The sequence below is a fragment of the Pseudoalteromonas sp. 2CM39R genome, from assembly GCF_023161845.1.
The window spans coordinates 115343-173013 of record NZ_JALNTM010000011.1 but is presented as its reverse complement, the minus strand read 5'-3'; the positions used below and the strand labels follow the sequence as shown (position 1 = coordinate 173013).

The following is a 57671-nucleotide window of genomic DNA, read 5'->3' as shown; positions in this document are numbered from 1 at the left end:
CAGACGCCTTTATTGGTTGCGCTGCTGTAGCCGATTACCGTGCAGCAAATATCGCCACACAAAAGATGAAAAAGCAAGGCGATGAACTCACTCTTAGCTTAGTTAAGAACCCTGACGTTATAGCAGCGGTGGCAAACCTTACACAGAGCCGCCCTTACACTGTCGGCTTTGCAGCAGAAACGCAAAATGTTGCTAACTACGCTAAAGGGAAATTGACTAATAAAAACCTCGATATGATTTGCGCAAACGACGTATCGCAAAGTGATTTAGGCTTTAATTCAGAACGTAACGCACTTACTCTTTTTTGGCAAAATGAACAACTCGATTTACCTGTGACTAGTAAAACAGAAATAGCAATCAAAGTGATCGAGCAGCTTGCCAAACGATTATAAAAAGGCTGGAAACAAACTGAATAAAACATTAACATGATGACGCCTTGTGACCTTTTAGTGTAATTTTACTTCGCTAATATAGTTTAATGCTTGCGCAGTACCAGAGCTTCACGTAATACGTGCAAATATCGCTTCACTGGTTATTGCCCACACAAACACTAGGCCGGTAGCTGTGTTATCGCACGTTGATGTAGAAAAAATAACTATTAAAAAAGGAATGTTCATGCCTGCGACAAAAAAAAGTAATCGCAAAGAGCAAATACTGCAAGCACTCGCACAAATGTTAGAAACCAGCCCTGGCCAGCGTATTACAACTGCCAAACTTGCCGCAGAAGTTGGCGTATCTGAAGCCGCTCTTTATCGCCACTTTCCGAGCAAAGCGCGGATGTTTGAAGGATTAATTGAGTTTATTGAAGATACCCTGTTATCACGTATTAATCTTATTTTAGATAACGAAAAAGAAAGCAAAGCACGCGTATACAATACCTTATTACTGTTGCTAACGTTTGCTGAGAAAAACCCTGGCATTACTCGTATATTAACAGGCGACGCTCTACAAGGAGAACAAGAGCGACTTCGTGAGCGTGTACAGGGCTTATTTGAAAAACTAGAAACCCAATTTAAACAAATTCTTAGAGAGCGTAAGCTACGTGAAGGTAAAAACTTCCAAAGCGATGAGTTAACCCTAGCTAACTTTTTGCTTGCCTACGTTGAAGGTAAAATGAATCAGTTTGTGCGCAGTAATTTTAGTGCTCGCCCAAGTGAGCAATTTGAAAAACAATGGCCAGAACTTCAAAAAATTTGGTTATAAGGTTTTAGGTTTTAGGTTTTAGGTTTTAGGTTTTAGGTAATCTTGCCAGCAAGGTTATTAAATTATTCTCCTATCATCAATTCCACATAAACTCTGTGTTCTTTTTATAAACTATATTTAAAAATTAATTTGAACACAGAGCAAAAAGTAAAAAATTGAAAACCACAATTAAACTTTTACTTCCCTAACTTTTTACCGATGCCAAACACCTCGCATCCCGTGGCCCGAAAATTTAACCTTTTATCATTCATTTTTCCCCTCTCATCTCTGCCTTGCTACCGCTTATCGTATCTACTCGAATTGTTATTAAAACTCGTTACAATAAAATAATGTTAAAAAACGAGAATCTATAATGAAAACACAACTCACTCTTATAGGCTGTGCACTTATTACCAGCTTAACGAGCGCCAGTGCCTTAGCAAATAAGCCATTAGAATTTAAAGATGTATTTGATTTTAAATCTGCAAAAGGCACACAGCTTTCTGAAAATGGTCAAATCCTCTCTTTAAGTGCAACCCCTTATCGCGGCAATGCCACTGGGCAAGTCTACTCGCTAAATAACAACAAGCTTATTGCTGAGGTAGAGCGAGGCACTCGCCCTACAATTAACAAAATGGCGAACTGGGTTGCATTCACTCAAGTGCCTACCCTACTTGAAAAAGAGACCACTAAGAAAAAAAGTGATTTAAAAAACAATCTAGTATTAGTGAATACCCAAACCGGTGAGCAACAACGCTTTAATGACGTAAAAGACTACGTACTCGCTAATAACGGCCAATGGCTTGCCTATCGTAAAAATGAGAGCACAGACGCGGATGATAAAAACTCCGATAACGATAGCGCTATCACAGCTGATAAAAAAGATAAAAGCTACCCGCTAGTTGTCGTCAACTTAAGCGATAAACGCACCCACACTCTTGAAAGTGCTTTCACCTATGATATTAGCGCCACCAGCGATCAATTATTAGTGAGCCAAAGCTATGTGGATGGTAATAATAATCAAATTACTTTATTTTCACTCAATGATTTTACCAGCACAGCATTAATTGACGAGCCTGGTGTGGTTGCCAACAAAATAGCTTGGCATCCAATCAATAAGAGTGTTGCATTTACTTTAGGTAACTATGTAAACGATGATAAGCGTCGTCGCCAATACGAATTAACGCTTTGGCAGAACGAAACGCTTACCACTGTGCAGTCACCTAACCCAGAATGGTTAATGGGTAAAACTGCGACATTAACGTGGGCAGAAGATGGTACACGCCTATACTTTGAAAACCGCCCAAAACTTACTGCAAAAGTTAAACAAAAGGAATATACCGATGAGTCGTCATTGTATGACTTTGAGGTTATTCGCGACCAAAAAGGGTTAAATGTATGGCACAACAACGATGCGCAAATTAAACCTCGCGAAGAGCAGCAGTGGCATAAAAACAATAAAAACAGACATTACACGGCGGTATACCATGTAAACTCGCAACAAGTTGTACAGTTAAGCACACCAAATATGCCAGAGCTGGCACTTAATACTGAACGCGCGGATTCATTATTAGGCTACTCAAATCTAGCCCATCTTGAAAAAATAATGTATGGCGGCTTTTTTGCTGACTACTTTGCGGTTGATATAAAAACGGGTAAACAAACACCTATTATTAACGACTATCCATTTAGACCTAGCCTTGCGCCTAATGGTCAGTTTGCTGCTTACTTTGATAACAACCAAGTACAGCTTAAAAACTTAGGCAATAACAAAGTGAGTGTACTCAGCAAAGCAATTAACGCTACCTTTGCCGATGACAAACACGATTACCCATCTAAGCAGCCTGGCTATGGCTTTGCTGGCTGGCTTAACGATAGCAGCGAAATACTGGTTTATAGCAAATACGATATTTGGTCGTTTAATGTAAATACCAAGCAAGTCAAACGCTTAACTAATGGTAAACAAAGTAATACTCAGTACAGAGTAATCAAGCTTGATAAAAACCAAGTGGGCTTTAACAGCAATGATACTCTTTTGCTCTCTGCAATTAACTTACAAAGTAAGCAAAGTGAGGTGGCTAAACTTAATTTAACAACGCTTAACGTTACTAAAGTACTCACAGGTAATAAGCGTTTTGATGTAATTAAAAAAGCCAAAAATGCCGATAAATACTTATTTACTGAGCAAACCTATCAGCAATTTCCTGATATTTATCAAACAGACTTTAGCTTCAAACAAGCACAACAAGTCACTAACCTTAATCCTCAGGTAACTAATTTTGCTTGGGGAGAAAAGCCTGAACTTATTAGCTATAAAGGCTTTGATGGAGAAGATTTACAAGGGGTATTAATCAAACCTGCCGGCTATAAAAAAGGCGATAAAGTACCGGTTGTGGTGTACTTTTACCGCTATATGAGCCAGCGTATGTACGATTTCCCTAAAATGGAATTAAATCATCGCCCTAACTTTCCGATGTTTACATCAAATGGCTACGCCATCTTTTTACCTGATATTCGTTTTGAAATAGGTCATCCAGGTAAGTCTTCAACGCAAACCATGATCAACGCCACTCAAAAGCTGATTGATTTAGGCATTGCCGATGCTAATAAAATAGGGTTACAAGGCCATTCATGGGCGGGTTATCAAAGCGCGTTTATGATCACTGAAACTGATATGTTTAAAGCTGTAGTTTCGGGTGCGCCAGTGTCTAACATGACCAGCGCCTACAGTGGCATTCGCTTAAAGTCAGGGCTTGCTCGCCAATTTCAATATGAAACAGGGCAAAGTCGTATTGGTAAAAACTTATTTGAAGCCCCTGAGCTTTATATTGAGAACTCGCCAGTCTTTTTTGCGGATAAAGTAAATACCCCGATTCTGATTATGTTTGGTGATAAAGATGATGCTGTGCCATGGCATGAAGGCGTGCAATATTACTTAGCACTGCGCCGTGCGGGTAAAGATGCTACATTTTTACAATATGAAGGTGAACCGCATCACTTAAAGCAATTCCCTAATCAGGTAGATTTCTCAGTACGTATGATGCAGTACTTTGATCATTACTTAAAAGGCAAGCCAGCCGCTAAGTGGATGAACGAAGGTGAAGCGTTTATCGAAGAGTAACTAATAAACCGGCGCTATTTGGCGTCGGTTTAACATTTAAAACCAGTAATTAAAGACTATGTAAAGTTTTAAATAAATACTAAATCACTATTAAAACTGACTTTTATATTCAGTTCGCGTATTCTAATCTCCTGATTTAAATAACCTCTATAACGAAATGAGCAACGCCACTCCCCCATTTTCAATCTCAGCCAGCATGACTCACAGCATTGCAAATATTAGTGAAGCTTTAGGTAAAATCAGTGCCTTATATTCGCCAGCAAATATTGAGCATTATAAGCAACAAAAACTCACCTCTATACAAATGAAAAACTCTGAATTTCAATTTACAGTATCTGACCTATCAAGCCCAGATAGCTTATTAGCTCTGCATCGCAGCTTAATGAAAGATCAAGGTGAAAAGTCAGGCTGTTATAGAGAGCAAGGTCTAGCGTTAAAAAATGGCTTACAAATGGCACCACAGGCAATGCGAGTGCCACAAATGGTAGAAGAATTATTTGCGTGGTTTAATACAACTAACCACCACCCTCTAATCAGTAGTGCAGTATGCCATTATGAATTACAGTTTATTCAACCGGTTGCACAGGGTAATACTGAGTTAGCGTGTGTGTGGCAAACCCAACAATTATCACAATGGCATACGCTGTTTTCATTGCTAAACATTCATAACTTAATAGCGGCAACACGCCAACGATACTTTGAAAGCATTAACCTAAGTACCAAAACCGGTGACTCATCCGTGTTTATTGAGTACATGTTAGAGACATTACTTTCAGCATTAGATATTTTAGAAAGTGATTTAAAATCAATAACAAAAATCCAAACCCCACAACAACCCCCTCAAGTTAAAAACACTATACACTTAGACATACAAGCCCCCCAAGTCATCGCTTTAATAAATGTATTTAACCAAAGCGAAAAACCATTAAACCGACAAGAGCTACAAAACCAGCTAGGGTTAAAAGATCGAAAACATTTTAGAGAGCGCTATTTAAAACCTGCAATTGATGCAGGCATAATCGAAATGACTATTCCCGAAAAACCGAATAGTAAAATGCAGCAATATAGAATTAAAAGTTAGAAATAAAAATGCCACTTAAGAGCTTAAGTGGCAGGTTTAATAAGCCGCGCTGAACGACTTTTTATGCGTATTGCCCAGCGGCAAATCCACAGCTCCACGCGTATTGGAAATTATAGCCTCCTAGCCAACCCGTTACATCGGTCACTTCACCAATAAAGTATAAACCTTTGGCTTTTTTAGCCTCAAATGTTTTTGAGCTTAGCTCGTCGGTATCTACACCACCTAAAGTCACTTCTGCGGTTCTGTAACCTTCGGTACCATTTGGCTTAATTTGCCACGCATGAATATAGTCAGCGAGTGCATCTATTTGGCCATGCGTTAGCTGGTTAATATTGCAATCAGGAATAGCTTTACTGTCATGGAGTATTTCAACAAAACGCTTAGGTAGGATAGTGGCAAGGCTATTTTTTAACGATTTTTGCGCTTGCGTTTCTCGCCAATCAGCTAGCTGTTGCTTTAAATCGAGTTCAGGTAATAAATTGATCGTCACCGCCTGACCTGCTCGCCAAAATGAGCTTATTTGTAATATGGCAGGCCCGGATAAGCCGCGGTGAGTAAATAAAATATTCTCTTTAAATACAGTGCCATCTTCGCTTGCAACTTCACAAGGAATACTAATACCCGAAAGCCCTTCAAAACGCTCTTTATCGTGCTGATGTAAGGTAAAGGGAACTAAAGCAGCCATCGTCGGCAATACCTTTAAACCAAATTGATCTGCAATTTTATAACCTATTGGCGTCGCGCCAAGTTTAGGCATAGTTAAACCGCCAGATGCGACAACTAACGACTCACAGGTCAGTGTTTCTTGCTCAGTTGTGACACTGTAGCCTGTTGCTGTTTTAGCTACATTTAACACTTCGCTGCGCAGTTTAATTGTAACACCCGCCCACTCACACTCTGTTAGTAAAATATCAACAATGTCTTGTGCGCTATTGTCACAAAATAATTGTCCCAATGTTTTATGGTGATACGCCAAACCATGTCGGTCTACAAGCTCTACAAAGTCATGCTGGGTATAACGACTTAAGCACGACTTTACAAAATGGGGATTAGTGCATAAATAGTTATTAGGGCTCGCATTTTCGTTAGTAAAGTTACAACGCCCGCCGCCACTAATTAAAATTTTACGTCCTGGCTTTTTACCCATATCAAGCACTGTAACACTTCGGCCGCGATATCCTGCTTGTGCTGCACACATTAAACCTGCAGCTCCGGCACCGATCACTATCACATCAAGGTGAGTCATTTGGTCATCTCTTAAAAACTTTGGTGAATTATAACAAAGTTTCGGTAACAACAAGATAGCTGTTATATTGTTTTTAATTTATCAATAAAGATTAAATAATGATAAAAAGCATCAAATAAACCTAATACATTAGGATCATCAACATAATAAAAACAAATACAAAACGACTGAAAGCTTACTGAATTCACGGTTATAACTAAATGAAATAGGTACATACGTATTTAATATTTCAAAATAGTTAACAGATCATTTACCTTTGTACCCGCTTTGTGGCTTTCCACAAATAATAATAAAACTAAGGGTAATTATGACTTCTAATGATTCATTTAAAAAATGCGCTGTTGCGCTAACAATAAGTACACTATTTGCAGCCAGCTCAAGCATGGCAAATCCAGCACAAGCAATCTCACCTTCTATGGCTGAAACCTCAGCTAAAATGCAAAATCAAGGTGGGTTTGAAACTCAGTTCATTATCAAATATAAAAATAATAGCGATATGATGAACGTATCAACAACTGAAGCATCGCCTGCAATGATGAATAAAAAAGCGCAAAGCTTTGTAAAAAACTTCACCTCAAAAAAAGGTAAAGTTAAAGCTAAATATATCCGCGCAATGGCATTGAATGATCATCACGTAATGCGTGCCGACAAAAAGCTCAATGCTGAAGAAGCACAACAGTTTATGCAAGAAATGGTCAATTCAGGCAATGTTGAATACATTGAAGTCGATCAAATGTTAAAGCCATTTGCAACACCAAATGACCCTCGTTATGGCGACCAATGGCATTACTATGAGCAAGCCGGTGGCCTAAATCTACCAACAGCCTGGGATACTGCTACAGGTAGCGGCGTGGTTGTAGCTGTTCTTGATACTGGTTACCGTCCGCACGCTGATTTAAACGCCAATATTTTACCTGGCTACGATATGATCTCTAATCTATCAGTCGCTAATGATGGCAATGGCCGTGATAACGATGCTCGCGATCCAGGGGATGCTGTTGCAGCCGGAGAATGTGGTAACAACGGTGCACAAGGTTCTAGCTGGCACGGTACTCACGTAGCAGGAACTGTTGCTGCGGTAACTAATAACGGTGAAGGTGTTGCTGGTGTTGCTTACGACGCGAAAGTAGTGCCTGTACGTGTGTTAGGTAAATGTGGAGGTTTAACCTCTGACATTGCTGATGGTATTATTTGGGCTTCAGGTGGAAATGTGTCGGGTACATCGGCAAATGCTAACCCTGCTGATGTTATAAACATGAGCTTAGGTGGTGCAGGTGCATGTAGCTCAACGACTCAAAATGCTATTAATACAGCACGCAATAACGGTACTGTTGTTGTTATTGCCGCAGGTAACGATAACGATAATTCTGCAAACTACAACCCAGGTAACTGTAGTGGTGTTGTTAACGTTGCATCAGTTGGCCGTAACGGTGGCCGCGCATATTACTCAAATTATGGTAGTAATATTGATGTAGCAGCCCCAGGTGGCGCGCAAAGCTTTGCAAATGATTCTGAGGGTGTTTTATCTACTTACAACTCAGGTTCAACAACACCATCAAGCGACAGCTATGGTTTTTCGCAAGGTACATCAATGGCTGCACCTCATGTTGCGGGTGTTGCTGCATTGATCAAACAAGCTAAACCAAATGCGACTCCTGATGAAATTGAAAACATCTTAAAAACAACCACTCGCTCATTCTCTGCAACATGTACTAGCTGTGGCACAGGTATTGTGGATGCTGCAGCCGCTGTTGCCGCAGCATCAGGTGGCACACCACCGCCAACATCAGGTGATAATGAGCTTGTTGATGGACAAGTGAAAACGGGATTAAGTGGTGCAGCAAGTGCACAAGACTTTTACACTATGACAGTCCCAAGCGGTGCCACTAATGTTACTTTCACTATGAGCGGTGGTACAGGTGATGCTGACTTGTATGTACGTGCTGGTAGCAAACCAACTACCTCTACATACGACTGTCGCCCTTATAAAGGCGGTAACAGTGAAGAGTGCTCTATTGATAACCCAACCCCAGGTACTTATCATATAATGTTAAATGGTTATTCTGCCTACACTGGTGTTAGCTTAGTCGGTAACATTACAGGTGGTTCAACCGGTGGTGGTTCAGGTACACCTCAAGCAGGTGGTGGCACAGTGTCTGATGTTACTGCAAATGCAGGTCAGTGGAAACATTACACGCTAGATGTGCCAGCTGGCATGGCTAGCTTTACAGTAACAACGTCTGGCGGCACCGGTGATGCAGATTTATTTGTAAAATTTGGTAGTCAACCAACTAGCTCAAGCTATGATTGTCGTCCTTATAAAAATGGTAACGCTGAAACATGTACATTTAGTAACCCTCAAGCGGGAACATGGCATCTAAGCGTAAATGCGTATCAAACCTTTTCTGGTTTAACGCTAAGCGGTCAATACCAGCCGTAAACTACTTTCTCCTTAGATAAAAAAAGCCGATACATATGTATCGGCTTTTATTCAATACTTAAAACAGCTTAGTTATAGCTTGGCTAAAACGGCTTCAGCACTACTTATTACAAATTCTTTTTCTTGTTCTACAAGTAATTCGCTAACAACACCATTATCTACAACCATAGCGTAGCGCTTAGAACGCAAACCACCAAAGCCAGCGGTATCTTTTTCAAGCCCTAAGGCACGAGTAAAACTGGCATCGCCGTCTGCAAGCATATCTATATGTTCTGCATTTTGTGACTCGCCCCATGCTTTCATAACAAATGCATCATTTACCGATACACAATAAATAGCGTTAATACCCTTAGCCTTAAATTTATCAGCTAGCGCGATATAACCAGGCAAATGAGCATTGGAACAAGTAGGCGTAAAAGCACCAGGCACCGCAAATAGCACAACTTTTTTATCTGCGAATAATTCATTATTTGTGAGCGTTTGCATACCTTCATCACTAAGCTGAGATAAGCTTACTGCAGGTATTGTCTGACCTTGCTCTATCATATTAATTCCTTAGGGTAATTACATAGTCTTTTAGCATACAGATTAATATTTAATTCGTCTTCGATTAATCGCTGTTGTTATCTAAGCCTAGACCTTCTTTAATAGATGTCATTTGCAACTCTAACTGCGAGCCTATATCAGCAACTAATTCACTCGACTCACTTACTTGGCTTTTCATATCATGCATCGATAGAGTAAAGCCTTGGAGCAACTCATTTTGTTGTTTAGCCAGCTCCATTGCATCAATCGCAACTTTATTAGCCTGCTGCGCATTACCTGCAACTCCTTCAGAGTTTGCTTTAAGCTCTTGAGCATTTGCGGTTTGTAATTGTGCATCCTCAGTTAGTGCATTGATTTGTTTATAAACCACTTGAGAGTTTTCACTTAGTAGCGCCAATTGATCATTAATTTCTTTTAAAGAACCTTGGGTTTGCATTGCTAATTGCCTTACCTCATCGGCAACTACGGCAAAACCTCGACCTTGCTCACCGGCTCTTGCTGATTCTATCGCAGCATTGAGCGCGAGTAAGTTTGTTTGCTCAGCGATGGTGCGTATAACCGTAATAATATTACTCACTCCTTGCACCCCACTCAGTAATTCCTGAACACTATGCATCCCCTGCTCAATACGTTGCTGTGTATCAGAACTGGCATTAAGCATACTTTTAGCAAAACCAACACTTTGCTGCATTGCCTCATAAGTACTTTGGGCATTTTCAGCAGCCTGAGCGTTAATATGATTAACCTGCTCACCCAGTTGCTGAATATTAAGAAGCAGTTCTTCATTGTGATTTACCTGCTGATAACTCGCATTACTTTTTTGCCCAATAGTATGTAAATGCTCACTCATTTGCTGCATAAACTGGCTGACTACATTGAGCATATTCGCTCTTTCTTGCGCTTCTAAACGCTGGCGCTCAATTAACTGATTAAAATACTGCGCTATTTCTCCTACCTCTGTTTTAGGATTATTCACTGTAATATTTTTTAACTCATTACTTTCTATTAAAAATGCAAACCCATCTCGCAGTTGTCGTAAAGGCTGTAAAACCTGTCCGCGCTGTACCCAATAGACACTAAAAGCTAATATTACTAATCCGCCTATTGCTATTCCAAACACCCAAAGCACTTGTCGTTTCACGTTATCTTGCTGTGCTTTTAATGTTAGCTCTGCCTCAATCACTGTTTTTGATACTAAACTAATTTGTTCACGTAACTCATTCGTTCCAGAATCACGTTGCTTTGATTGCGATAAAGTACTGCTTAAATCGCGCAAATAACGTTTAGGCCAACTCACCAACTCCGCTTTTATTTCAGATGCCAAATCTTCCGGTTCCTCATCTACAAATAAAGCAAACTCATCAACCTCAGTCATTACCCCTAAGTTCGGTAATTGCTCAATATTTATAGCTAGTAAATTTAGGGTTTTTATACTTTGTTGCAGGTTTTTCTCTACCTCAGGTTGGTAATCATTGATCAGCTGGTAAGTCGATAAAGATAAATTAACCACTTCACTGTAATAATCACTCGCTAATTTATAATAATTAAGAGCGTTACTGGTTTGCATTGGTGCTTTTTGCGCATAATTAATGAGTGAAGAGGCTGAGCCGGCCATTTGTCTAAGCGCGTTATCTAACAGCGCAGTTTCATTGCCAGATAGTTTTCCAAGCGCTCTGTATTTACCATTAATATCTGTATTTAATGAAGTTAATTGTGCAGCTAAACGAATTTCTAATTCAGGAGGCAGCACTGTTAACTGTTGCGCTTTAAGCTGCTCAATCAAGGTCGATGATTGTTTTAGGTATTGGCTATTACCTTGTACTAAATAACTTTCCAAATGATCGGCAAGCTCGACCATTATGCTATTTTTTAATTGGCTATATGCGCTATCTTGTTGCTGAAGTTTAAGTAATGTATGGCTTGCCCATAACAAGGTAGCGGCTAAAAGGATACTTGCTAACGTTAATAAAATGGCTAGTAAACGGGTAAAAAATGATACACGCATAAATATATCTCAAAACTGACATACACATAGAGTATTGAGTTTTTATGACATTTTTATGTAATAAGAGTAATAAGGATAAATACTCAGGGGGAACTAGACTTAAAGGTAGTTAAACAGGGTGTAAAATGACAATTTATCTAAGTAAAAAAACCGCGTTTAAACGCGGTTTTTTATTAATTAAGCTTTTATTTAAAGGCCTGCGCGGTCTTTAATAATAGGGATTAAAGGTGATCCAGCATGATTTGCCTCAGCCCAAGCAATATCGGCACCATCTTCAAGTGAGCTTTTTGATAAGTTTTTAACAATGTACTCGCCTGTATCAACTGCATTACTTGCAACAGCGTGACGCAATAAGTTGTTACCATTACAGAAAACTGCATCATAGATATTACGTACTTTCACACGTGAACTTTTTAGTTTGCTACGCAGACGGTTTTTATCATCACCAGCAATGTATTCACAGACTGAAACAGCTAACTGATCATTAGCGCTTGCAGGCGCAGTATAAGCAAACGAACCCGCTGCAATAGCAGCAATTACAACTAGCTTCGGTAATTTAATCATTGATTGGACACCCTATATTAATACTTTTTTCGTACTCGACTGTTTAATATTGTACCAACACGCTCAGATTTTGGCAATAATGTTAAGAGATTTTATTCAAAGTTACGAACTTATAACTATATTTATTTTTATCATCAGGAGCCATCAACATTTCATCTTCAATTTGCCAACTTGCAACATTTTGGTAATCAGGAAACTGTGTATCCCCTTCTACATCTAAGTCAATAAAGGTTAAATACAACCGATGTGCTTGCCCTAAGAACTGCTGGTAAATGTTTCCACCGCCAATAATCATAACCTCTGCAACATCATTAACAAGCTCAAGTGCAGCCTCAGGCGTGGTTACTGTTTCAATTCCCGCTGCTTTATATTCAGTGTTGCGAGTAATAATAATATTGCGACGCCCAGGCAGCGGCCTACCTATCGACTCAAATGTTTTACGCCCCATAATAACGGGCTTACCAGAGGTTACTTTTTTAAAGTGCTGAAGATCGCCAGGTAAGTGCCATGGCATTTTATTATCTAAACCAATGACACGGTTGTTTGCCATTGCTGCAATCATTGAAATTATCACACTAAACACCTAATTCTTTATTATTAAAAAATAAAAAAGGAGCGTTAGCTCCTTTTAAACATATACAATTATCATTAACGCTCGTAGACAACTTCTACGTCGTAATCATCTTCATCCCAATCATCCCAGTCATCATCATCGCCTTTAGTGGCTTTTTGATGGTAGGTATCCCATTTAAATTCAACCTCTTCGTCTGCAACTTCAACAAACTTTTCTTTAGGCATGTTATCAAGTAGCGTCATGATGTCGTGAATTAATGGCTGAGTATTCAATTTATTAATTGCAGCAATACTATAAATATTTTCAGACTCACCTAACTCTTCTGCAATTTGCTCACATAAGGCCTTGGCTTCATCTTCTGGCAATAAGTCAATTTTATTAAATACTAACCAGCGAGGCTTTTCAGCAAGCTTAGGACTGTACTGATGTAGCTCGTTAATGATTGCAAAAGCATTATCAACAGGATTTGAACCATCAACTGGCATAACATCAATAATGTGCAATAACACACGACAGCGTTCTAAATGCTTTAAGAAACGAATACCTAAGCCTGCACCATCCGATGCACCTTCAATCAAGCCAGGAATATCGGCAATGACAAATGATTTATTTGCTTCAGGACGAACAACACCTAAGTTAGGGATAAGCGTAGTAAATGGATAATCTGCTACTTTAGGTTTTGCAGCCGATACGCTGCGAATAAAGGTAGATTTACCGGCATTTGGTAAACCCAGTAAACCTACATCAGCGAGCAGCATTAGCTCTAACTTAAGGTTACGTACTTCACCAGGTGTTCCGAGTGTTTTTTGACGTGGGGCACGATTGGTACTTGATTTAAAACGCGCATTCCCCAAGCCATGGAAACCGCCTTTTGCAACCACAATTCGTTGACCATCTTGGGTTAAATCCCCTAATGATTCTTGTGTATCAACATCAATGATACGTGTGCCTACCGGTACTTTTACAATCAGATCTTCACCTTTTTTACCAGTACAATTACGGCTTTGACCGTTAGTACCGCGTTCTGCTCTATGAAAACGCTCGAATTGATAGTCAATAAGGGTATTTAAGTTTTCATCAGCTTGTAGATAAACACTACCACCGTCTCCACCGTCACCGCCATCAGGTCCACCATCTGGAACATATTTCTCACGACGAAAAGACACGATGCCGCTGCCACCGTCACCAGCTTCTGCGCGAATTTCTACTTCATCTACAAACTTCATGATTACTCACTTTAGGGATTGGCTTGTTAATAACTCTATTATATACCTAAGTGGCCTATAGAGCACACTGAGCATAAAAACACTTGGGTATATATTTAGAGCTGCTTAAAACAAAAAACCCCGCAAAGGCGGGGTTTTTTAACTACCTTACTGATTACTCAGCTACGATAGTTACGTATTTACGGTTTAAAGGACCTTTTTGTTCAAACTGAACTTTACCATCTGCTTTTGCGAAGATAGTGTGGTCTTTACCGATACCTACGTTTGCGCCAGCATGAAAACGAGTTCCACGTTGACGAACAATGATGCTACCCGCTAGAACTGATTCGCCACCAAAACGCTTAACACCTAGGCGTTTGCTTTCTGAATCGCGACCGTTACGAGTACTACCAGCTGCTTTTTTATGTGCCATTTCTAAGTACCTCTAATTAAGCGCTAATGCCAGTGATTTTAACTTCTGTGAACCATTGACGATGGCCCATTTGCTTACGAGAATGCTTACGGCGTCTAAATTTAACAACCTTAATCTTCTCACCGCGACCGTGTGAAACAACCTCAGCTGTTACTTTACCACCGTTTACGAACGGTACACCAATCTCGATCTTCTCACCATCAGCAACTAAAAGTACTGAATCAAATTCAACTGCTGCACCAGTTTCAACGTCTAATTTCTCAAGACGAATTGTTTGACCTTCAGTCACACGGTGCTGTTTACCACCACTTTGGAAAACCGCGTACATAATTAACTCCGTCTGTGCGCCCTCAAATCGACGCAACTAAAATATTCTTCAATAGGGCGCGAAGTTTACGCTAATGCGAAAAAACTAGCAAGCCTCTTTTTGTAATTAAATGAATAAAAAGTAGCTGCATTGAGAGCAATTCAATATTTCCCCTATTTTATATTAAAATCCCCCTTTGCCAAGCGCTTTTTAACGGTTAGAGAAAATAAATTAGCAATCGCAAAGCAAGCCCACGCAGTTCAATTAACCGTCAAGGATGATTCAAATTTAAACCGCGCTGTTTAATCATTTATTCACCAAGTTAATAGGTCATTTAACCTACTTAAGGGTGTTTTTTTAAGGAATCATCACAAAATATCGAGCTAATGCGTTTTTTGTTGTACAATCTGCGCCGTTCACACATTAAAATTGGCTCGGAGATCAATGGATATAAAAGCTATCCAGGCGTTAATCGAAAGCGATATGAATGACGTCAATCAACTAATACATGCGCAAATGCGCTCAGATGTGGCGTTAGTTAATCAACTTGGTTTGTATATTGTTAACAGCGGTGGCAAACGTGTTCGCCCCATGTTGGCTATTTTGGCGGCTAAAGCGCTAGGTTACCAAGGTAAAGATCACATTACGCTAGCAACAATTATTGAATTTATTCATACCGCAACGCTTTTACATGACGATGTAGTAGATGAATCTAACTTGCGCCGTGGCACACCCACAGCAAATGCCGAGTTTGGTAATGCCGCCAGTGTTCTCGTGGGAGACTTTATTTATACTCGCTCGTTTCAGCTAATGGTAGGCCTTGGTAAAATGCAGATAATGCAAGTATTAGCCGATGCAACCAATATTATTGCTGAAGGCGAAGTGCTGCAATTAATGAACTGTAATGACCCAGATACTACTGAAGCCAGTTATATGCAGGTTATTTACTCTAAAACCGCCAAGTTATTTGAAGCTGCAACCGGGCTAGCTGCTATTATTACTGAGCAAGATGACAGTGTATTAAACGCACTTAATTTGTATGGTATGCATTTAGGCACTGCTTTTCAGTTAGTGGATGATGTTTTAGATTACAACGCTGATGCCGATCAACTTGGTAAAAACATTGGCGATGATTTAGCTGAAGGTAAGCCGACGTTACCTCTTATATATGCAATGCAACACGGTAGTGAGCATCAAACACAGTTAATAAGAGACGCTATTGAGCACTGTAATGGTATGGAGCATCTAGATGAGATACTCGCTGCACTTAAACATACCAATGCCCTTGAGTTCACTATGCAAAAAGCAGAGCAAGAAGCAGAGAAAGCAATTGCTTGTTTAGATTGCTTAGCTGAATCAAGTTACAAGCAAGCGTTAATTAGCTTAGCTAGAATAGCGGTTGACCGCGACCACTAAGTTATACTGTGTAGATAGTTCCGAGCAATAAAAAAGCCTGCAAGTGCAGGCTTTTTTATGGGTTAATTTTGGCTATTACGCCATAAAATCAACACCTTCTTTAATGTCTTTTTTCAGAGTTTCAAGCATGTCATTTTTTGCTTGCTCTTCAAATGCGCTTAGTGTGCCGTAAGAAAGAATTTCTTCTACGCCATTTTTACCTAAACGTACTGGATGTGCGAAGTACTCTGCATCGCCATTTTCAACAGCAACGTATGCATAATCTACAACGTCTTCACCTTGTAAGCCTTTAACTAAAGACATACAAAAACGTGCAGCAGCAGCACCCATTGATAATGTTGCAGAACCACCGCCCGCTTTAGCATTAACTACTTCAGTACCCGCGTTTTGGATACGTGGAGTCAGTGCAGCCACTTCTTCATCAGTGAAAGTAACACCTTCAACTTGAGAAAGTAACGGTAGGATAGTTGTGCCTGAGTGGCCACCAATTACTGGAACTTTAACGCTTGCTACGTCAACGCCTTTAAGCTCAGCAATGAACGCTTCAGAACGGATCACATCGAGTGTTGTAATACCGAATACACGTTTAGCATCATAAGTACCTGCTTTTTTAAATACTTCAGCAACAATTGGTACAGTGCCGTTAACTGGGTTAGTAATAATACCCACAAGCGCTTTAGGACAGTTAGCAACAATGCCTTCTGCTAGTGTTTTGATGATACCAGCGTTAACATTAAATAAATCAGCACGATCCATACCTGGCTTACGTGGCATACCCGCTGGGATAAGAACGATATCACAACCTGTTAATGCTTTATCTAAATCGTCAGCACCAAAACCTGCAACTTTAACATCTGTTGGGATGTGAGAAAGGTCAACAGCAACACCAGGAACTACTGGCGCAACATCATATAGTGATAATTCAGAGCCAGCTGGTAAACCTGTTTTTAATAATAAAGACAACGCTTGACCGATACCGCCTGCAGCACCTAATACAGCAACTTTCATTGGAATTCTCCGTGATTTGAGGTAGGAAATATTTGTGGTTCATAAGATAAAGAAATTAACGACTAAAAACAAATTTATCCTGCTTATTTTAGCTATATTTTCGACCATAGTTGTAAACTTTGCTGTTTAAACGCAGCAAAATGGCAACTTAAGCAAACAACTGCTGCATAATTATGCATTTTTGTGTAGAATTTGCAGTATCTATTACATAACTAATTAGACACTATGCAACCACAAGATAAACAAGAAGCATTGGTTAAAGCCTTTAAAGCACTTTTAAAAGAAGAAAACTTTGGCTCACAAGGCGAAATAGTTGATGCGTTAAAAGAGCAAGGCTTTGATAATATTAGCCAAAGTAAAGTGTCGCGAATGTTAAGTAAGTTTGGCGCGGTACGCACCCGTAATGCAAAACAAGAAATGGTATACTGTTTACCCGCCGAAATGGGGGTACCAACCGCTAAGAGCCCATTACGCCAGCTCGTTATTGATATTATGCATAACGAAATGATGATTATTATTCGCACCAGTCCTGGAGCTGCTCAACTCATTGCGCGTTTACTTGATTCATTAGGCAAAGCAGATGGCGTACTAGGTACTATTGCTGGCGATGATACTATTTTTATCGCACCAGCTAAAATCTCAGAAATAGACCTCACACTAGAGCGTGTTCGTATTTTATTTGATACGGTTTAATCACTAACGCTGTAATAAAGACGGCTATGAATAATACATAGCCGTTTTGTAATTGTTATAACTGCTTTAAAAATCGTACTGAGGGGGCAAAAAATGCAGAGCCCATATCCGCCTGAGTAAAATCAAGCCAGTGATCATAATTCTCTCCCTGCCCTAGTCGACTAGTTAGCACTTTTTCGAATGCATCCCCTTTAGCAGAGCAAGTGATCACTAACATACCTTGCTCATACACATCGCCATAAGGCATGCTTTGGTTAAGTAACAGTGCCTGACCTTGTTCGTCTTTTAATTCACTTCGGGTTGCATGGCTGCTCTCAAGTGCGGGGCTGAGCAAGGTATTATCAAGGCGTGTACGACCCATTATTTGCTCTTGTTCATGTAATGACAAATGCTGCCACAGGCTCAAGTCATGTTTATAGCGCTGCACATGAATGTAACTACCTTGATCTTCAAAACTATCAGGTTTGTTTACTAACGCCGTTACGCGTTTTTGACGGCCATGTGGGGTATCGCCCGCATAAATAAAACCATTAAAATCACGACCATCTAAAAAACGGAAATTACGAACTTGCTCTACCAGCTCAACATCAGGGGTGAATAGTTTGAGTATTTGTAGTGCAAACAAGTGGTTCACGTCTTCTCTGTCTGAGCGGATTTGCACAAACAAATCACATGGCCTTGCACTCATAACAAACTCGCTATGGGTAATATTAGGAAAGCTTTGCAGCTCGCTTGGCATGAAATCAGGTAAGATATGCGGCCAATATTGCGCACCAATTGCCACCATGCAAGAAAGCATAGATTCAGAAAACTGATCACTAAACTCATCTTCAATATCGCTCACTTGTTTAAGCTTAGCGCGAAGTGATTCGTCGTGACCATCAAGTACATTAAAAAATAAGTGCAAACCGTGTAAGTTTGCTTCAGCACAAATCCCTGATTGCGCTTGCGCCATTGTTATTCCTTACTTTTTAGAGCAAAACACAGTGATTAATTACGATTTAAAAAAATTCACCGTGTGCGGTTTTATTTTTATTATAACCTGTTCATTAATTTCAAATGACTGGCCATACTGAGCTGCAACTTCTATTTCTTGTTCAGCAATAACGACAGTATATACATAAGCAGAGCCAATAAAGCGACTGCTTAGAATTGTAACGCACTCACACTGCAGTTCGTTATTGTTACTACTGGCAAGCTCAAGCTGGTGTGGACGCACATAAATAACCCCCTTTTCAGCCACTGAGTGTTGCTGTGGCAGTATTGATTTAACCACACCAAACTGCGTTTCATATTCAGTGGCTGTTAATGCAGTTGCGCTTAAGTATATGCCCTGACCCAGAAATTCTGCAACCTCCTTTGAACTTGGTTTAGCAAAAAGCTGCTCTGGCGTTCCTTGCTGCGCAATTTTACCTTGGTGCATAACAGCAAGTGTATCTGAAAATGCAAACGCCTCTTCTTTTGAGTGAGTAACAAATACTGCCGACACTTGTTGAGCTTTAATAATACGCCTAATATCAGCGATTAACTCAAAGCGGACTTGGGTATCAATATTAGAAAACGGCTCATCTAACAATAGTAAGCTGGGTTTATAAGCTAATGCACGCGCAATCGCTACCCGTTGCTGTTGACCACCAGAGAGTTGATGTGGATACCTATCCGCGCAGCCAACCAAGTGCACAAGTTTTAACATTTCATCCACGCGAGCCTGTTTATCCGTTTTGCTCATACTGCTTAGACCAAAGCCAATATTATTCGCCACCGTTAAATGTGGGAATAATGCGTAGTCTTGAAACATCATGCCAATATTACGATGCTCTGGTGACACAAATGTATTGGCGTCACTGACTAACTTACCATCAATAAATACCTGTCCTTGTTTGGCTTCAATTAACCCTGCAATGGCTTTAAGCGTGGTGGTTTTGCCGCAGCCACTGGCACCGAGTAAACACACTATTTCGTCTTTACCTAAGGTTAAGTCTAAATCATCTACAACCTTAGTCCCGTTATATGCATAGCTCACACCTTGTAAAATCAAACTACTCATTTAACTACGTTGCTCCATTGAACGATTAATAAAATATAACGGAATAAAACCTACCACCACTATAAATAAAGCTGATATGGAGGCCAGCTCTAATTGTTCATCGCTAACATATTGAAACACGTGCGTAGCTAAACTTTCAAAATCAAAAGGCCTTAGCAGTAAGGCTGCGGGCAGCTCTTTCATACACTCAATAAATACCAATAAACCAGCGGTTAATAAGCCTCGGCGTAATAAAGGCAAATGCACTAAGCGTAATGTGTGGCCTTGGCTTTTCCCCATTGACTGACTTGCCATATCAAGCGAGGGGCTAATGCGTGAAAAGCTCGACTCTATAGCACCATGAGCAACTGCGTAAAAACGCACAATATAAGCAAAGGTAATCGTTAGTAAACTACCAGTAAGTAATAAACCAATATCTAAGTTATAAGGAGTCAGAATGCGGTTAATAGTATTTTCTAATAGGGTGAGTGGCAACAATACAGCAATAGCTAATACTGTCCCAGGGAGTGCATACCCGGTACTTGCTAGGCGCCCAGGTATAAGTGGGTTTGCTTGTTTTGCAATGCGCTGATAAAACACCACTAAAACACTCAAAACAATAGTCACTACACTCACTACTGCGGCCACTTTCAAACTTTGCCATGCATAGCTAAAAAATTCACTACTCCACGCTTGATCAAAATACGTGATTGCATACTTGAGCAAAACAACCATGGGAATAATAAATGAGATTATTAAAATAAGGCTACAAAACCCCGTTGCTAACCATGCAGACTTACCTTTAAGAATATAAAGTGCCTCACTGTTCACACTCGATTGACGTTCAAATACAGCTTGGTTACGACGGCTAAAACGCTCGGTGATCAATGCTAAGAATAGCAGTAACAACATCACCCCTGAAATTTTTGCTGCTGCAGTTAAGGAGTAATAACCAAACCAAGTATCGTATACTGCGGTGGTTAATGTACTGACTGCAAAGTAGCTAACGGTAGCAAAATCAGCCATAGTTTCCATACTGATCAAAGCAAGCGCAGCAACAATAGCACCACGAGAAAGCACCAAGCTTACTTTAAAAAAGCTTTTCCATGCACTTAATCCCATTAATTGGCTTGCTTGGACTAACTTAAAGGACTGTTCACGTAGTGCAGTTTTAAAAATTAAATATAAATACGGGTAGAGTACCAGCGCAATCATGATGATAGCCCCTGGCAAAGTGCGTATATCAAAAAACCAGTAATCACTGGGTGATTGCCAACCAAACCACTCTCTTAGTGTTATTTGTACCGGCCCCGCGTAGTCGAGTAAATCGGTGTACACATAAGCAATAATATAGGTAGGCATGGCAAGCGGCAGCATCAATGCCCATTCAAACTGTTGTTTGCCAGGAAAACGGCAATAAGCGGTGAGCCAACCCAGTGGCAACGCAATCAGACAGCTAAGTAACCCTACACCTAAAACCAGCAATACGGTATTACTTATATAGTCCCACAGCACGGTATTCCACAGGTGGGTAAATACCTCTGAGTCGCCTTGTAAAGATTCTACTAGCAGAAAAAACAACGGGGTCGACAGTAATAACCCTGTCGACCACGCAATAAGCTGCCACTTCGACAGCTGAAATTTATAAGTCATTAAAGATCGAACTTCACCTCATCAATTAGCTTAAGGGCTAATGGACGATATTTGCTAATTTCATCAAGCGGTAAGCTGTCTTCCTTAAAGCTTCCCCATGATGCAACCAAACTTGAAAGCTTAACACCTGGCTTGACCGGGTACTCCATATTGAGCGAGGCATACATATTTTGCGCCTTATTGTCGGTCATATACTCTATAAGTTTCAAGGCATTTTCAGGGTTTTTAGCATACTTAGTAATTACCGCACCCGATACGTTAATATGCGAACCACGGTTAGTTTGGTTTGGAAAATTAATATTAACCGCATCTGCCCACGGTTTTTGCGCTTCATCTTGCAACATTTTACCTAAGTAGTAACTGTTACCTAAAGCTAAATTACATAAACCTTCTTTAACGGCTTTAACTTGCGCACGGTCATTTCCCTGCGGCTTACGCGCTAAATTAGCTTTTACACCCTCAAGCCATGTTTTAGTCTGGACTTCACCATGATGAGCAATCATGGAAGCCACTAACCCTAAGTTGTACGGGTGCTTACCAGAGCGAGTACAAATTTGACCTTTATATTCAGGTTCGGCTAAATCTTCATAACTCAGCTCAGGTAATGGACCTAAACGCTCTTTTGAAGAGTAAACATTACGCACTCGTTTAGTGAGCGCCACCCACTGACCATCGCCATCACGAAATGCAGCCGGCACATTATTATTAACCTGCTCGCTCTCAATAGTTTGCGTTAGCTTTAGCTCTTCTAACTGAATTAACGCACTAAAGTTAGACGTTAAAACTAAATCTGCTTTGCTGTGCTTGCCTTCACGCTTAACACGCTCGATTAGGCCTTTTTTAGCAAACACAACATTAGTTTTAATGCCTGTTTGCTGTGTAAAATCATCTAAAATAGGTTTAATTAAAAAAGGTTGTCTAAATGAGTAAATATTCACAACATCGGTTGCAACAGCAGGTGCTGAGATAATTAACCCAACAACAAGCGCGAGTGTTTTTTTCATATTTTCTTACCTGACTAATAATTATTATCATTAATTTTACCGCGATGAACTAAAAAGTGCACACTTTATATAATTACTTAGTGATAAATACGCCCAAAAAAGAAAACCCTTGTAAGATATCTCTTACGCTTATGGCAGTAAATGAGTAAAAACACCCTACATAACACCCCATAAATACAGCAAGCCATTGTATTTTAAATAATTTATAAATATTTCATTTGTAAGAACATAAACCATAAGCGGTTTTATCCTACATTTACTGCAAATCACTCTCTATAATTAACCCATAAATAAGCAACGACGCTTACCGAGTAAATGGAAACGGATTAACTACTCGAATACCAAGGTTTGGTTTTTAGGATAACAGGGATTTAAGGACAGGCTCAGGATGAGTATCGCAATGGATTATTGCACAAGGGATAGCATCAGGATGATGCATAATGGATAACAACAGCGGAATAGTTGTTTATAAAGGATAGGGAACAAAAAGGACAGGCCTTAAAGGCAACACAACGGAATGGTAACAAAGGGAATGCACTCGGATGTGCAATAAGGATTGGTAATAGATTTTACCTTACAGGATGTTTTAGGGATTTATGGAGACAGGCCCGGATAGCCTATATTACATAGAACTAGAAAGTAATATTGTAATAACACGGATCGTAAAAATTGGAGTTGATTAGGTTCAATTGCAGGATGCAACAAAGTTAGAAGATTCCGCAAGCGCGACTAGAGATGGTTCGCGCTTTTCTTTTGCCTGAAAGTCAGCGGTCAGCCAAATTATATATGTTTAGGCTATACTCAAGCGTCAAATTCAGCTTTTTCGTATTAATACCCTGCACTTTATTCGGGCCTGCCTTTGTTACGCTTACCAAGTAAATAAGCGTCGCGAAACTTAATAAAATGCTGTTCTAATTTAGTGCTCGCATCAACTTCACCAGCCAATGCTAATACCATAATAGCCACTTCTGCCGTACCTAACTGATGAGCATGAGGCGCTACACGTAATCGGTAATCAGAGAGTTTTTCTGAGGTAATAGACAGCACAGGTAAGTTATCTAAATAAGGACTCTTACGAATCATTTTTTTAGCTTCTCGCCATGTACCATCTAAAAATATAAACAATGGCTGTTTACCTGCATGCGTTTCAACCTGGGTTACCACCCTATCAGTTTCAACATCTTCAGCCGGAAAAATCACAAAAGGCTGATATTTATCATTATTCAACAATGCCAATAAAGCAGGATCTGGGGAGGTTCTATCCCAACGAAACGCGTGATTATCAGGCACTATTTCAGCAATTAAACGCCCTGTATTAGACGGTTTAAAACTTTCATTATGATACATAAGTAAGCATACTGCAGCGCTGCAGCTTGCGTACTCAGCGCCCTCACAAATACAGTAATGCTTGGCAATTAAGCATTGTTCACAACGATCCATTTTTCCACCACGGGCATTAAACTCACGTCGAGATTCACTTATTTGCTGAGCACGTAATGCTAAAACTGAATTTTTTAAACTCTGGGTCACTGTGGGTATTTACCTATAAATTGATGGCTGCGCATTGTAGCTAAAATAAAAGGAAATAGATATCTGCGGGCTGCGGGCTGCGGGCTGCGGGCTGCGGGCTGCGGGCGCTAGTAAAATAAAACACCGAGCTTTTTGCAAGCATAACTTTTATGTTGCAGGCGTGAATTTATCTCGCGCAGGTTTAATTTTGAGGCTTTAAGCCCGTTGCCTGTTGCCCGGCACTCGCAGCTCGATATGCTTTAGTCTTTGTTTTTGCACCATAGAGACGCTACGCTAGATAGAACAATCTTTTGCTAAACGCTGAGGCTATAAAAACAAAAAACCCAAGCCGAGGCTTGGGTTTTTTATCGCGATTAACTAAAAGAAATTACTTCTTCTTTTTAACTGCTTTTTTGTTTGGTAAATCAGTGATTGAACCTTCAAAAATTTCAGCAGCAAGGCCGATTGATTCGTTCAATGTTGGGTGAGCATGAATTGTTAGCGCTAGGTCTTCACCATCTGCACCCATTTCAATACCTAGACCGATTTCGCCCAGCATTTCGCCTGCGTTAATACCAATCATAGCACCACCGATAATACGGCCGCTTTCTTTATCAAAAATAAGCTTAGTAGAACCTTCAGTACGTGAAGAAGCAATAGCACGACCCGATGCAGCCCAAGGGAATACAGCTGTTTCAATGCTTAAACCTTGCTCTTTCGCTTCTTTTTCAGTTACACCCGCCCATGCAATTTCAGGGTCAGTATAAGCAATTGAAGGAATACACTTAGGGTCAAAGTAATGTTTTTGACCAGAGATAACTTCTGCTGCAACATGGCCTTCATGAACCGCTTTATGCGCAAGCATAGGTTGACCCACTAAGTCACCAATCGCAAAAATATGTTCTACGTTAGTACGTAATTGCTTATCAACGTTAATAAAACCACGCTCATCAACATTCACACCCGCTTTATCAGCGTCTAACATGTTACCATTTGGTGTACGACCTACAGCAACAAGTACTTTGTCGTAACGTACTGGCTCTGCCGGTGCATTTTTGCCTTCAAACGTAACATATAAACCGTCGTCTTTTGCTTCAACGCCAGTTACTTTAGTTGAAAGCATTACATTAAACTTGTCTTTAACATGCTTTTGGTAAATTTTAATGATGTCTTTATCAGCAGCAGGAACAAGTTGGTCTGCAAATTCTACAACATCAATTGCAGAACCTAGTGCACGGTAAACCGTACCCATTTCAAGACCGATAATACCACCACCTAAAACAAGTAGCTTTTCAGGAACATCTTTAAGCTCTAGCGCGCCCGTTGAATCAATAACGCGATCATCCTCAGGGATGAAAGGTAAGTTTACAGGTTTAGAACCCGCAGCAATAATTGCGTTATCAAAGGTAATGGTTGTTTTACCGTCAGCGCCTTCAACATCTAAAGTGTTGCTACCAGTAAATTTACCGTAACCAGATACAACTTTTACTTTACGCATTTTAGCCATGCCGTCTAAGCCACCTGTAAGCTGGCCAACAACAGAGTCTTTCCAAGAACGAACTTCATCTAAGTCAATTTTTGGTGCGCCAAAAGTAACGCCGTGAGATGACATTTCTGCAGCATCATCAATCACTTTAGCTACGTGTAAAAGTGCTTTAGAAGGAATACAACCAACATTAAGACATACACCGCCTAATGTCTCGCGAGATTCTACTAATGTAACTTCTAAGCCCAAGTCAGCAGCGCGAAAAGCCGCAGAGTAACCACCAGGACCACCGCCTAGTACAACAACTTGAGTTTTTAATTCGTTGCTCATGCTATTACCTTTATTGTTTGAACGGGACACAGCCCCAAAATTTAACTGCCATGTTTCTGCAAGGCAGAAAAGGGCATTTGTGCAAATATTGTATCATTGCAAATGATAAAAATCCCAGCTAAAAACAACTGGCTGGGATTTGATTTTACTCACTCTGTAGTGATCACATCACTAACTGGCGTATATCACTCATGTAACTTGCAAGAGTAACAGTAAAGCGTGCAGCAAGTGCACCGTCAATCACTCTATGGTCGTAAGACATTGAAAGTGGAACCATTAGCTTAGGCTCAAACTCTTTACCATTCCACTTAGGCTTCATTTCAGATTTTGACACACCTAAAATTGCCACCTCAGGCGCATTCACAATCGGCGTAAATGCCGTACCGCCAATGCCACCTAGGCTTGAAATAGTAAAACAACCACCTTGCATATCTGATGAACTTAACTTGCCATCACGCGCTTTAACAGATACTTCCATTAGTTCACGAGATAGTTCAATAATGCCTTTTTTATCAACATCTTTAAACACTGGTACAACTAAGCCATTTGGCGTATCAACCGCTACACCAATATTAATGTACTTTTTAAGGATTAAGCTTTCGCCATCCTCTGAAATCGATGAGTTAAATGTAGGGAACTCAGCAAGCGCTTTAGCAGCTGCTTTCATTACAAATACAAGTGGCGTAATTTTAACACCCAGCTTTTTCTTCTCGTTAAGGGCATTTTGCTCTTTACGGAACTGCTCAAGGCTCGTGATATCAGCTTCATCAAACTGAGTAACATGTGGAATTTGCACCCAGTTACGGTGTAAGTTTTTACCTGACAGCTTTTGAATACGAGAGAGTTTTTTCTCTTCTATTTCACCAAACTTAGCAAAATCAACTTTTGGCCATGGAATTAAACCAAGCTCACCGCCACCCGCATTGCCTTTAGCTGCTGATACTTGACCAGACTCAACTTGCTTAACCAGTTGCTTAACATAGTTTTGCACGTCTTCTTTAACAACACGGTTTTTACGGCCCGTGCCTTTAACGTTAGCAAGGTTAATACCAAACTCACGTGCTAAACGGCGAACCACTGGCGATGCATGTGCATAAGCGCTATTGTTTTCAAAGCTTTCAGAGCTTGCTTTAGCAGATGATGCTGCTGGTTTTGACTCAGCCTGAGCTGCCGGCTTAGATTCTGTTTTAGGCGCTGGTGCTGATTTTTCTGCAGGTGCTGCAGCTGGTGCACTACCCGCCACTTCAAATACAAAAATCAATGAGCCAGTTTTAACTTTATCGCCAGTCGCTACTTTAATCTCTTTAACAGTACCTGCAAACGGCGCCGGTACTTCCATAGCTGCTTTGTCGCCTTCAACGTTTAAGATAGATTGCTCTTCTTCTACGCTATCGCCAACCGCAACCATCACTTCTGTTACTTCAACTTCGTCATCACCAATATCAGGCACGCTAACTTCTTTAGTGCTTGATGCCGATGTTTGTTCAGCAGTCTTCTCTTGTGCTTTTGAATCAGCTGCAGGGGCACTTTGGTTATCACCACCTGACACTTCAAAAACAAATACTAATGAACCCGTTTTCACTTTGTCACCAGTATTTACTTTAATTTCTTTTACTGTACCGGCAAAGGGTGCTGGTACTTCCATTGCCGCTTTGTCGCCTTCAACGTTTAAGATAGATTGCTCTTCTTCTACGCTATCACCAACTGCAACCATAATTTCAGTTACTTCAACTTCGTCATCACCAATATCTGGCACAGTGACTTCTTTGGTTGATGAAGCCGATGACGCAGCAGGTGCTGCTTCCTCGGTTTTTTCAGCTTCTTTAGAGTCAGCAGCAGAATCTTGCGCTTCACCTTCAAAGGTGAACACTAAAGTGCCTGTGGTAACAGTGTCACCCACATTTACTTTAATTTCTTTTACCGTACCGGCTTGTTCAGCAGGTACTTCCATCGCAGCTTTATCACCTTCAACACTTAATAGTGATTGGTCAACTTCAACTTTATCGCCAACGCTCACTAGTATTTCGGTTACTTCTACTTCATCGCCACCGATATCAGGTACTTTAATTTCAATACTCATTGCAAACCTCTTATGCGTACAGTGGATTTAGTTTGTTAGTGTCGATGTTGAATTTTTTAATTGCTTCAACAACCACTGACTTTTCAACTTCACCACGTTTAGCAAGTTCAGATAATGTCGCAACTACCACGTAGCTTGCGTTAACTTCAAAGTGACGACGTAGGTTTTCACGGCTGTCTGAACGACCGTAACCATCTGTACCCAATACTTTGTAGTTATTGCTTGGAATAAATGAACGCGCTTGTTCTGCGTAGTTTTTCATGTAGTCCGTTGCAGCAACAGTTACTGAATCGTTTAATACACTAGTGATGTATGGCGTTTTTTGCTCGCTTTCTGGGTTAAGCATGTTGAAACGTTCAACATCTTGTCCATCACGGGTAAGTTCATTGAATGAAGTTACTGAGTAAACATCAGACGCAATACCAAACTCTTCGCTTAAAATTGCTGCAGCTTTACGCACTTCAGTCATGATAGTACCTGAGCTTAATAGCTGTACGTTGGCTTTTTTACCTTCGTAGCTTTCTAGCTTGTAGATACCTTTACGAATACCTTCTTCAGCGCCTTCTGGCATTGCTGGCTGATGGTAATTTTCGTTCATTAGCGTTAGATAGTAGTAAATGTTTTCTTGCTCTTCACCGTACATACGACGAATACCGTCTTGCACGATAACCGCTACTTCAAATGCATAAGTAGGATCGTAAGAAATACAGTTAGGTACCGTGTTTGCAAGAATGTGGCTGTGGCCATCTTCGTGCTGTAAGCCTTCACCATTTAGCGTTGTACGACCCGCTGTAGCACCTAATAAGAAACCACGTGCTTGTTGATCCCCTGCCATCCATGCCATGTCACCTACACGTTGGAAACCAAACATAGAGTAGTAAATGTAGAATGGGATCATCGGTAAGTCGTTGGTGCTGTATGATGTTGCAGCAGCAACCCATGACGACATTGCACCTAGCTCGTTAATCCCTTCTTGTAATACCTGCCCTGAGGTTGCTTCTTTGTAGTAAGAAACAATATCACGGTCTTGAGGGGTGTAATTTTGGCCATGTGGGTTGTAAATACCGATTTGACGGAATAAACCTTCCATACCAAAAGTACGTGCTTCATCGGCAATAATTGGCACAATATTTTTACCAATACCTTTATCTTTTAATAAGATATTAAGTGCACGTACAAAGCCCATAGTGGTTGAAATATCACGCTTTTGCTCTTCAAGTAACGGCTTGAACGCATCTACTTCTGGTAACTGTAACTTTTCAGAGAACTTGGCAATACGTGTTGGCGTGTAACCTTGTAGCGCATCACGACGTGCATGAAGGTACTTGTACTCTGGAGAATCTTTTTCAAGCTCTAAGTATGGTAGCTCTTTTAATTGCTCTTCAGATACTAAATCATCTAAGCCTAAACGAGAGCGTAAGTGAGCCACATGCGACATGTCCATTTTCTTAACTTGGTGCGCAATGTTTTTACCTTCAGCCGCTTCACCCATGCCGTAACCTTTTACTGTTTTAGCAAGGATCACTGTTGGGCGATCTTTCGTCTCTTCTGCTTTTTTAAAGGCGGCAAACAGCTTTGAAGGCTCATGACCACCGCGCTTAAGGGCGAAAATTTCTTCATCGGTCATATCAGCAACAAGCGCTGCTGTTTCTGGGTAGCGACCAAAGAAATGTTCACGTACGTACGCGCCATCTTTCGCTTTATATGTTTGGTAATCACCATCAACAGTTTCGTTCATTAACTGTAGTAATTTACCTGTGGTGTCTTTAGCAAGCAGAATATCCCAACCGCTGCCCCAAACAAGTTTAATAACATTCCAGCCAGCGCCTTTAAATAGGCCTTCTAGCTCTTGAATGATTTTACCGTTACCCATTACAGGGCCATCTAAGCGCTGTAGGTTACAGTTAATTAAGTAACATAGGTTATCAAGCTTTTCACGGGCAGCAAAAGAAATAGCACCACGTGATTCTGGCTCATCCATTTCACCATCACCTAAAAACGCATATACACGTTGGTTTTTAGTGTCTTTTAAGCCACGGCCATCTAAGTACTTTAAGAAACGCGCTTGGTAAATTGAAGAAATTGGACCTAAGCCCATAGATACCGTTGGGAACTGCCAAAACTCAGGCATTAATTTAGGATGAGGGTAAGAAGGTAGGCCTTTACCATCTACTTCCTGACGGAAATTATCAAGCTGTTCAGCACTTAAACGCCCTTCAACAAATGCACGCGCATAAATACCCGGAGAAATATGACCTTGGTAATAAACTAAATCGCCGCCATCAACATCATTTGGCGCTTTAAAGAAATGGTTAAAACACACTTCGTAAAATGCAGCAGACGATTGGTAAGACGCCATATGGCCGCCTAAGTCGAGATCTTTTTTCGATGCACGCAATACAATCATAATCGCGTTCCAGCGAATAATTGAACGAATACGGCGCTCAAGATTTACATCACCAGGGTAGGCAGGTTCTTGATCAACCGGAATCGTATTAACGTAGTTTGTGTTAATGCCTGTTGGCATATCAACACCGTCTAAACGGGCTTGTTCTAACACTTGCTCAAGTAAAAACTGAGCTCGTTCAACACCTTCTTCGCGCACAACCGATTCAAGAGCTTGTAACCACTCTTGTGTTTCTAGCGCGTCTACGTCAATTTTATTGACTTCAGACATATGGAGGTTTCCTTATGTTTAAAATACTAATTTTATGTATTGAATACTTCACTGTTAACTCAAGTTAACAGTGAATGTACTTGCTTAATTTTGTTTGGTGCGTCTTAAACTACGTTCAATTCGCGAATGCTCTTTACCCGCTTCAAGCAATGCTTCTTCAATATAGGCTAAATGCGCATTACTCGCTAAGCGAGCTTGTTCAGGATTACCGTCAATCACTGCATCCATTAATAAGCGTCTATGCTCAGCTAATTGGCTGCTTATATCTGACTTTTTAAGTAATACCGTTAAATTTTGTAAAACATTCTGCTCAAGTAAGCTTTGCATCCCTCTTACTAAATGCAGTAACACTACGTTATGAGACGCCTCTGCGATGCAAAAATGAAAGTCATTAATCGCTTTGGCTTTTTGCTTTAATTCATCTTTAGCTAATGCAATCTGATCAAAGCTCTGTTTTACTTTTGCAAAATCGTTGCTTGTGCCGCGAAGTGCTGCGTAATAAGCCGCAATTCCCTCTAGCGCATGACGAAATTCTAATAAATCAAATTGCGATTCGGGGTGTTTACTGATCAAATCAAACAACGGATCAGTCAGCCCCTCTTCCAATTGATTTTTTACATACGTTCCACCACCTTGACGACGGGTTACAAGCCCTTTTGCCTCAAGCTTTTGAATGGCTTCACGCAACGACGGACGCGACACTTCAAATTGCTTAGCGAGTTCACGCTCCGGTGGTAACTTTTCTCCTGATGCTAACGACCCCTCAAGAATCATGTTCTCAAGTTGTTGTAAAATAACATCAGATAATTTTGCCGCTTTAATTTTTAAAGACATCAATCAACGTCCGCGTTGTATAAGTGCTAGCAGCCCATTAAATAAGGCTTTTAACTGAATGACCTGACCAAAAGGTAAATTGGTCATACCAAATTTTGCCATACGTTATCAAAAACCGTAATTACTGTCAATTTACAGCAGTTTTAAAGCCCTAAGGCCAGCGTAACGTAATTTAAACAAAGTTCAAATAATACACAGATCACAGAGGGTAAAGAAAGGTTAATAAGATGAAAAACAAATGGTCAGACCAGCTGATTTTAATTTTCGGGGTTCGGGGTTCGGGGTTCGGGGTTCGGGGTTCGGGGTTCGGGGTTCGGGGTTCGGGGTTCGGGGTTCGGGGTTCGGCAGTAGGATAAAACGTAGCGCCTCATACAAACATACCTTTATTTTATTGTAATCGAGAGTTTACCTCCCGCATATTTAGGGTCTAGGTTAAAGATCAAAGGTTTTAAGCCCGTTCCCCGTTGCTCATTGCTCGTAGCCCGCCAACTAATACCTAGAACCTAACCCCTGCTCTTTAACTTAAACCACCAAATAAAGTCATTAAGGCAATTAATACTAAATAAAAAAGTACATTTCGCTTAACCAGTTTGATCATGCAGGTGGCCTCAAAGGTGCAACCATAGTAGCGCTCTTCAACTTGTTCAGCCGCTAGCCCCGTATAAGTAACCACCTTGCGATTAGGGCTTGAAAAGTCAAACACGTAATGCAGCCAACAACTAGTCCCTTTATTAAAGTTACCAATCACTAAATAACCAAAACTGGTAATACGCGCTGGGAGCCAATCTAGCCAAAACAATAAACGGTGGATTAACTTAAAATGCTTAGCAATTACTTCATCACGATTGTCACTCACTAAGTCGGCAAAAGTGCGCACTAGCGCATAAAAAACAGCACCGACAACACCCAATACCACAAACCAAAATATAACCGCACAATAAAATCGAAAGTTAACCCAAGCCAGCGTTTGCCCTAAGGTTTCACCTCCTTGTTGCTCCTCAGTGCGCTTTTGTCCCAATTGCAAAGCGTATAAGGTAGCTGCAGTTTGATCACCTCGAGTTAATGCATTGAGGTACGACTTATACAAAGCACGCTGTTTAGCACAACCAAAGCACACCAATAACACTGCCACATTAAAAACAAGCTGCCAAAGTACAAAGTCAGATAAAAAATACACACACCCAATAGCAATCACAGGCAGGAATAGCCAAATTAAAAACCCCGTAGCTGTGCCAAATAAACCTTTATTGGTCAATAAATTAACAGAGCGAGTTAAGTAGCCATTAGCGTAATAACTCATTTGCCAATGCGCAGAGCGAGCACCTAAACGCTCAAGTATCAGTGCTATTATTATTGAAACCAAAACCATGTTGCTACTCGCTTTACTTAGTTATTCAATTAGGTTAAAAAATTTACGCCAGTTAAAACTCGCCCCAGGGTCGGTTTTTCGCCCAGGGGCAATATCGCAGTGCCCTACTATATTACCGGCTGTTATTTTTGGGTAGCGCTGCATTATAACTTGCGCCAATGTGGCTAAACTTTGATATTGACCATCGGTATAATTAGTTGTATCTGTGCCCTCAAGCTCTATACCTATACTAAAATCATTACAATTTTGTTGCCCCGCAAAGCAGGAACGCCCCGCGTGCCATGCACGTTTTTCAAAAGGCACGTACTGTATAATCTCGCCGCAGCGCTTAATAAAACAATGCGCTGATACTCTAAGCCCTTCTAGGTCACTAAAGCTAGGGTGCGCATTACAATCAATACACCCCATAAATAAGTCATCAACGTAAGAAGTGTTAAATTGCCCAGCGGGTAATGAAATATTATGAATAACCAACAGCGAAATATCGCAGTGAGCAGGTCGCTCATCAAAGTGGCTACACGCCCGCTGGCTAATATTATTTATAACGCCTAAAGAATCTATTTTCATACTATTTATTTAAAACTTATGTAGCCCGCTGCCCATAGCCCGTTACCCGCATCCCGTTACCCGTAGCTCGCAGCGCTCAGGTTAATCAACCAAAATTGATGTATATCAAGATGCTAATAGATTTAATCCCATAAAGATAGCGTAATACTAAACGATAAAATATGATTAACGCGTTATTTAAGCGCTGGCTTTTTAGTTTAGTTGTTAGCTGCTTCTAATTAGTAATTAAACAGAGTAAAATTTAGTTAATTTATTATCTACTATGAGCTTTTTCATGTCTATTTCGCATACCCTAATTAGCCAACTTGTTACCTTAGCACTGGATGAAGACCTAAATAACCAAAGCGCAGAACAAGGCGATATTACCGCACAGCTTATTCCTCAAGCAGAGCAAGCTAATGCGAAAGTGATCACTCGTGAAGACTGCATTTTTTGTGGTAAAGATCTAATCATAGAAGTGTTCAAACAAGTCGACCCAAGTGTGGTTGTAAACATATGCGTTAACGATGGCGACTTTGTTAGTGCCAATAGCACCCTATTTACCGCATCCGGTTCTGCTCGCGCTATTTTAACGGCCGAGCGCACCGCACTTAATTTTGTACAAACGCTTTCTGGCACAGCTACCACCACAGCGCATTATGTAAAAGAGCTAAGTGGTACTAGCACGCAACTACTCGATACTCGTAAAACCATTCCAGGGTTAAGAGCATTGCAAAAATATGCAGTTAAGTGTGGTGGCGGTGCAAACCACCGAATTGGATTGTTTGATGCGTTTTTAATTAAAGAAAACCACATAGCTGCTTGTGGAGGAATTAATAACGCAGTAGCTCAAGCTAAGCTAAATCATGCCGATAAACCTATAGAGGTTGAGGTTGAATCGTTTGATGAGCTAGAGCAAGCCATTAACGCTGGCGCCGACATTATAATGTTAGATAATTTTAACCCAGAGCAAATACGACAAGCAGTTAACATTACAAATAAGCGCGCTAAATTAGAAGTATCAGGCAATATGACTCTAGAAACACTAAAAGCCTACTCGCAAGCTGGGGTCGACTTTATCTCAAGTGGTGCGCTTACAAAAAATTTACAATCAATCGATTTATCGATGCGATTTGAATAAATAATGTAAAATTTATTTATATATTCTTGCGCTAATTGATTGACAGCTTTTAAAAAAGGGCATTAAATAATTCAAAAGGATTATTTGTAACAAGTTATTAAATTAATGCGTTTTTTATAAAGTTTTTACATACAAAAGCGCAATAAACAGTGTTAGACTCATCCATATTGACTAGTTTTAAATTTTTAATTAGTTAAAAAGAGTGAAAAAGCCTTTATAAGGGACAGAGTAAAAATAAGCGACAGGGTTTATTTTTATAATTAACTTGTAACTTACACGGGTTATAACTAACTTTTAATAGTTAGGCTTATACTCAAATAAGGGTCAAGTTAGTACGTAATCGCCATATAGCGTGCTGTATTTGCGGCAAATATTTTACCACTCAAGCGCAGCACTAAATTTGGCAAAATGATTTTATTTTTGTAGTAACAGGTTAAGTAAACACATAAGTTATAGTTTTAAAACTTATACCCGTTTGGCTTACCACAACATTATCCTTTAGGAGAGGAAACATGCAAACAATGACACAACAAAACCAAAAGGGTTTCACCCTAATTGAATTAATGATTGTAGTAGCAATCATCGGTATTTTAGCAGCAGTAGCACTGCCTGCTTATCAGGATTATACAACGCGAGCGAAAATGAGTGAGGTTATTACTTTTGCGGGTTCAGCAAAGACCGCGGTTAGTGAGTGCGCAATCACTACTGGAGATATCAGTACCTGTAGCTCTAACGCTGCGGTTGGCTTAGATTCAACAGCTACTAATATAAAATCTACCTACGTGGAGTCTGTTACAGTTGGTGCAAACGGTTTAGTTACTGCAGCGATTCAAGGTACTGGTGTAACAGACTTGGATGCTGGATCGATAGCATTCACACCAGTTCAGACAGATGGTAGTGTATCATGGACATGTTCTGTAAGTAGTGCGGCTCTGAACAAATACGTTCCGCAAAACTGTAGAGCTGCAGTAACTCCATAATTCATTAAAAATAAGCTTTTACATTTAAAATTAATGAGGTAGCTTTTTGCTACCTTTTTAATGTGCTCAAGGGCGTGAGTTAATGGTAAAAAAACAAGAAGATAAAAGTTTCGACATCTTCCAATGGACAGGTGTAAGCGCTCGAGGAAAAAAACTCGAAGGTGAGCTGACAGGCTCCAGCATTGCCTTAGTTAAGGCACAGCTTCGTAAGCAAGGCATTACTCCCTCAAAAGTCAAACGAAGAGCCAAGCCTTTGTTTGGTATTCAAAGAATACAAAAAATCACCCCAAAGGATATTGCTTTAGTGACAAGGCAGATAGCCACTATGCTGATGGCAGGTGTGCCGCTGATACAATCAATTGAGATGATAGGCTCTGGCTCCACTAATAAAAGCGTGAGCAAACTCATGGAAACCATTGGTGATGAGGTTAAAGCGGGGCAACCATTATCAATGGCACTTAGAAAGCATCCTCGTTATTTTGATGATTTATATTGCGATTTAGTGGCCTCAGGTGAGCAGTCAGGCTCTTTGGATAAAATATTTGACCGCGTCGCCCTTTATAAAGAAAAATCAGAAGCGCTGAAATCAAAAATTAAAAAAGCCATGTTTTATCCAGCGGCAGTTTTAGTTGTCGCATTCATTGTTACCTCTATCTTGCTGATATTTGTAGTACCGCAATTTCAAGATATTTTTGCTGGCTTTGGTGCCGAACTGCCCGCTTTTACGTTATTCGTCATCGCCATTTCTGAATTTATGCAAGCCAACTGGTGGATAGCCCTAATTGGCGTTGTGGCATTTGGTTATATATTTAAAGAAGCACATTTAAGAAGTTTAAAACTGCGTGATGCCACTGACCGCGCCATACTTAAACTCCCTGTTGTTGGTATGATTTTAAATAAAGCAGCCGTAGCGCGTTATGCACGTACTTTATCGACCACCTTTGCTGCTGGTGTACCATTGGTGGATGCTTTGGATTCTGCAGCCGGTGCCTCAGGAAACGCGGTTTACCGTTATGCTATTTTAGAAATAAAAGCCGAGGTAAGCTCAGGTAATCAAATGAATTGGGCAATGCGTAATTCAAAAATATTCCCCGATATGGTAGTGCAAATGGTCGCCATTGGTGAAGAATCAGGATCGCTTGATGGCATGCTCGCTAAAGTCGCCACTATTTACGAGCAAGAAGTAGATGACGCGGTAGATGGCCTATCTAGCTTACTGGAGCCATTAATCATGGCGGTACTCGGTGTATTAGTTGGCGGCTTAATTGTGGCCATGTACTTACCTATTTTCCAACTAGGTTCAGTTATTTAAACAGGTTTTAGGGTCGAGGTGCGAGGCCCGCAGCTCGTTACCCGTAACCTTAACTACCTCTAAAAGCGAAGCGTCTCTTAACCTCTTTGTGAATAATGACCTTGCGCGGCATAAAGCCCCGCCTACAGAACAATTAAAACGCGAGGGTACCCGCATCTCGTTGCCCGAACCTTTAACCTAATCCTAATTTTGCACTTATATAAAACCACTGTATTATCAACACAGAATTTAGTTTTAGGTAAAATAAATGCAAAGTCTTTTTATTGATATCAGCCACGCGATGCAAGCTAACTTATGGTTTTATTTGACCACAGTTGCCCTAGTGAGTTTATGTATTGGTAGTTTTTTAAATGTGGTGATATACCGCTTGCCACTGATGATGCAAAAAGAATGGCAAACTGAATGCCGCTTATTATTAGCCGATGAACTAACCAGCCCAAAGGCTGAACAGACCACTTCACAGACTACTGGCACGTTTAATTTAGTTAAGCCCAACTCATGTTGTCCCAAGTGCAAAGCAGCCATTAAGCCATGGCAAAACATCCCTATATTTAGTTGGTTATTTTTAAAAGGTAAATGTGCAACCTGTGATAACCCAATCTCAGTGCGTTACCCAATCGTTGAAGCCATTACCGCTATTTTAAGCCTAGTTGTTGCTTACACTTTTGGCGCAACTGAGCAGGCCTTATTGTACATTGTAGTGACTTGGGCATTGGTAGCACTGACTTTTATTGATATTGATCACATGCTACTGCCAGATCAGCTTACTTTGCCGCTTTTATGGCTGGCGTTAATCGCCTCAGTTGTGGGTTATACCATAGCCCCTAGCGATGCCATTATTGGTGCAGCATGTGGTTACTTAAGCTTATGGAGCGTGTTTTGGCTGTTTAAGCTAATTACTGGCAAAGAAGGTATGGGTTATGGCGACTTTAAATTACTGGCTGTATTTGGCGCACTGCTGGGTTGGCAATCGTTATTGACCATTATTTTACTTTCAAGCGTAGTTGGCGCTGTTATTGGCATTGCCCTACTGAGTATTCAAGGTAAAGACAAAGCAACCCCTATTCCTTTTGGCCCTTATTTAGCAATAGCCGGTTGGATAACTATGCTGTGGGGGACACAACTACAAAACAGCTATTTTAATTTTATTGGTTACTAATTATGAGTAATACACAAAACCATAAAAATAACTGGGTGCTGGGCCTAACCGGCGGGATTGGCTGTGGTAAAACCGCAGTTAGCGATATGTTGGCAGAACTAGGCATTACTATTGTTGATGCTGATATTATAGCTCGCCAAGTAGTTGAACCTGGCACTGATGGTCTAAAAGCTATTGTTGAGCATTTTGGCACTGACATACTCGATGAACATGGCTCATTAAACCGTAGCGAACTACGATCGCGGATTTTTAGTAATCCTGAACAAAAAACATGGCTCAATGGGCTGTTGCACCCTTTAATTCGTACTAAACTGCTCACTGACTTAAAAAACGCGAAAAGCGACTATGTGGTTTTAGTTGCCCCGTTATTATTTGAAAATGGGCTTGATCGCTACTGTAATCGCACCTTGCTGATTGATGTACCAGTAGAAATACAAATTACCCGCACCACAAAACGTGACAATATAAGCTCTGAACAAGCAAAACAAATAATTGACGCACAAATGTCTCGTGAGCATAAACAACAAAAAGCGGATGATATTTTAAATAATAACCGCGATTTAAACGATGTAAAACAAGACTTACTTAAGCTACATAATTATTATTTACAGCAAGCAAAGTCTACAATATAGAGTGACTGACCCAATCACAGCGCAATAAACTGATATTTTTATCGGTAAATTATCTGCTGCATTGGTACGATTAATGTATTCCTTTCTTTTTTCTGATAAATTGCTGAGTAAAGAAGGATTAAATCAGGTGCGCAATGAATATTAACTCACCGTTACTAAGAAAATTTATTACCCTCGGCCGGGTTGATACCGATACCGTAAAAGCCAGGCAGCAAGACTTTGCGTCAACCGCAGAACTTATTTCTAAATGCGGAAAAATAGATAGCAACGATTTAGCTGAGCAATGTATTGATTTGTTTAGAGTGCCTTTTTTTGATTTAAAAGATTTTAATGTTGCACAAATTCCTGCCGAGCTAGTTAAAGAAAAGCTGATCCGCAAGCATCATATTTTACCTTTGGTACAAAAAGGCAGAAAAGTATATATTGCCGCCTCAGATCCTACCGATTACGGCGCTTTTGAAAACTTTGAATTTAGCACCGGTTTATCGTGTGAAGTGGTGGTGGTTGACTACCTACAGCTTGACCATAAAATTGAGCAACTATTGGATGCTGCAGGTAGCCTTAATTTAAGTGAGGATGAATTTAAAGAGTTTGCTGAACTAGATCCTGAGCCACAAAAAGATCATACGCCTAAAGACGATGACAAAGACGACGCCCCTATTATTGTCTACATTAATAAAATTTTAATGGACGCAATAAAAAAAGGCGCTTCGGATCTTCACTTTGAACCTTATGAACATAAATATCGTATTCGCTTTCGCATCGACGGAATTTTGCATGAGGTAGCCAGCCCGCCAAATACCTTAGCCAGTAAGCTATCTGCTCGTATAAAAGTTATGTCACGCCTTGATATCGCTGAAAAACGTAAGCCACAAGATGGCCGCATAAAACTCAAAGTGACAGAACGTAAAAGTATTGATTTTCGTGTTAGTACCATGCCTACCTTATGGGGCGAAAAAATTGTAATGCGTATCCTCGATTCATCAAGTGCCATGTTAGGTATTGATGTTTTAGGCTATGAACCCGAACAGAAAGAGCTCTACCTCGATGCACTAAATCAACCTCAGGGGATGATTTTAGTTACTGGCCCAACTGGCTCGGGTAAAACCGTATCCCTGTATACGGGCTTAAATATACTAAATCAGCCCGAGCGAAATATTAGTACCGCCGAAGATCCGGTAGAAATTAACCTCGAAGGGATTAACCAAGTACAAATAAACACTAAAGCCGACATGACATTTGCTAACGCTTTGCGCGCATTTTTACGCCAAGATCCCGATGTAGTAATGGTCGGTGAAATACGTGATTTAGAAACCGCTGAAATATCTATTAAGGCGGCGCAAACCGGTCATTTAGTGTTATCTACATTACATACTAACTCAGCACCAGAAACGATTACTCGTTTGTTAAATATGGGCGTACCCGCGTATAATGTGGCCAGTTCAATCAGCTTGATAATCGCCCAGCGTTTAGCCCGAAGGTTATGCTCTAAATGTAAAACGCCAGAGCAATTACCGCGTGAAGAACTTATGCGCCAAGGCTTTAGTGAACAGCAAATACAGGATATGGTTTTATATGCCCCCAAAGGCTGTGAAAACTGTACAGATGGCTTCAAAGGCCGTGTTGGTATTTACGAAGTTATGAAAGTTACTCCAGAAATTGCACAAATTATTATGCGTGGGGGTAACTCACTAGAAATTGCCGAAGTATCACTTAAAGCAGGGTTTAATAACATACGCTTATCAGGTCTTCGAAAAGCAGCAGAGGGCGTTACCTCTCTGGCTGAGATAAACCGTGTTACTAGTTTTTAAATAAAGTGCTTAGTTGCTTAACGATAAATTGAGCGGCTAAGCCTATATCAATTTGAGAGTAAATTATGCCAACTATGGTTAACTGCCCAACCTGCAAAATAAAAGTAGAATGGTCAGCACAAAGTCCGCACCGCCCTTTTTGTTCAAAGCGTTGCCAACTTATTGACTTAGGTGAGTGGTCGTTTGAAAATAATAAAATTTCAGCACCCATCACCTCTGCAGATGAATTCAATCAAGACATGATTGAAGACATTGAAGCAATGATGGCAAAAAATGAAGATGACTTTTTTAAATAATCACTCGTGTAATATAAAAAAGCCAGCATTTAGCTGGCTTTTTGCTTTGCGTTAAAACGTTATGCTCTATGTTCACGGTGTTTTTTATTCATTCGCTGCTGTATTTTAGCTAACTTTTCTTTTTGCTCAGCGTTAAGCAATTGCATTACTTGATGCTGGGTTTTTAATTTAATTAACCCCAATTGCTGTTTCTTATCTTGGCGTGCGGTTAATAACTCTTTAGCTGCATTTTCGTCAAAATTTGGCGCTGACAATAATGCATCCATTTGTGCTTTATAGGCTTGACGCTGTGCCTTGCGCACGTCTTTGTCTTGGCTTCTTAGCGCTTTAATTTGCGTTTTTTGCGCTGTAAAAATCGCTTTTAGTTGTGTTTGTTGATCTTGCGTAAGTGCCAGCTTATCTGCTGCTCGCTCAGAGAGTAAAAAGCGCGCTTGAGAGTGTTCTTGTTTATAGCCATCGCCTTTTGCGAATGCGCTGCCCGCACTGAGCGTTGCAGCTGTTAAGCCACATATAAGTACTAATTTTGATAGCGTGTTTACTTTAGTCATAATCATCACCTTTATATTGGGTTGGTTGTTGGCTGCTAACCAGTGTGTTCACTATAACTGGCTCAATGCAAAGTAACGCAAAGCAGTGTAAAGGTTATGTAAAGACTAACTATTGATACATTAAACGCGTAAAATAAAACCATAAACAGCGCGTAAGGCTTTATATATGAAACTATTAATGATTGATGATGATACCGGTTTATGCGAATTATTAAGCGAATACCTAAGTGCACAGGGCTTTAGCGTTCAAACCTCACATGATGGTCAACAAGGCTTAGAGCTTGCCTTGCAAAACGATTACGCGCTTATATTACTAGACGTTATGCTGCCCTCTATAGATGGCTTTGAAGTGCTGAAGCAACTCAGGCAAAGTAAATTAACACCAGTGATTATGTTGACCGCTAAAGGAGAAGACTTTGACCGTATTTTTGGTTTAGAGCTCGGCGCTGACGACTACATACCAAAGCCGTTTAATCACAGAGAACTCCTTGCCCGCGTAAAAGCAATTACTCGCCGCATTGAACATATAAATAGTGTAAGCAATAACACTAATAAAAAGCTCTCTTTAAATGGTATTACTATTAATTTTGCTGCGCGAGAGGCCAGTATTAATAACAGCCCCCTCACACTAACGGGCACCGAATACGAAATACTCGCTTTATTGATAAAACACGCGCCTGATGTAATTAGCAAAGAGCAAATAAGCGAAGATGTATTAGGCAGACGCTTAGCATCTTTCGACCGTTCTATAGATATGCATGTGAGTAATATTCGTAAAAAAATAGCCGAGCATATTGAGGGCGATAAAATTAAAACAATGAGGGGAACGGGTTATGTCTTCATCCAAGGAGAATAAACCTCTGCGTTTTAGTTGGCTTCGCCACCCACGGTATTATTTATTTTTTAAGGTCTTTACGTGGTTTTGGCTGACGATTATAGGCACTTTTACAGCGCTCTTTTTCTTAAGTAATATTTCACTAATAAACGCTATTAGCCATGATCCACTACAAGGGCCGATGCAAAAAAACCTAGAATATTTGGCACGAGGTATTGAGCGTAGCGCACATAAACACAAGCGCTCTATTAATGATATTATTACTCATCCGCGTTTAACTAAACGTAAGTTACTTTATTTAAATTCGCAAAATAGCGATGAAGTGTTGATCAGTAAAAATGTTGAGAACAATATTGATTTAAGCTTACTTAACTTTAGTAAGGGCATGTCGCCACAGGTTATTTTTACTGAATATTACCAAGCTTTTGGCCCTGTACGCATTCGGGTTCCTGAAGGGGAATTTGAGTTATATGAAATCGATATCAATCAGCAGCGACCACTCTTTATTCGCTTAAGATTATTACCCGTTTGGTTAAAAATTTCCATTGCAATTATCGCCTCACTTACATTAAGTTTCTTATTTAGTCGTAACTTAATTGCCCCTATAAATAGCTTAAAACAAGCAGCAATCAAGCTTTCAAACGGCGATTTAAGTGCGCGTGCGGCGATAAATAGTCAGCGAAAAGATGAACTTGGAGTTTTAGGACGCGACTTTAACCGTATGGCTGATCAACTTGAGCAGTTACTCAGCGCTCAAAAGCGTTTATTAGCCGATATATCCCATGAATTACGCTCTCCGCTAACTCGTTTAAAAATGGCTACGGGGTTGGCACAAATGCAGGCAAGTGAAGCAAGCCAATCGTATTTATTGCGTATTGAAAAAGAAGCTAATCAACTAGATAAAATGATAGCCGATGTATTGCAGGTATCGCGCTTAGAAGCTAATAGCCAACCTTTATCGCTGCAAACACAGTCGCTGCAAGTGATTGTTGACCATGTGATTAACGATGCTCAGTTTGAAGCAAAACAGCACAATAAAGCCCTAGTTGTACACGGTAATGTTGAAGTAAATATAGAGTGCGACGAAATGTTGATTGCCAGTGCCTTAGAGAACATTCTGCGCAACGCCATTAAATATGCACAACATACTATTAGTATTAGCTTAAAACACAGTGATACCATATACATACAAATATGTGATGATGGTCCAGGCGTCCCTAAAGCGCAACTTGATAAATTGTGTGAACCGTTTTTTAGGCAATCAGATGCACGCGACCGCATCAGCGGGGGTACGGGGTTAGGGTTAGCCATTGCAAAAAATGCGGTAATAGCGCATGGCGGAAATTTAGTCTTATCGAATAAAGAACAAGGTGGCTTGTGTGCTAATATAACCTTGCCGTTAATCAAAGAGTAAAGCATGTTTTATAGTTCAGAAGCCCAGCTTGAGAGTAATCAAGAGGCCATTAGTGTTTTTTATACTTCACATTTAACTAAAAGCTACTTAGATACACCTGCAGGAAAGTTATTTTACGCATACGCAATCCCTAACAATGCTACCACTGCAGTAGTGATAAGTACGGGGCGTGTTGAGGGCCTAGAAAAGTATAAAGAACTGATATGGGAGCTATACTGTAATAATTTTGCTGTGTTTATTATGGATCACCAAGGTCAGGGGCGCTCTTACAGACATCTTAAAAATAAGCATAAAGGCTTTGTAAAACATTATAATAACTACAGCAATGACCTTAATAACTTTGATCAGCAAATAGTTTCAAAGCATTGGCAAGGTAAAAAAGTCATGCTGGCTCATTCAATGGGTAGCGCGATAGCAGTTGATTATTTAGCTAATTTTGAAAACAGCTATAAAGGTGTGTTTTTGTCTGCGCCTATGTTTGATATTTTTACAAAAGACGTACCAAAAATACCAACGCAATTTATTGTTAACTTAGCCACTTGGCTTGGTTTACACTCTTGCTATGCATTTGGACAAGGCAACTACAACCCAATCCCATTTACAGAAAACGTACTTACTAGCAGCGAGGAGCGTTACACCTACTTTAGGCAAGCCTATCAATTAGAACCTAACATACAATTAGGTGGCGTTACGTTTGGCTGGCTCGCAGCTACGATATCATTCTTAAAGTCGATTGATAATCTAAACGTACCAATTCCATTGTTTATAGCAAGTGCAGCTAGCGATACAGTGGTTAATAACAAAGCGCAGTATAGTTTTGCAAAAAGGCATGCTCATGCAACAATCGAGAGTTTTGAAGATGCAAAACACGAGCTACTTTTTGAACGTGACGAAATTCGAAAGCCGCTATTAGCTAATTTTTATCAGTTTTGTGAGTCTATTACTTCTTGAGCAGTTTTAGAATTCACTAAAACAGAAAGCGGATCGAGGTGGATGAGTATATCTACCTCAGATTCAAAACGAGCACTTATCATGGCTTCTACTTCATCTGCTACTTTATGGGCACGAATAAGTGGTAAATTGTCATCAAGCTCTAAATGCAGCTGAATAAACTTAACTTTACCGCCTTGTCGAGTGCGAATACCGTGCACCCCATAAACGTCATTATGTTTACGCGCTATTTCAAAAATGCTTTGCTTTTCTTCATCGGGCAGCTCTTTATCCATTAAGTGTGAGGCACTCTCTGTTGCTATATCCCAGCTGTTATAAAGTAAATACCCTGCCACACCTATCGCAAACAAAGGGTCAGCATACAGTACCCCATAATAGGCCAGCAAAATAGCAAGTAGCACCGCAGCGTTTAAAATTAAATCGCCTTTGTAGTGCACAGAATCGGCTTTTATAGCGATTGACTCTGTATGCTTCACGACTTTATTTTGCACAAATACAATCACTAATGTACACACTATGGCAAAAATACTGACCCAAACACCTAATAATGAATGTGTCAGCTCTACGGGGTTAATGAGTCGCTCAATACCGTGAAACGCCAATAAACAACCCGAGCCTGCAATAAAAGCTGCTTGTCCCAGCCCTGCAAGCGCCTCCGCTTTACCGTGACCAAATCGGTGGTCATCGTCAGCAGGACGCAGTGCATACGATAAAACCAAAAAGCTCATTAGTGTCGCTGTGATATCCATTAATGAGTCGGTTAATGAGCCAAGCATTGACGCCGAACCCGACGCCAGCCACGCCCATGCTTTGGTCGCAATCATTAGGCTAACCATGACCATGGTCACGATGCTAGAGGCCTTGACCCAAAATTCATAACTGCGATTATGCACGTATCTTTCCGTTTTATGCTGTATTTAATGTTTTCAGTATATCATTTTTTATTCATTGTTCGTGTATACTGAGCCCGTCAAATTAAAGATTTTATAGGGCTTATTGTGCTGGATATTGTTTTATACCAACCTGAAATTCCGCCTAACACCGGGAATATCATTCGTTTATGTGCCAATACAGGCTATGCACTGCATTTAATTGAACCGTTAGGGTTTGAATGGGATGACAAACGTGTAAAACGCGCTGGCCTTGATTATCACGAATTTAGTCATGTGCAACGTCATGCTTCATTTGAAGCTTACTTAGAAAAGTGCCAGCCTAAAAAAGTGTATGCGTGCACCACTAAAGGTAGTCAGTTTCATCACCAAGCACAGTATGAAGCGGGTGATTGCTTAGTATTCGGCCCAGAAACCCGAGGCTTACCTGATGACATGATTCAAGCACTGCCAAACGAGCAACGCGTGCGTATTCCTATGCAAGCCGATAGCCGCAGTATGAATCTATCTAATGCGGTCGCTGTGTTTGTGTATGAATCTTGGCGCCAGCTTGGTTTTCCAAACGCCCAATAAGGTTTTAGGTTTTAGGTTTTAGGTTTTAGGTAAACAAAATACCTGTCACCTAAAACCTAGCAGTTCGTTTTATTCTGATTTCTGTTCACGACCTAATAAGGCCATAGCAGCTGCTTTCATGTCTTTATTTTCATAAAGTACTTTGTATATTTGCTCAGTGATTGGCATTTCAACACCAGCACGCTGCGCGAGTAGATATACTTCTTTGGTATTTCTAAAGCCTTCAACTACTTGGCCGATTGATGCAATCGCATCATCAACACTTTCACCTTGACCTAAGGCTAAACCAAAACGGCGATTGCGCGACTGATTATCGGTACAGGTTAGAATTAAATCGCCTAACCCAGCCATCCCCATAAAGGTCTCTGGCTTTGCACCTAGGGCACAACCCAAACGCGATAACTCTGCTAAACCACGGGTAATAAGCGCGGTACGTGCATTTGCACCAAAGCCAACACCATCAGAAATCCCTGCACCAATAGCAATTACGTTTTTAACCGCACCACCAAGCTGTATGCCAATAAAGTCGTCATTGTTGTACACTCTAAACGAGCGACCGCAATGTAATAAATCGGCAATTTGTTTCGCAAATGCTGATGACGTTGATGACACCGAAATAGCGGTTGGTGAGCCCTTAGCCATTTCTTTGGCAAAAGTTGGCCCCGAAAGCACTGCTAATGGTACTTCTTCACCGAGTTCTTGCACTGCCACTTCTTGCAATAAACGCCCAGTATCTGGCTCAAGCCCTTTAGTAGCCCACGCTATTTTTGCATCTGAGCGCAAAGCCGGTTTAATTTGCTTTAACGTGTCAGCAAACGCATGACTTGGCACAACAACTAAAACAATATCGCTAGCTGCTGTTGCATGCTGTAAATCGGCTTCAAGAGTTAAGGTATCAGGAAAAGGAATATCAGGTAAGTAACGTTGATTTTTTCGCTCAGCTGCAAGCGTCGCAACGTCTTGGCTATTGCGCCCCCATAAAGTCACTTTGTGACCATTTCGGGCTAAACAAATAGCAAGGGCGGTGCCATATGACCCCGCCCCTAAAACAGTAACAGCTGATGTTGCTGTATTCATAAATTATGCGTCTGCTGAAGCCTGCTCAGCTTGCGCTGTGCGTTGCTGCATGTACTGTGCAAATAATGCGTCAAAGTTAACTGGCGCAAGATTAAGCTGTGGAAACGTACCACGGTTTACTAAGTTCGATACCGCTTCACGTGCATATGGGAATAACACGTTAGGACAGAATGCACCTAGCATGTGTGCTAATTGCATCTCTTCAACTTCAGCAATAGTAAAAATACCTGCTTGTTGAATTTCACACAAAAACGCAGTTTCTTCACCGATAGATGCTGTCACAGTTAATGCTAAAACAACTTCGTATACACCTTCATCAAGCTTATTAGAGCGTGTATCTAAATCTAGTTTTACTTCTGGAGCCCACTCTTTTTGAAAAATAGCTGGTGAATTTGGCGTTTCAAACGACACATCTTTAGTGTAAATACGTTGAATAGTAAACTGTGCGCCTGCATCAGCTTCTGCTGCTGCGTTTTGATTTTGTTCGTTCATTGTTATTCCTAACCTGTTATTTATTATAATTAATTAAATTAAGCACTCAGCTTAGCGTCAAGGTGACCTTGTGCTTCTAGTGCCATCATGTCGTCACAGCCACCGATGTGTTCATCGTTGATAAAAATTTGTGGAACCGTGCTTGCGCCACCGGCTTTGGCGATCATTTCATCGCGAAGCTCTGGCTGAACGCCAATATCAATGTTTGTGTATTCTACACCTTTGCTGTCTAACAGCGCTAATGCGCGATGACAAAAAGGACAATATCCTTTGGTGTATAAAACAACGTTACTCATAATTAATCCTTAATCGGTTTAGCTAAGAGATATTAGCGACCGCTTGTTGTTGGCAGACTTGCTGATTGCCACGCACCTATACCGCCAGATAAAACATAAACCTGTTCATAGCCTGCTTTATGCATTGCGGTTGCAACACCTGAGGCAGTCATGCCTGCAGCACATACCACTATAATGGGTTTGCTCTTATACTTTTCAAGGGTTGAGAAATCAGATTCTTTAGCTTTTTCTGGGTTTAAATGCACAGCACCGGCAATATGACCTGTTTTAAACTCTTTTTGCCCGCGCATATCAACAACCTGACCGTCTTCGCGGTTAATAAGTAACGTTAACTGCTGAGGATTGATCTGACGAATTGCTGAAAATTTACTTTTTATTGCGCCACTAACAATAAGAAACGCAATCGCAACCCAAGCTAGGCTTAGAATTGGATGATTTGAGACAAATTCAATATATTGATCCATTCGACTTCCACTATAAAGTTACATGCTAAAACAAGGTGTTTTAGATATTTAATTCATATTTATTGTACTTACACAATGAGCAGTCACTCATCAATAAGTCAATTTAGAGCACTGCTAGGCTACTCTGAATTTTACCTACACATAGGCTTAACTTACCCCACAAGCCTATTCAATACTTGAATAAAATAGGGATTAGCCGCGCAAGTATACCCAAATCAGCTAAAAATGCGAGTTTAAGCACGCGTGAAAGCCACAATGTAGTGCTCTTTTAACTGAAAAATAACCTAACCCTTTAAAATATTCAATTGAGAGAGTGAGCTCATTGAAAATTTTTAATATCTTCTTTTCATTGCTGATCCTAGCTATAAAACACGGTATGCTTAAGCTTGGCATGTTGGCATTAATGTTAGCGTGTATTTTAGCAACGCTAATTATTCAGGAGTGACTATGACAGAGCATAAAAAACCACTGGTATTAATGATTTTAGATGGCTGGGGATACAGAGAAGATGAGCAAAGTAATGCCATTTTAGCTGCTAATACCCCTGTGTTAGATGAGCTTTGGGCAACTCGCCCTCATACATTAATTTCAGCATCGGGTTTAGATGTGGGTCTTCCTGGTGGTCAAATGGGTAATTCTGAGGTTGGCCACGTTAATTTAGGTGCTGGTCGTATTGTGTATCAAGATTTTACTCGCATCACAAAAGCCATTGATGATGGCGAATTTGATACAACCCCTGCACTGGTTGAAAACATTGATAAAGCTGTTCATGCCAACAAAGCCGTTCATATTATGGGACTGCTAAGCCCTGGTGGCGTTCATAGTCACGAAGATCATATTGTGGCGAGTATACAATTGGCTGCAAAACGCGGCGCTAAAGAGGTGTACTTTCATGCCTTTTTAGATGGCAGAGATACTCCCCCACGCAGCGCTAAAGCATCAATTGAGCGTATTGAAGCCTTGTTTAGCGAACTTAAATGTGGCCGTTTAGCCTCATTAATTGGTCGTTACTATGCCATGGACAGAGACAACCGCTGGAACCGTGTTGAAAAAGCGTATAATTTAATCACCCTAGGTGAAAGCGACTTTGATTATGAAGATGGCGTAAACGCACTTAACGCGGCTTATGAGCGCGATGAAAATGACGAATTTGTAGCAGCAAGTACTATTACCCCGAAAGGTAACGAATCAGTAAAAGTAAATGATGGCGACACCATTATATTTGCCAACTTTAGAGCAGACCGCGCACGCGAAATCACTCGCGCCTTTGTCGAACCTGATTTTGACGGCTTTAATAAGAAAAAATCGCCCGAGCTTAGTGCCTTTGTGATGATGACTGAATACGCTGCTGATATTGATGCGCCAGCGGCTTTTGGCCCAACGCCGCTTAATAACGTACTTGGCGAATGGTTTGAAAAACAAGGTAAAACTCAGCTACGTATATCTGAAACTGAAAAATATGCCCACGTTACCTTTTTCTTTAGTGGCGGACGCGAAAATGAGTTTGACGGCGAAACTCGCGAGCTGATCCCATCTCCTCAAGTAGCAACGTATGATTTACAGCCAGAAATGAACTCACAAATGCTTACCGATAAACTCGTTGCAGCAATAAAAAGTGGAAAGTATGATGCCATTATTTGTAACTACCCTAATGGCGATATGGTCGGCCACTCAGGTGTATTTGAAGCGGCAGTTAAAGCCTGTGAAGCAGTAGATAGCTGTATTGGTCGTGTAGTTGATGCCCTTAAAGAATATGGTGGAGAAGCACTAATAACTGCTGATCATGGTAATGCAGAGCAAATGGCAAACCTTAAAACAGGCCAAGCGCACACAGCACATACTAGCGAGCCAGTACCCTTTATTTATGTAGGTCGTGACGCACAAGCGCATACCGGTAAAGCCTTGAGCGATGTTGCACCTACTATGCTGCATTTAATGGGTTTGGAACAACCTGCAGAAATGACCGGTTCGCCAATTATGGTGTTGAAATAATTTATGAATAAAAGCGCATGCCGCATCATTGCGTGTATATGTGTACTAAACTCATTAGCCACTGGCGTTGCAGTGGCTAATGAAGATCGTACCAAAAAAGACCTATCCCAAGTACAAGTTGCTTTAGAGCAAAGCCAAGCTGAGTTTCAACAACAGCAAAAAGAAATAGCTAAACAGCAGCAAAAACTAAAAACACATGAGCTCGCTATAGCGAAAAACGCTAAAGCACTTAATATGGCTGAGCAATCCGTTAAAAAAACACAACAACAGCAAGCAGAGCAACAACAACGCGCGGCAAAGCTTGAAAAACAACAAGCCCAATTTCAACGTATTTTAGCAGCACAGTTAAAAAGTGCTTATATGGCAGGTAGCGATGACTATTCAAAAATGCTACTTAACCAAGAAGATACCGCCAAATTTGAACGCACACTTAGCTACTATAACTACCTGAATAAAGCTCGTATAAAGCAACTTGATGATCTTAAAGCACTGCAAGTTGAGATTGCAAAAAATCAAGCTGAGCTTGCGAAAACAAAAGAGAGGCTCGTTGCTTTATTTGAAGAACAAAAAAGACGACAAGCAGCACTTCTTGGGGCTAAAAATGAGCGCCAAGCAAGCTTACAAAACCTAAAAAAGCAGTTAAATAAAACCAAAAATTCCATTAGCTATTTAGAAGAAAACGAACAAACTCTGATCGCCACTATCAAAGAACTTGAAGAAGAAGAAAAAGTTACAAAAATTGAACTACTTGGCTTAAATCGTAATAAAGGAAAATTAAACTGGCCGAGCAAAGGAAAATTAGCGCATAGGTTTGGTCAACGTAAGCACGGCGGAATAAACTGGAAAGGTGTATTAATTTCTGCATCTGAAGGGACTTCAGTTAATAGCATTGATAATGGCCAAGTAGTATTTGCCGACTGGTTAAAAGGCTATGGCTGGGTAATCGTACTTGACCATGGTCAAGGTTTTATGAGCTTATACGGACACGCACAAACCTTGCTAAAAGACGTGGGTGATATGGTCAGAGAAGGTGAAAGTGTTGCATTAGTTGGGCAAAGCGGTGGACAAGCCGATTCTGGTCTATACTTTGAAATACGTCATAAAGGACGTGCTGTTAATCCCATAAAATGGTGCAGGCGTATTTAATATCAAAATAGCTGCATCCTGTTAGAGGCAGTTATGATAAACACACACATTTGCCAACAAAAAACCTCTGTGAAAAAGCGTGCACCCTGCTTTTGTTTTATCTTATTTGTTTTATTAGTGTTTTTTGGCTTTATAAATACAGCCTATGCAAGCTCGGTTAAAGACTTAGAAAGCCAAAAAATAAATGAAATACTGTTTAATATTCACACCTACTACGTTGATGATTTAGCACTGCAAAACAGTGAGTATATTGAATACAACTCGTCTCAATTTGAACGCTTATACTCTAAGCTCGACGCCTACTCTAAGTATTTAGATAAAAATGAGCTAAATGCATTATTTAATAACACGAATGGTCGCTATACCGGCCTAGGTATAGAAGTAAAAAGCATCGAGCAACGCACCACGATTGTTAAAGTAATTAATAATTCACCAGCCAAACAAGCAGGACTTCGCTCAGGCGATATAATTACTGCCGTTAATCAGCACTATGTAGAAAATAGTCCGATTGATTTAGTTGCACAATACATCAAAGACAGTGCTAACGGTAAAGTACAGCTAAGTATTACCCGTAATAACACTCAAACACCGCTAATATTTAATCTCAGTAGAAAACAAATTAAGCTAACGAGTGTAACTAAGCAACTACTTGACTCAGGTAGCGGTTATATCGCTATTAATAACTTTTCTAATCACACTTTGCATGAAGTTGCCTTGCAAATAGCCGCCATGCAAAACCATTATGGCCATTCATTAAAAGGCCTAATTATTGATTTACGAGATAACCCGGGAGGCACTTTAAAGAGTGCAGTTGCGGTAGCAGACCTGTTTCTTCAAGATGGCTTAATTGTAACGACCAAAGGGCGCTTTTATGATTCGAACCAATCTTTTTACGCTAAACGCGGCGATATTTTGAAAGGTGCTCCGATTGTTGTCCTGATTAATGAAAATTCAGCCTCAGCAGCAGAAATACTGGCTGCAGCGTTAAAAGAAAATCTACGTGCAAAAATAGTAGGGAGTCAGTCGTTTGGTAAAGGAACAGTGCAATCACTTATTCCATTAGGCGACGGCGATACCGCCTTAAAACTAACCACCGCACGTTACTTCACGCCACTGGGAGAGTCTATTGAAGGGATTGGCGTAACTCCAAATGTGGCGATTAATCAAACAACACTTCCACAAACAAATAAAGCCGTTATAATAAAAAATGAACAATTAGAACAAAACACCGTTTTTAACGCTGAAGAATTAGCCGATATCCAGTTAGTAAAAGCAAAACAGCTACTTAGCATGCAATAAAAACGGTAAACTATTTAAAGATAATAAAAATTATAAAACGTGAAAATTATAAATTTAATGGTGTTAGCTGGGCTTTTTTTAATCCTATTTGCTACACCCTATGGTGTTAAAGCCAAACAAATAGCCATAGTGATCGATGACATAGGTTATCATCAACGTGACCTAGAATTCCTAAGTTTACCTGGGCAATTGTCTTATTCAATTTTGCCTCATACCCCCTATTCTCAAATATTTGCAACCCTTGCTAGTCAGTCAAATAAAGAGCTCCTGTTGCATGTGCCTATGCAAGCTTTAAATGGTAAAAAGCTAGGCCCTGGGGCGCTTACTTTAAATATGGATAAAGCACAACTTCAACAAACACTCGGTAATGCACTGGCGAGTTTGCCACAAGTTAAAGGGGTTAATAATCATATGGGTTCTGCACTCACTCAGCAAAGCCAAGCAATGAAGTGGACCATGGAAGTACTTAAAAAGCGTCAGTTGTATTTTCTCGATAGCCGAACAACCGAATTAAGCCAGGCGCAAAATGCAGCTAACTTTTTGGGGGTAGAAAATATTGGTCGGCATGTATTTTTAGATAATATAACTACCCCTGAGCAGCTACAATTTAGGCTAGAAGAGCTAAAGTCAAAAGCAACTAAATATCAGTTTGCCATTGCAATAGCACACCCCTACCCCGAAACTATCGATTTTTTACGCCAAGCTTTGCCGCAATTAATCGAGCAAGGATTTGAACTGGTACCAGTATCACAGCTGGTAGAACGTAAGTATGTACAAATAGCCCAACAACAAGCCATTTCATTAAACTGATGGAGTAAGCGAACGCCTTACCCCAACAGTTAATTTAACTCAATTATAAGTATGGTATTTATAAAACAAATGTCGCTACCTTGGCATTTAGATCTGTAGCTCTGTCTTTTAATACTTCGGCTTGGCTTAAATGCGCGGTAGCTGAGGTAGTTATTTCATCGGTTACATCTTTAATAGCAACCGTATTTCTAGTAATTTCATTGGTCACTTGCGTTTGCTCTTCTGCTGCAACCGCTATTTGACCCGCCATATCAGAAATCTCATTTACCGCCAAAGTAATTTCTTCTAGTGCGTGTGCGGCAGCATTTACATCATCCACACTATTGTTGGCATAGCCCTTACTGCTGTCCATCAAGCTCACTGCTTTTTTAGTGGTGTTTTGTAAGGTTTCTATAGTGGTATAAATTTCGGCTGTAGAGTTTTGTGTTCTTCTTGATAACACGCGCACTTCATCGGCAACCACTGCAAAACCACGCCCCTGCTCTCCCGCACGGGCGGCCTCTATTGCAGCATTAAGCGCTAAGAGATTTGTTTGCTCAGCAATTTCTTGAATGGTAGTTAAAATGCTCGATATAGCCTGAGCATGCAAACTTAATTCACCAATAACTGTGGTAGTTTGGTCTATTTCGCCCGCGAGTGAATTAATCGTGTTTCTGGTTTTATCAACTAACAACTTACCTTCACGGCTACTTTGTGCCGATTGTTGCGATGCGGTTGCAGTGTTTTCTGCATTAGCGGCAATTTCATGGGTTGCACTCGCCATTTCTGTGACCGCGGTAGCAACCATAGCCACTTCTTGTTGCTGACGCTGCAACTCACTGACACTGCTTTGGTTGGTGATTAAGCTTTTCTCTGCATCAAAGTCTAAGTCAGTAGCTAATTGACGAATATGACTGATCAGTTCATGTTGGCTGCTAACAAAACGATTAAAACTATCAGCCAGAACCCCAACTTCATCTTGCGTATCAACAGTTATACGCTGGGTTAAATCACCGTTACCATCTGCAATTGTTGATAAAGCTTGCGACACTCGGCTCAAAGGAGCGAGCAATACACCCAATAACCATGAAATAGCCAACACACTCAGTAAAAGTGCTACTGCAACCAGCACTAATTGGGTCAGCAATAAACTAATAAGCGGAGCCTCTAAAGTTTGTTTATCCAATACAAACAACAACTGCCAATCTGTATTGTTAATGTTTTCACCCCAAACTAGCTTCTCTCGGCCTTCACTCTCAAAGTAAACAGGAGTAAATTCACCGTTTTGACTGTTAGATAAAATTAATTGATGATTTATTTTCGAGTCAATACGCGTAATATCTGCCATTACTTTTCTAGCGTCTTTGTAGGCAATCACAGTGCCATCTTTATGCATCATAATGGCGTACCCATCTGCAGGCAAAGACATTGTATTGACGCTATCAACCAGGGCCTCAATCGATAAATCCCCCGCAACCACACCGCTTTGCGTGGTTTTAGCAATAGAAACAACCAACAGATTATACGCGGTATCTAAATAAGGTTTGGTAATTACGGTACTACTTTGAAGCAGTGCTTGTTTATACCATGGACGAGTGCGCGGATCGTAGCCGGTGCGATCAATACTGGGATCAGAGTCAGTCATTTTTCCGCTACTATCTCCAAAGTAAGTTAACTGAAAGCCACCTGAAAATGCTGCTTGCTGAAGTGCGCTGAGCGTGTTGCCCTCAACCTTATTCGCAACCGATTTAATTATCTGCTGGCGACTAGCTAGCCAATCTTCAATACTCGTAGCCTGTTGCTTACCAGATTGGCTTACGTTATCAATACTGCTTTTTAGCAGTAACGCTTTTTGAGAGGTATAGCTATTCCACGACAGCAATATAATAATAACGGCTAGGGCAAGAACGACCGATAGCAAGATTTTTTTCTTTAGTGAATATGAGTTCATATTGAGTGTAAATACTCGCGTTAAATGAAATTGAAAGGCAACAAACCAGCAATTAAATGACTTAATTTAGGCTACGATTTGAGCGATAAGTCGCTCAGGTGCGCGAATATTTTCATATACCCAAATTAAAAACAAACTAAAATCATGTATTTAAATTAAAACCAAACTTATTCATTAATTTTAAAGAGCGTATATTTAATTAAAAGATACATAGATGTGACTAGAGGTAAGCAGAACAAGAAAAACGATACTTTCTATTAACCTTTTTAGTTAGCTTTTTTAGTTAAAAAAAAGCCCCGCATTTTCATGCAGGGCTTAATCAGTTTTTTAGTGCAATTAACTCATCGCGCTTTGTAATTTTTTCATTGCTGTTTTTTCCAGCTGGCGAACACGCTCTGCTGATACGCTGTATTTTTCAGCCAGCTCTTGCAGTGTTGCTTTATCGTCTGACAACCAACGAGCACTAACAATATCTTGAGAACGCTCATCGAGAGTTTTCAAAGCGCTAAATAAACGCGTATGTGACTGTTCTTGCCATTGTTGCTGTTCAATGTCGTCAGCTAAATCAGCAGAACCATCGGTTAAGTACTGTACCGGTGAGTAAGTACTAGTTGGCGCGTCATCATTATCGTCGCCAGTTAAATCAAAGCCCATATCTTGGCCGCTCATACGCGATTCCATTTCACGTACTTCTTTTTCACTCACACCTAGCTCGCTAGCTACTGTGCTCACTTCAGCTTGGTTAAACCAACCTAAACGCTTTTTATTTTTACGTAAGTTAAAAAACAATTTACGTTGTGCTTTGGTCGTCGCTACTTTAACGATACGCCAGTTTTTAAGCACAAACTCATGAATTTCGGCTTTAATCCAATGAACGGCAAATGAAACCAAACGTACACCCACTGATGGGTCAAAACGTTTTACTGCTTTCATCAGTCCGATGTTACCTTCTTGAATTAAATCAGCTTGAGGTAACCCGTAACCCGAGTAGCTTTTAGCTATGTGCGCTACAAAGCGCAAATGCGACATAATGAGTTGCTTTGCAGCACTAAGATCGCCTTCTTCCTGAAGTCTTTTTGCAAGTTCCTGCTCTTGCTCAACTTTAAGCATAGGAATAGTACTAACAGCTTGAAGGTAGCCGTCCATACTTGCGCTTTGTTGCCCAACTGTAAGTGCCATTGCGTATAAATCTTTACTCATTTTTCACCTCGGTGATAAACATTTGAAACCATCTTAGCACTCTTTTAGTAAGAGTGCTAACTTGAATTTAAAACTTTTTTGAATCATAAATCAAGTGGTTTTTTTAGTGTTAAGTCAGTCTACGCTAGGCGACTGAATAACCTATGAATTGATTTAGCCAAAACAAAAATAACCTTTTTGCTTTGGCTTTTTTATTATTTTAAACTCAAAACATGACAGTTTTAAGAATTATATTAGGGCCCTAAACCTTATCTGGTTCTATTTCTGAGATGTAACGATTAACCGATAAGTAAGAACCAATAAAACCTAAACTAGTAGCAAGTAATACCAACGCGCCAAACTCATTAAGACTAAGCCCTATTAGCGTAAAACTGGTTTGATACACCCCTGCAACACTGCTTACTGCAGCAGATAGCCACCACATCATTAATGCTACACAAATAAAGGCAAACAATCCGCCAATCACGCCATACCAAATGCCAGTCCATAAAAAGGGAGCGTGTATAAAGGTATTGGTTGCCCCTACTAGCTTCATTACCTGTATTTCTTCTTTTTTATCCATAATAGATAAACGAATTGTATTGCCTATAATAAGCGTCACTGAGGTAAGTAATAATAGCGCAATAGTAATTACACTCTCTTTTAACAAACTTAGTAATGCATTTAGGCGCTCAAGCCAAGCAATATCAAGCTTACCAAAGTCAACTTCGCGTTCGGCTTCAAGTTTTTTAAGCAATTGCTTAGCTGCATTAGGTTGGCTATGTCGTTGTGTTGGTGTGACTAAAACTACATTCGGTAACGGGTTGGTATCTAAATACTCTAAAGCCTGACCAAAGCCAGACATTTCTTTGAACTCATCCAAAGCCTCAGTGCGAGAAATAAAAGTCACAGTTTGTATTTCGGGATATAGCGCTAAACGTTTAACTAAGGTTTGCGTTTCTTGCTCGCTCATATTTTCTTTTACAAACAAGGATATTTCGCTGGCTTGCTCAAAACCACTACTCACTTGCTGCACATTTTTTACCACTAAATATAGTGTTGCAGGCAACGTTAAACTCAAACCGAGTACTGCAATGGTCATCATTGAA

51 protein-coding genes (2 of these 51 running past the window's edge) are annotated in these 57671 nt (G+C 40.4%); 22 read left to right on the top strand and 29 right to left on the bottom strand.

All coding sequences use genetic code 11. The features are described from left to right. The 4 genes from coaBC to MTF66_RS23205 form a co-directional block, all read left to right on the top strand. Positions 1 to 392, top strand: the 3' end of a protein-coding gene (gene coaBC, locus MTF66_RS23220; RefSeq protein ID WP_138623110.1) for a bifunctional phosphopantothenoylcysteine decarboxylase/phosphopantothenate--cysteine ligase CoaBC. 802 nt of this gene lie to the left of the window's left edge; 392 of the gene's 1194 nt are visible here — the last part of the coding sequence; its start codon lies beyond the left edge, outside the window; the stop codon is at positions 390 to 392. Positions 393 to 615: 223 nt separating this feature from the next. Next, a complete protein-coding gene (gene slmA, locus MTF66_RS23215; RefSeq protein WP_008113236.1) occupies positions 616 to 1203 on the top strand; it encodes a nucleoid occlusion factor SlmA in 588 nt (195 codons plus the stop codon). 352 nt (positions 1204 to 1555) lie between these two features. Next, positions 1556 to 4303: a prolyl oligopeptidase family serine peptidase gene (locus MTF66_RS23210; RefSeq protein ID WP_138623108.1), complete on the top strand. Its 2748-nt coding sequence runs from the start codon at positions 1556 to 1558 to the stop codon at positions 4301 to 4303. A gap of 196 nt (positions 4304 to 4499) precedes the next feature. After that, entirely contained in the window at positions 4500 to 5384 is an 885-nt protein-coding gene (locus tag MTF66_RS23205; RefSeq protein WP_248528928.1) for a Fic family protein, read from the top strand. 61 nt (positions 5385 to 5445) lie between these two features. Here MTF66_RS23205 and MTF66_RS23200 read toward each other — a convergent pair whose 3' ends face one another. Beyond that, entirely contained in the window at positions 5446 to 6630 is a 1185-nt protein-coding gene (locus MTF66_RS23200) for an NAD(P)/FAD-dependent oxidoreductase (RefSeq protein ID WP_138623104.1), read from the bottom strand. A gap of 307 nt (positions 6631 to 6937) precedes the next feature. On the opposite strand from MTF66_RS23200, the gene MTF66_RS23195 reads away from it, so the two are divergent. Continuing rightward, positions 6938 to 9070 carry a S8 family peptidase gene (locus tag MTF66_RS23195; protein WP_055012498.1) on the top strand — a complete coding sequence of 711 codons (2133 nt, stop codon included), beginning with the start codon at positions 6938 to 6940 and terminating at the stop codon, positions 9068 to 9070. Positions 9071 to 9142: 72 nt separating this feature from the next. On the opposite strand, the gene MTF66_RS23190 is transcribed toward MTF66_RS23195, so the two are convergent. From MTF66_RS23190 to rplU, 7 genes are all read right to left on the bottom strand, one after another. After that, positions 9143 to 9616 (bottom strand): peroxiredoxin, encoded by a 474-nt coding sequence (locus MTF66_RS23190; protein ID WP_054201940.1) that lies wholly within the window; start codon positions 9614 to 9616, stop codon positions 9143 to 9145. Between the two features lie 64 nt (positions 9617 to 9680). After that, complete coding sequence (locus MTF66_RS23185) at positions 9681 to 11621, bottom strand: methyl-accepting chemotaxis protein (protein WP_138623102.1); 1941 nt, start codon at positions 11619 to 11621, stop codon at positions 9681 to 9683. Positions 11622 to 11810: 189 nt separating this feature from the next. Further along, positions 11811 to 12185 (bottom strand): DUF3718 domain-containing protein, encoded by a 375-nt coding sequence (locus tag MTF66_RS23180; RefSeq protein WP_010391650.1) that lies wholly within the window; start codon positions 12183 to 12185, stop codon positions 11811 to 11813. 82 nt (positions 12186 to 12267) lie between these two features. Then, positions 12268 to 12759 (bottom strand): type 3 dihydrofolate reductase, encoded by a 492-nt coding sequence (gene folA / locus MTF66_RS23175; RefSeq protein WP_171036849.1) that lies wholly within the window; start codon positions 12757 to 12759, stop codon positions 12268 to 12270. Between the two features lie 74 nt (positions 12760 to 12833). Further along, the gene (cgtA, locus tag MTF66_RS23170; RefSeq protein ID WP_055012496.1) at positions 12834 to 13985 is read right to left on the bottom strand and encodes an Obg family GTPase CgtA; all 1152 of its coding nucleotides are present in this window, start codon (positions 13983 to 13985) and stop codon (positions 12834 to 12836) included. A gap of 154 nt (positions 13986 to 14139) precedes the next feature. Further along, on the bottom strand, positions 14140 to 14397 hold the full coding sequence (gene rpmA, locus MTF66_RS23165; RefSeq protein WP_004587922.1) for a 50S ribosomal protein L27: 258 nt from the start codon (positions 14395 to 14397) through the stop codon (positions 14140 to 14142). A gap of 16 nt (positions 14398 to 14413) precedes the next feature. Next, positions 14414 to 14725, bottom strand: a complete 312-nt coding sequence (gene rplU / locus MTF66_RS23160) for a 50S ribosomal protein L21 (protein WP_004587921.1) — start codon at positions 14723 to 14725, stop codon at positions 14414 to 14416. Positions 14726 to 15148: 423 nt separating this feature from the next. Here rplU and ispB point away from each other — a divergent pair, with 423 nt between their 5' ends. Then, positions 15149 to 16120, top strand: coding sequence for an octaprenyl diphosphate synthase (gene ispB / locus MTF66_RS23155; protein WP_008114958.1), 972 nt, complete (start codon positions 15149 to 15151; stop codon positions 16118 to 16120). 75 nt (positions 16121 to 16195) lie between these two features. Here ispB and mdh read toward each other — a convergent pair whose 3' ends face one another. After that, positions 16196 to 17128 carry a malate dehydrogenase gene (mdh, locus tag MTF66_RS23150; protein WP_008466462.1) on the bottom strand — a complete coding sequence of 311 codons (933 nt, stop codon included), beginning with the start codon at positions 17126 to 17128 and terminating at the stop codon, positions 16196 to 16198. Positions 17129 to 17353: 225 nt separating this feature from the next. On the opposite strand from mdh, the gene argR reads away from it, so the two are divergent. Further along, complete coding sequence (gene argR, locus MTF66_RS23145) at positions 17354 to 17821, top strand: transcriptional regulator ArgR (protein ID WP_008466460.1); 468 nt, start codon at positions 17354 to 17356, stop codon at positions 17819 to 17821. Between the two features lie 55 nt (positions 17822 to 17876). Here argR and MTF66_RS23140 read toward each other — a convergent pair whose 3' ends face one another. The 11 genes from MTF66_RS23140 to ampD all read right to left on the bottom strand — a co-directional run bounded on the left by MTF66_RS23140 (position 17877) and on the right by ampD (position 33356). Further along, positions 17877 to 18776 (bottom strand): Dyp-type peroxidase, encoded by a 900-nt coding sequence (locus MTF66_RS23140; RefSeq protein WP_054201945.1) that lies wholly within the window; start codon positions 18774 to 18776, stop codon positions 17877 to 17879. A gap of 39 nt (positions 18777 to 18815) precedes the next feature. Next, positions 18816 to 19868 (bottom strand): ABC transporter ATP-binding protein, encoded by a 1053-nt coding sequence (locus tag MTF66_RS23135; RefSeq protein WP_248528926.1) that lies wholly within the window; start codon positions 19866 to 19868, stop codon positions 18816 to 18818. After that, positions 19869 to 21500: an iron ABC transporter permease gene (locus MTF66_RS23130; protein ID WP_248528924.1), complete on the bottom strand. Its 1632-nt coding sequence runs from the start codon at positions 21498 to 21500 to the stop codon at positions 19869 to 19871. Next, complete coding sequence (locus MTF66_RS23125) at positions 21500 to 22504, bottom strand: Fe(3+) ABC transporter substrate-binding protein (RefSeq protein WP_248528922.1); 1005 nt, start codon at positions 22502 to 22504, stop codon at positions 21500 to 21502. Before MTF66_RS23125 ends, MTF66_RS23130 begins: the two co-directional genes overlap by 1 nt. 843 nt (positions 22505 to 23347) lie before the next feature. After that, a complete protein-coding gene (locus tag MTF66_RS23120) occupies positions 23348 to 24034 on the bottom strand; it encodes a tRNA-uridine aminocarboxypropyltransferase (RefSeq protein WP_138623096.1) in 687 nt (228 codons plus the stop codon). A 367-nt stretch (positions 24035 to 24401) separates the two neighbouring features. After that, positions 24402 to 25829 carry a dihydrolipoyl dehydrogenase gene (gene lpdA, locus MTF66_RS23115; protein ID WP_008114944.1) on the bottom strand — a complete coding sequence of 476 codons (1428 nt, stop codon included), beginning with the start codon at positions 25827 to 25829 and terminating at the stop codon, positions 24402 to 24404. Positions 25830 to 25992: 163 nt separating this feature from the next. Next, complete coding sequence (aceF, locus tag MTF66_RS23110) at positions 25993 to 27909, bottom strand: pyruvate dehydrogenase complex dihydrolipoyllysine-residue acetyltransferase (RefSeq protein WP_248528920.1); 1917 nt, start codon at positions 27907 to 27909, stop codon at positions 25993 to 25995. 10 nt (positions 27910 to 27919) lie between these two features. Next, a complete protein-coding gene (gene aceE, locus MTF66_RS23105; RefSeq protein WP_138571132.1) occupies positions 27920 to 30586 on the bottom strand; it encodes a pyruvate dehydrogenase (acetyl-transferring), homodimeric type in 2667 nt (888 codons plus the stop codon). 84 nt (positions 30587 to 30670) lie between these two features. After that, on the bottom strand, positions 30671 to 31420 hold the full coding sequence (gene pdhR / locus MTF66_RS23100; RefSeq protein ID WP_214553521.1) for a pyruvate dehydrogenase complex transcriptional repressor PdhR: 750 nt from the start codon (positions 31418 to 31420) through the stop codon (positions 30671 to 30673). A gap of 517 nt (positions 31421 to 31937) precedes the next feature. After that, the gene (ampE, locus tag MTF66_RS23095) at positions 31938 to 32789 is read right to left on the bottom strand and encodes a beta-lactamase regulator AmpE (protein WP_138571131.1); all 852 of its coding nucleotides are present in this window, start codon (positions 32787 to 32789) and stop codon (positions 31938 to 31940) included. Positions 32790 to 32810: 21 nt separating this feature from the next. Beyond that, entirely contained in the window at positions 32811 to 33356 is a 546-nt protein-coding gene (ampD, locus tag MTF66_RS23090) for a 1,6-anhydro-N-acetylmuramyl-L-alanine amidase AmpD (RefSeq protein ID WP_138623052.1), read from the bottom strand. A gap of 274 nt (positions 33357 to 33630) precedes the next feature. Between ampD and nadC the strand changes: the two genes are divergently transcribed. From nadC to yacG, 7 genes are all read left to right on the top strand, one after another. After that, positions 33631 to 34476, top strand: coding sequence for a carboxylating nicotinate-nucleotide diphosphorylase (nadC, locus tag MTF66_RS23085; RefSeq protein ID WP_138623050.1), 846 nt, complete (start codon positions 33631 to 33633; stop codon positions 34474 to 34476). Positions 34477 to 34988: 512 nt separating this feature from the next. Further along, positions 34989 to 35456: a pilin gene (locus tag MTF66_RS23080; protein WP_138623048.1), complete on the top strand. Its 468-nt coding sequence runs from the start codon at positions 34989 to 34991 to the stop codon at positions 35454 to 35456. An 82-nt stretch (positions 35457 to 35538) separates the two neighbouring features. Next, positions 35539 to 36768 (top strand): type II secretion system F family protein, encoded by a 1230-nt coding sequence (locus MTF66_RS23075; RefSeq protein WP_138623046.1) that lies wholly within the window; start codon positions 35539 to 35541, stop codon positions 36766 to 36768. 247 nt (positions 36769 to 37015) lie between these two features. Beyond that, positions 37016 to 37927, top strand: a complete 912-nt coding sequence (locus MTF66_RS23070; protein WP_248528918.1) for an A24 family peptidase — start codon at positions 37016 to 37018, stop codon at positions 37925 to 37927. Positions 37928 to 37929: 2 nt separating this feature from the next. After that, positions 37930 to 38559: a dephospho-CoA kinase gene (coaE, locus tag MTF66_RS23065; RefSeq protein ID WP_055012428.1), complete on the top strand. Its 630-nt coding sequence runs from the start codon at positions 37930 to 37932 to the stop codon at positions 38557 to 38559. A gap of 134 nt (positions 38560 to 38693) precedes the next feature. Continuing rightward, positions 38694 to 40370: a type IV-A pilus assembly ATPase PilB gene (gene pilB, locus MTF66_RS23060; RefSeq protein WP_248528917.1), complete on the top strand. Its 1677-nt coding sequence runs from the start codon at positions 38694 to 38696 to the stop codon at positions 40368 to 40370. 65 nt (positions 40371 to 40435) lie between these two features. After that, the gene (gene yacG / locus MTF66_RS23055; protein WP_010391853.1) at positions 40436 to 40666 is read left to right on the top strand and encodes a DNA gyrase inhibitor YacG; all 231 of its coding nucleotides are present in this window, start codon (positions 40436 to 40438) and stop codon (positions 40664 to 40666) included. A 59-nt stretch (positions 40667 to 40725) separates the two neighbouring features. Here yacG and MTF66_RS23050 read toward each other — a convergent pair whose 3' ends face one another. Then, entirely contained in the window at positions 40726 to 41214 is a 489-nt protein-coding gene (locus tag MTF66_RS23050; RefSeq protein ID WP_248528915.1) for a Spy/CpxP family protein refolding chaperone, read from the bottom strand. Between the two features lie 166 nt (positions 41215 to 41380). Between MTF66_RS23050 and MTF66_RS23045 the strand changes: the two genes are divergently transcribed. Genes MTF66_RS23045 through MTF66_RS23035 form a run of 3 tightly spaced genes read left to right on the top strand, consistent with a single transcriptional unit; the run spans position 41381 to position 44414 of the window. Then, the gene (locus MTF66_RS23045; RefSeq protein ID WP_075169871.1) at positions 41381 to 42070 is read left to right on the top strand and encodes a response regulator; all 690 of its coding nucleotides are present in this window, start codon (positions 41381 to 41383) and stop codon (positions 42068 to 42070) included. Continuing rightward, positions 42048 to 43463 carry an ATP-binding protein gene (locus MTF66_RS23040; protein ID WP_041709613.1) on the top strand — a complete coding sequence of 472 codons (1416 nt, stop codon included), beginning with the start codon at positions 42048 to 42050 and terminating at the stop codon, positions 43461 to 43463. The genes MTF66_RS23045 and MTF66_RS23040 overlap by 23 nt, the downstream gene beginning before the upstream one ends. A 3-nt stretch (positions 43464 to 43466) precedes the next feature. Further along, positions 43467 to 44414: an alpha/beta fold hydrolase gene (locus MTF66_RS23035; RefSeq protein ID WP_248528913.1), complete on the top strand. Its 948-nt coding sequence runs from the start codon at positions 43467 to 43469 to the stop codon at positions 44412 to 44414. Here the strand turns inward: MTF66_RS23035 and MTF66_RS23030 are convergent. Continuing rightward, positions 44387 to 45256: a cation diffusion facilitator family transporter gene (locus MTF66_RS23030; protein WP_282454166.1), complete on the bottom strand. Its 870-nt coding sequence runs from the start codon at positions 45254 to 45256 to the stop codon at positions 44387 to 44389. The two genes, MTF66_RS23035 and MTF66_RS23030, sit on opposite strands and share 28 nt — an antisense overlap. Before the next feature lie 156 nt (positions 45257 to 45412). Here MTF66_RS23030 and trmL point away from each other — a divergent pair, with 156 nt between their 5' ends. Continuing rightward, entirely contained in the window at positions 45413 to 45877 is a 465-nt protein-coding gene (gene trmL, locus MTF66_RS23025) for a tRNA (uridine(34)/cytosine(34)/5-carboxymethylaminomethyluridine(34)-2'-O)-methyltransferase TrmL (RefSeq protein ID WP_010391841.1), read from the top strand. A gap of 69 nt (positions 45878 to 45946) precedes the next feature. On the opposite strand, the gene gpsA is transcribed toward trmL, so the two are convergent. From gpsA to MTF66_RS23005, 4 genes are read right to left on the bottom strand one after another with little or no spacing between them, the layout of a single operon-like run. Further along, complete coding sequence (gpsA, locus tag MTF66_RS23020) at positions 45947 to 46954, bottom strand: NAD(P)H-dependent glycerol-3-phosphate dehydrogenase (RefSeq protein ID WP_055012423.1); 1008 nt, start codon at positions 46952 to 46954, stop codon at positions 45947 to 45949. Between the two features lie 3 nt (positions 46955 to 46957). Beyond that, positions 46958 to 47446: a protein-export chaperone SecB gene (gene secB / locus MTF66_RS23015; RefSeq protein ID WP_010391837.1), complete on the bottom strand. Its 489-nt coding sequence runs from the start codon at positions 47444 to 47446 to the stop codon at positions 46958 to 46960. Between the two features lie 38 nt (positions 47447 to 47484). Beyond that, positions 47485 to 47742, bottom strand: coding sequence for a glutaredoxin 3 (gene grxC, locus MTF66_RS23010; protein WP_010391834.1), 258 nt, complete (start codon positions 47740 to 47742; stop codon positions 47485 to 47487). Positions 47743 to 47774: 32 nt separating this feature from the next. Next, positions 47775 to 48206, bottom strand: a complete 432-nt coding sequence (locus MTF66_RS23005; protein WP_248528911.1) for a rhodanese-like domain-containing protein — start codon at positions 48204 to 48206, stop codon at positions 47775 to 47777. A 447-nt stretch (positions 48207 to 48653) separates the two neighbouring features. Here MTF66_RS23005 and gpmM point away from each other — a divergent pair, with 447 nt between their 5' ends. From gpmM to MTF66_RS22985, 4 genes are read left to right on the top strand one after another with little or no spacing between them, the layout of a single operon-like run. After that, complete coding sequence (gpmM, locus tag MTF66_RS23000; RefSeq protein WP_248528909.1) at positions 48654 to 50198, top strand: 2,3-bisphosphoglycerate-independent phosphoglycerate mutase; 1545 nt, start codon at positions 48654 to 48656, stop codon at positions 50196 to 50198. Positions 50199 to 50201: 3 nt separating this feature from the next. Further along, entirely contained in the window at positions 50202 to 51344 is a 1143-nt protein-coding gene (locus MTF66_RS22995) for a murein hydrolase activator EnvC (protein WP_010391825.1), read from the top strand. 33 nt (positions 51345 to 51377) lie between these two features. Beyond that, positions 51378 to 52643 carry a S41 family peptidase gene (locus MTF66_RS22990; RefSeq protein ID WP_010391823.1) on the top strand — a complete coding sequence of 422 codons (1266 nt, stop codon included), beginning with the start codon at positions 51378 to 51380 and terminating at the stop codon, positions 52641 to 52643. A gap of 57 nt (positions 52644 to 52700) precedes the next feature. Next, positions 52701 to 53453 (top strand): divergent polysaccharide deacetylase family protein, encoded by a 753-nt coding sequence (locus MTF66_RS22985; protein ID WP_041709615.1) that lies wholly within the window; start codon positions 52701 to 52703, stop codon positions 53451 to 53453. A gap of 58 nt (positions 53454 to 53511) precedes the next feature. Here MTF66_RS22985 and MTF66_RS22980 read toward each other — a convergent pair whose 3' ends face one another. From MTF66_RS22980 to ftsX, 3 genes are all read right to left on the bottom strand, one after another. Continuing rightward, a complete protein-coding gene (locus MTF66_RS22980; RefSeq protein ID WP_248528908.1) occupies positions 53512 to 55383 on the bottom strand; it encodes a methyl-accepting chemotaxis protein in 1872 nt (623 codons plus the stop codon). A gap of 336 nt (positions 55384 to 55719) precedes the next feature. Then, positions 55720 to 56583: an RNA polymerase sigma factor RpoH gene (rpoH, locus tag MTF66_RS22975; protein WP_008114893.1), complete on the bottom strand. Its 864-nt coding sequence runs from the start codon at positions 56581 to 56583 to the stop codon at positions 55720 to 55722. A gap of 241 nt (positions 56584 to 56824) precedes the next feature. Further along, positions 56825 to 57671, bottom strand: the 3' portion of a protein-coding gene (ftsX, locus tag MTF66_RS22970; protein ID WP_008114892.1) for a permease-like cell division protein FtsX. 140 nt of this gene lie beyond the right edge of the window; only the last 847 of its 987 coding nucleotides appear in the window; its start codon lies beyond the right edge, outside the window; it ends in the stop codon at positions 56825 to 56827.

Excerpts from the sequence above, each read along its gene's own strand:
- coaE (WP_055012428.1), top strand. The coding sequence starts at position 37,930 with ATGAGTAATACACAAAACCATAAAAATAACTGGGTGCTGGGCCTAACC.
- MTF66_RS23180 (WP_010391650.1), bottom strand. The coding sequence starts at position 12,185 with ATGATTAAATTACCGAAGCTAGTTGTAATTGCTGCTATTGCAGCGGGT.
- MTF66_RS23040 (WP_041709613.1), top strand. The coding sequence starts at position 42,048 with ATGTCTTCATCCAAGGAGAATAAACCTCTGCGTTTTAGTTGGCTTCGC.
- rpoH (WP_008114893.1), bottom strand. The coding sequence starts at position 56,583 with ATGAGTAAAGATTTATACGCAATGGCACTTACAGTTGGGCAACAAAGC.
- MTF66_RS23050 (WP_248528915.1), bottom strand. The coding sequence starts at position 41,214 with ATGACTAAAGTAAACACGCTATCAAAATTAGTACTTATATGTGGCTTA.
- MTF66_RS23070 (WP_248528918.1), top strand. The coding sequence starts at position 37,016 with ATGCAAAGTCTTTTTATTGATATCAGCCACGCGATGCAAGCTAACTTA.
- MTF66_RS23005 (WP_248528911.1), bottom strand. The coding sequence starts at position 48,206 with ATGGATCAATATATTGAATTTGTCTCAAATCATCCAATTCTAAGCCTA.
- MTF66_RS23200 (WP_138623104.1), bottom strand. The coding sequence starts at position 6,630 with ATGACTCACCTTGATGTGATAGTGATCGGTGCCGGAGCTGCAGGTTTA.
- MTF66_RS23130 (WP_248528924.1), bottom strand. The coding sequence starts at position 21,500 with ATGACTTATAAATTTCAGCTGTCGAAGTGGCAGCTTATTGCGTGGTCG.
- rpmA (WP_004587922.1), bottom strand. The coding sequence starts at position 14,397 with ATGGCACATAAAAAAGCAGCTGGTAGTACTCGTAACGGTCGCGATTCA.
- nadC (WP_138623050.1), top strand. The coding sequence starts at position 33,631 with ATGTCTATTTCGCATACCCTAATTAGCCAACTTGTTACCTTAGCACTG.
- MTF66_RS23075 (WP_138623046.1), top strand. The coding sequence starts at position 35,539 with ATGGTAAAAAAACAAGAAGATAAAAGTTTCGACATCTTCCAATGGACA.
- MTF66_RS23205 (WP_248528928.1), top strand. The coding sequence starts at position 4,500 with ATGACTCACAGCATTGCAAATATTAGTGAAGCTTTAGGTAAAATCAGT.
- MTF66_RS23045 (WP_075169871.1), top strand. The coding sequence starts at position 41,381 with ATGAAACTATTAATGATTGATGATGATACCGGTTTATGCGAATTATTA.
- gpsA (WP_055012423.1), bottom strand. The coding sequence starts at position 46,954 with ATGAATACAGCAACATCAGCTGTTACTGTTTTAGGGGCGGGGTCATAT.
- MTF66_RS22990 (WP_010391823.1), top strand. The coding sequence starts at position 51,378 with ATGATAAACACACACATTTGCCAACAAAAAACCTCTGTGAAAAAGCGT.
- MTF66_RS23140 (WP_054201945.1), bottom strand. The coding sequence starts at position 18,776 with ATGGCGCAAGCGCAATCAGGGATTTGTGCTGAAGCAAACTTACACGGT.
- aceE (WP_138571132.1), bottom strand. The coding sequence starts at position 30,586 with ATGTCTGAAGTCAATAAAATTGACGTAGACGCGCTAGAAACACAAGAG.
- aceF (WP_248528920.1), bottom strand. The coding sequence starts at position 27,909 with ATGAGTATTGAAATTAAAGTACCTGATATCGGTGGCGATGAAGTAGAA.
- slmA (WP_008113236.1), top strand. The coding sequence starts at position 616 with ATGCCTGCGACAAAAAAAAGTAATCGCAAAGAGCAAATACTGCAAGCA.
- MTF66_RS23135 (WP_248528926.1), bottom strand. The coding sequence starts at position 19,868 with ATGAGTAGTTTGATTTTACAAGGTGTGAGCTATGCATATAACGGGACT.
- ampE (WP_138571131.1), bottom strand. The coding sequence starts at position 32,789 with ATGGTTTTGGTTTCAATAATAATAGCACTGATACTTGAGCGTTTAGGT.
- yacG (WP_010391853.1), top strand. The coding sequence starts at position 40,436 with ATGCCAACTATGGTTAACTGCCCAACCTGCAAAATAAAAGTAGAATGG.
- pilB (WP_248528917.1), top strand. The coding sequence starts at position 38,694 with ATGAATATTAACTCACCGTTACTAAGAAAATTTATTACCCTCGGCCGG.
- rplU (WP_004587921.1), bottom strand. The coding sequence starts at position 14,725 with ATGTACGCGGTTTTCCAAAGTGGTGGTAAACAGCACCGTGTGACTGAA.
- ispB (WP_008114958.1), top strand. The coding sequence starts at position 15,149 with ATGGATATAAAAGCTATCCAGGCGTTAATCGAAAGCGATATGAATGAC.
- MTF66_RS22980 (WP_248528908.1), bottom strand. The coding sequence starts at position 55,383 with ATGAACTCATATTCACTAAAGAAAAAAATCTTGCTATCGGTCGTTCTT.
- pdhR (WP_214553521.1), bottom strand. The coding sequence starts at position 31,420 with ATGTCTTTAAAAATTAAAGCGGCAAAATTATCTGATGTTATTTTACAA.
- secB (WP_010391837.1), bottom strand. The coding sequence starts at position 47,446 with ATGAACGAACAAAATCAAAACGCAGCAGCAGAAGCTGATGCAGGCGCA.
- ampD (WP_138623052.1), bottom strand. The coding sequence starts at position 33,356 with ATGAAAATAGATTCTTTAGGCGTTATAAATAATATTAGCCAGCGGGCG.
- MTF66_RS23210 (WP_138623108.1), top strand. The coding sequence starts at position 1,556 with ATGAAAACACAACTCACTCTTATAGGCTGTGCACTTATTACCAGCTTA.
- MTF66_RS22985 (WP_041709615.1), top strand. The coding sequence starts at position 52,701 with ATGGTGTTAGCTGGGCTTTTTTTAATCCTATTTGCTACACCCTATGGT.
- MTF66_RS23185 (WP_138623102.1), bottom strand. The coding sequence starts at position 11,621 with ATGCGTGTATCATTTTTTACCCGTTTACTAGCCATTTTATTAACGTTA.
- gpmM (WP_248528909.1), top strand. The coding sequence starts at position 48,654 with ATGACAGAGCATAAAAAACCACTGGTATTAATGATTTTAGATGGCTGG.
- MTF66_RS23125 (WP_248528922.1), bottom strand. The coding sequence starts at position 22,504 with ATGAAAAAAACACTCGCGCTTGTTGTTGGGTTAATTATCTCAGCACCT.
- cgtA (WP_055012496.1), bottom strand. The coding sequence starts at position 13,985 with ATGAAGTTTGTAGATGAAGTAGAAATTCGCGCAGAAGCTGGTGACGGT.
- MTF66_RS22995 (WP_010391825.1), top strand. The coding sequence starts at position 50,202 with ATGAATAAAAGCGCATGCCGCATCATTGCGTGTATATGTGTACTAAAC.
- MTF66_RS23190 (WP_054201940.1), bottom strand. The coding sequence starts at position 9,616 with ATGATAGAGCAAGGTCAGACAATACCTGCAGTAAGCTTATCTCAGCTT.
- MTF66_RS23030 (WP_282454166.1), bottom strand. The coding sequence starts at position 45,256 with ATGGTCATGGTTAGCCTAATGATTGCGACCAAAGCATGGGCGTGGCTG.
- mdh (WP_008466462.1), bottom strand. The coding sequence starts at position 17,128 with ATGAAAGTTGCTGTATTAGGTGCTGCAGGCGGTATCGGTCAAGCGTTG.
- MTF66_RS23080 (WP_138623048.1), top strand. The coding sequence starts at position 34,989 with ATGCAAACAATGACACAACAAAACCAAAAGGGTTTCACCCTAATTGAA.
- grxC (WP_010391834.1), bottom strand. The coding sequence starts at position 47,742 with ATGAGTAACGTTGTTTTATACACCAAAGGATATTGTCCTTTTTGTCAT.
- argR (WP_008466460.1), top strand. The coding sequence starts at position 17,354 with ATGCAACCACAAGATAAACAAGAAGCATTGGTTAAAGCCTTTAAAGCA.
- lpdA (WP_008114944.1), bottom strand. The coding sequence starts at position 25,829 with ATGAGCAACGAATTAAAAACTCAAGTTGTTGTACTAGGCGGTGGTCCT.
- MTF66_RS23195 (WP_055012498.1), top strand. The coding sequence starts at position 6,938 with ATGACTTCTAATGATTCATTTAAAAAATGCGCTGTTGCGCTAACAATA.
- MTF66_RS23035 (WP_248528913.1), top strand. The coding sequence starts at position 43,467 with ATGTTTTATAGTTCAGAAGCCCAGCTTGAGAGTAATCAAGAGGCCATT.